Annotated in this window: 52 protein-coding genes, 1 tRNA gene and 2 riboswitches (1 of these 55 running past the window's edge); of the genes, 19 read left to right on the top strand and 34 right to left on the bottom strand. The window is 69.2% G+C overall.

Annotated features, from left to right (window positions below):
- The 7 genes in view from AMS65_RS12465 to AMS65_RS12435 are tightly spaced (at most 18 nt apart) and all read left to right on the top strand, a layout consistent with a single transcriptional unit that may run on beyond the window.
- Positions 1-11: the final stretch of an ATP-binding cassette domain-containing protein gene (locus AMS65_RS12465; RefSeq protein WP_053384501.1), read on the top strand. The gene continues 724 nt to the left of window position 1, outside the view; only the last 11 of its 735 coding nucleotides appear in the window; its start codon lies off the left edge, out of view; the stop codon is at positions 9-11.
- 6 nt (positions 12-17) lie between these two features.
- Entirely contained in the window at positions 18-1,016 is a 999-nt protein-coding gene (locus tag AMS65_RS12460; RefSeq protein WP_083451677.1) for an ABC transporter permease, read from the top strand.
- Positions 1,013-2,098 carry a phosphotriesterase family protein gene (locus tag AMS65_RS12455; protein ID WP_053384500.1) on the top strand — a complete coding sequence of 362 codons (1,086 nt, stop codon included), beginning with the start codon at positions 1,013-1,015 and terminating at the stop codon, positions 2,096-2,098. The genes AMS65_RS12460 and AMS65_RS12455 overlap by 4 nt, the downstream gene beginning before the upstream one ends.
- Before the next feature lie 18 nt (positions 2,099-2,116).
- Positions 2,117-2,866, top strand: a complete 750-nt coding sequence (locus AMS65_RS12450) for a glutamine amidotransferase (protein ID WP_053384499.1) — start codon at positions 2,117-2,119, stop codon at positions 2,864-2,866.
- Positions 2,866-3,813, top strand: a complete 948-nt coding sequence (locus AMS65_RS12445) for a nucleoside hydrolase (RefSeq protein WP_053384498.1) — start codon at positions 2,866-2,868, stop codon at positions 3,811-3,813. Before AMS65_RS12450 ends, AMS65_RS12445 begins: the two co-directional genes overlap by 1 nt.
- On the top strand, positions 3,806-4,717 hold the full coding sequence (locus AMS65_RS12440; protein ID WP_053384497.1) for a ribokinase: 912 nt from the start codon (positions 3,806-3,808) through the stop codon (positions 4,715-4,717). Before AMS65_RS12445 ends, AMS65_RS12440 begins: the two co-directional genes overlap by 8 nt.
- Positions 4,714-5,964 carry a M20 family metallo-hydrolase gene (locus AMS65_RS12435; RefSeq protein ID WP_053384496.1) on the top strand — a complete coding sequence of 417 codons (1,251 nt, stop codon included), beginning with the start codon at positions 4,714-4,716 and terminating at the stop codon, positions 5,962-5,964. Before AMS65_RS12440 ends, AMS65_RS12435 begins: the two co-directional genes overlap by 4 nt.
- Here AMS65_RS12435 and AMS65_RS12430 read toward each other — a convergent pair.
- The 13 genes from AMS65_RS12430 to prmC all read right to left on the bottom strand — a co-directional run bounded on the left by AMS65_RS12430 (position 5,957) and on the right by prmC (position 17,299).
- Positions 5,957-6,742, bottom strand: a complete 786-nt coding sequence (locus AMS65_RS12430; protein WP_053384495.1) for a YaaA family protein — start codon at positions 6,740-6,742, stop codon at positions 5,957-5,959. The two genes, AMS65_RS12435 and AMS65_RS12430, sit on opposite strands and share 8 nt — an antisense overlap.
- Positions 6,743-6,960: 218 nt before the next feature.
- On the bottom strand, positions 6,961-7,218 hold the full coding sequence (locus AMS65_RS12425; protein ID WP_053384494.1) for a F0F1 ATP synthase subunit epsilon: 258 nt from the start codon (positions 7,216-7,218) through the stop codon (positions 6,961-6,963).
- A gap of 3 nt (positions 7,219-7,221) precedes the next feature.
- Positions 7,222-8,685 carry a F0F1 ATP synthase subunit beta gene (atpD, locus tag AMS65_RS12420; protein WP_053384493.1) on the bottom strand — a complete coding sequence of 488 codons (1,464 nt, stop codon included), beginning with the start codon at positions 8,683-8,685 and terminating at the stop codon, positions 7,222-7,224.
- A 23-nt stretch (positions 8,686-8,708) separates the two neighbouring features.
- Positions 8,709-9,599, bottom strand: coding sequence for a F0F1 ATP synthase subunit gamma (locus AMS65_RS12415; RefSeq protein ID WP_053384492.1), 891 nt, complete (start codon positions 9,597-9,599; stop codon positions 8,709-8,711).
- 80 nt (positions 9,600-9,679) lie between these two features.
- A complete protein-coding gene (atpA, locus tag AMS65_RS12410) occupies positions 9,680-11,305 on the bottom strand; it encodes a F0F1 ATP synthase subunit alpha (RefSeq protein WP_053384491.1) in 1,626 nt (541 codons plus the stop codon).
- Positions 11,306-11,360: 55 nt separating this feature from the next.
- A complete protein-coding gene (locus AMS65_RS12405) occupies positions 11,361-12,137 on the bottom strand; it encodes a F0F1 ATP synthase subunit delta (protein WP_053384490.1) in 777 nt (258 codons plus the stop codon).
- Complete coding sequence (locus tag AMS65_RS12400) at positions 12,137-12,685, bottom strand: F0F1 ATP synthase subunit B (protein ID WP_053384489.1); 549 nt, start codon at positions 12,683-12,685, stop codon at positions 12,137-12,139. Before AMS65_RS12400 ends, AMS65_RS12405 begins: the two co-directional genes overlap by 1 nt.
- A 35-nt stretch (positions 12,686-12,720) precedes the next feature.
- Complete coding sequence (gene atpE / locus AMS65_RS12395) at positions 12,721-12,948, bottom strand: ATP synthase F0 subunit C (protein ID WP_053384488.1); 228 nt, start codon at positions 12,946-12,948, stop codon at positions 12,721-12,723.
- 54 nt (positions 12,949-13,002) lie between these two features.
- Positions 13,003-13,824, bottom strand: a complete 822-nt coding sequence (gene atpB / locus AMS65_RS12390; protein ID WP_241489435.1) for a F0F1 ATP synthase subunit A — start codon at positions 13,822-13,824, stop codon at positions 13,003-13,005.
- A gap of 166 nt (positions 13,825-13,990) precedes the next feature.
- Complete coding sequence (locus AMS65_RS12385) at positions 13,991-14,461, bottom strand: ABC transporter permease family protein (protein WP_053384486.1); 471 nt, start codon at positions 14,459-14,461, stop codon at positions 13,991-13,993.
- Positions 14,458-15,693, bottom strand: a complete 1,236-nt coding sequence (locus AMS65_RS12380) for an MraY family glycosyltransferase (protein ID WP_053384485.1) — start codon at positions 15,691-15,693, stop codon at positions 14,458-14,460. The genes AMS65_RS12385 and AMS65_RS12380 overlap by 4 nt, the downstream gene beginning before the upstream one ends.
- 1 nt (position 15,694) lies before the next feature.
- Positions 15,695-16,360 (bottom strand): L-threonylcarbamoyladenylate synthase, encoded by a 666-nt coding sequence (locus AMS65_RS12375; RefSeq protein WP_053384484.1) that lies wholly within the window; start codon positions 16,358-16,360, stop codon positions 15,695-15,697.
- Positions 16,361-16,411: 51 nt separating this feature from the next.
- Positions 16,412-17,299 (bottom strand): peptide chain release factor N(5)-glutamine methyltransferase, encoded by an 888-nt coding sequence (gene prmC / locus AMS65_RS12370; RefSeq protein ID WP_083451676.1) that lies wholly within the window; start codon positions 17,297-17,299, stop codon positions 16,412-16,414.
- An 83-nt stretch (positions 17,300-17,382) separates the two neighbouring features.
- Between prmC and AMS65_RS12365 the strand changes: the two genes are divergently transcribed.
- From AMS65_RS12365 to cysE, 3 genes are all read left to right on the top strand, one after another.
- Positions 17,383-19,149, top strand: a complete 1,767-nt coding sequence (locus tag AMS65_RS12365) for an HYR domain-containing protein (RefSeq protein WP_157502253.1) — start codon at positions 17,383-17,385, stop codon at positions 19,147-19,149.
- Positions 19,150-19,316: 167 nt separating this feature from the next.
- Positions 19,317-20,252: a cysteine synthase A gene (gene cysK / locus AMS65_RS12360; protein WP_053384482.1), complete on the top strand. Its 936-nt coding sequence runs from the start codon at positions 19,317-19,319 to the stop codon at positions 20,250-20,252.
- A 178-nt stretch (positions 20,253-20,430) separates the two neighbouring features.
- Positions 20,431-21,000 carry a serine O-acetyltransferase gene (cysE, locus tag AMS65_RS12355; RefSeq protein WP_053384481.1) on the top strand — a complete coding sequence of 190 codons (570 nt, stop codon included), beginning with the start codon at positions 20,431-20,433 and terminating at the stop codon, positions 20,998-21,000.
- A gap of 27 nt (positions 21,001-21,027) precedes the next feature.
- Here the strand turns inward: cysE and AMS65_RS12350 are convergent, their stop codons facing one another.
- The 10 genes from AMS65_RS12350 to AMS65_RS12305 all read right to left on the bottom strand — a co-directional run bounded on the left by AMS65_RS12350 (position 21,028) and on the right by AMS65_RS12305 (position 34,298).
- Positions 21,028-22,419 carry an MFS transporter gene (locus AMS65_RS12350; RefSeq protein WP_053384480.1) on the bottom strand — a complete coding sequence of 464 codons (1,392 nt, stop codon included), beginning with the start codon at positions 22,417-22,419 and terminating at the stop codon, positions 21,028-21,030.
- A 275-nt stretch (positions 22,420-22,694) separates the two neighbouring features.
- Positions 22,695-23,243, bottom strand: coding sequence for a GNAT family N-acetyltransferase (locus tag AMS65_RS12345; RefSeq protein ID WP_053384479.1), 549 nt, complete (start codon positions 23,241-23,243; stop codon positions 22,695-22,697).
- Positions 23,244-23,340: 97 nt separating this feature from the next.
- Positions 23,341-24,159: a type IV toxin-antitoxin system AbiEi family antitoxin domain-containing protein gene (locus tag AMS65_RS12340; protein WP_053384478.1), complete on the bottom strand. Its 819-nt coding sequence runs from the start codon at positions 24,157-24,159 to the stop codon at positions 23,341-23,343.
- A gap of 285 nt (positions 24,160-24,444) precedes the next feature.
- On the bottom strand, positions 24,445-25,518 hold the full coding sequence (prfA, locus tag AMS65_RS12335; protein ID WP_053384477.1) for a peptide chain release factor 1: 1,074 nt from the start codon (positions 25,516-25,518) through the stop codon (positions 24,445-24,447).
- Positions 25,518-27,536, bottom strand: a complete 2,019-nt coding sequence (gene rho / locus AMS65_RS12330) for a transcription termination factor Rho (RefSeq protein ID WP_053384580.1) — start codon at positions 27,534-27,536, stop codon at positions 25,518-25,520. Before rho ends, prfA begins: the two co-directional genes overlap by 1 nt.
- Before the next feature lie 224 nt (positions 27,537-27,760).
- On the bottom strand, positions 27,761-28,693 hold the full coding sequence (gene thrB / locus AMS65_RS12325; protein WP_053384579.1) for a homoserine kinase: 933 nt from the start codon (positions 28,691-28,693) through the stop codon (positions 27,761-27,763).
- Positions 28,694-28,704: 11 nt separating this feature from the next.
- A complete protein-coding gene (locus AMS65_RS12320; RefSeq protein ID WP_053384476.1) occupies positions 28,705-30,015 on the bottom strand; it encodes a homoserine dehydrogenase in 1,311 nt (436 codons plus the stop codon).
- Positions 30,012-31,451, bottom strand: coding sequence for a diaminopimelate decarboxylase (lysA, locus tag AMS65_RS12315; RefSeq protein WP_053384475.1), 1,440 nt, complete (start codon positions 31,449-31,451; stop codon positions 30,012-30,014). The genes AMS65_RS12320 and lysA overlap by 4 nt, the downstream gene beginning before the upstream one ends.
- A gap of 287 nt (positions 31,452-31,738) precedes the next feature.
- Positions 31,739-33,163 carry an APC family permease gene (locus AMS65_RS12310; RefSeq protein WP_053384474.1) on the bottom strand — a complete coding sequence of 475 codons (1,425 nt, stop codon included), beginning with the start codon at positions 33,161-33,163 and terminating at the stop codon, positions 31,739-31,741.
- A 37-nt stretch (positions 33,164-33,200) separates the two neighbouring features.
- Positions 33,201-34,298: an alcohol dehydrogenase catalytic domain-containing protein gene (locus AMS65_RS12305; protein WP_053384473.1), complete on the bottom strand. Its 1,098-nt coding sequence runs from the start codon at positions 34,296-34,298 to the stop codon at positions 33,201-33,203.
- A gap of 159 nt (positions 34,299-34,457) precedes the next feature.
- Between AMS65_RS12305 and AMS65_RS12300 the strand changes: the two genes are divergently transcribed.
- Positions 34,458-35,894, top strand: a complete 1,437-nt coding sequence (locus AMS65_RS12300; RefSeq protein ID WP_053384578.1) for a PucR family transcriptional regulator — start codon at positions 34,458-34,460, stop codon at positions 35,892-35,894.
- A 60-nt stretch (positions 35,895-35,954) separates the two neighbouring features.
- On the opposite strand, the gene AMS65_RS12295 is transcribed toward AMS65_RS12300, so the two are convergent.
- The 3 genes from AMS65_RS12295 to AMS65_RS12285 form a co-directional block, all read right to left on the bottom strand.
- Positions 35,955-36,716 (bottom strand): LmeA family phospholipid-binding protein, encoded by a 762-nt coding sequence (locus tag AMS65_RS12295; RefSeq protein ID WP_053384472.1) that lies wholly within the window; start codon positions 36,714-36,716, stop codon positions 35,955-35,957.
- 7 nt (positions 36,717-36,723) lie between these two features.
- Entirely contained in the window at positions 36,724-38,397 is a 1,674-nt protein-coding gene (gene argS, locus AMS65_RS12290; RefSeq protein WP_053384471.1) for an arginine--tRNA ligase, read from the bottom strand.
- Positions 38,398-38,611: 214 nt separating this feature from the next.
- A tRNA-Arg gene (locus AMS65_RS12285) sits at positions 38,612-38,687 on the bottom strand.
- Between the two features lie 127 nt (positions 38,688-38,814).
- Between AMS65_RS12285 and AMS65_RS12280 the strand changes: the two genes are divergently transcribed.
- Positions 38,815-39,354, top strand: coding sequence for a YbaK/EbsC family protein (locus AMS65_RS12280; RefSeq protein ID WP_053384470.1), 540 nt, complete (start codon positions 38,815-38,817; stop codon positions 39,352-39,354).
- An 84-nt stretch (positions 39,355-39,438) separates the two neighbouring features.
- On the opposite strand, the gene AMS65_RS12275 is transcribed toward AMS65_RS12280, so the two are convergent.
- The 7 genes from AMS65_RS12275 to AMS65_RS12245 form a co-directional block, all read right to left on the bottom strand.
- Positions 39,439-40,092, bottom strand: a complete 654-nt coding sequence (locus tag AMS65_RS12275; protein ID WP_053384469.1) for a dihydrofolate reductase family protein — start codon at positions 40,090-40,092, stop codon at positions 39,439-39,441.
- Between the two features lie 74 nt (positions 40,093-40,166).
- Positions 40,167-41,657 carry an MFS transporter gene (locus AMS65_RS12270; protein ID WP_053384468.1) on the bottom strand — a complete coding sequence of 497 codons (1,491 nt, stop codon included), beginning with the start codon at positions 41,655-41,657 and terminating at the stop codon, positions 40,167-40,169.
- A gap of 176 nt (positions 41,658-41,833) precedes the next feature.
- A complete protein-coding gene (locus AMS65_RS12265) occupies positions 41,834-43,246 on the bottom strand; it encodes an L-serine ammonia-lyase (RefSeq protein ID WP_053384467.1) in 1,413 nt (470 codons plus the stop codon).
- Between the two features lie 39 nt (positions 43,247-43,285).
- The gene (gene gcvH, locus AMS65_RS12260; RefSeq protein ID WP_053384466.1) at positions 43,286-43,663 is read right to left on the bottom strand and encodes a glycine cleavage system protein GcvH; all 378 of its coding nucleotides are present in this window, start codon (positions 43,661-43,663) and stop codon (positions 43,286-43,288) included.
- A gap of 171 nt (positions 43,664-43,834) precedes the next feature.
- The gene (gene gcvT, locus AMS65_RS12255) at positions 43,835-44,947 is read right to left on the bottom strand and encodes a glycine cleavage system aminomethyltransferase GcvT (RefSeq protein ID WP_053384577.1); all 1,113 of its coding nucleotides are present in this window, start codon (positions 44,945-44,947) and stop codon (positions 43,835-43,837) included.
- An 80-nt stretch (positions 44,948-45,027) separates the two neighbouring features.
- Positions 45,028-47,904, bottom strand: coding sequence for an aminomethyl-transferring glycine dehydrogenase (gcvP, locus tag AMS65_RS12250; RefSeq protein ID WP_053384465.1), 2,877 nt, complete (start codon positions 47,902-47,904; stop codon positions 45,028-45,030).
- A gap of 48 nt (positions 47,905-47,952) precedes the next feature.
- A riboswitch (glycine riboswitch) is annotated at positions 47,953-48,070 on the bottom strand.
- Positions 48,071-48,172: riboswitch (glycine riboswitch) on the bottom strand. It abuts the riboswitch before it with no gap.
- A 171-nt stretch (positions 48,173-48,343) separates the two neighbouring features.
- Positions 48,344-49,900: an amino acid permease gene (locus AMS65_RS12245; protein WP_053384464.1), complete on the bottom strand. Its 1,557-nt coding sequence runs from the start codon at positions 49,898-49,900 to the stop codon at positions 48,344-48,346.
- A 262-nt stretch (positions 49,901-50,162) separates the two neighbouring features.
- Between AMS65_RS12245 and AMS65_RS12240 the strand changes: the two genes are divergently transcribed.
- From AMS65_RS12240 to AMS65_RS12220, 5 genes are all read left to right on the top strand, one after another.
- The gene (locus AMS65_RS12240; protein WP_053384463.1) at positions 50,163-51,533 is read left to right on the top strand and encodes a glutamine synthetase family protein; all 1,371 of its coding nucleotides are present in this window, start codon (positions 50,163-50,165) and stop codon (positions 51,531-51,533) included.
- On the top strand, positions 51,514-52,305 hold the full coding sequence (locus AMS65_RS12235) for a gamma-glutamyl-gamma-aminobutyrate hydrolase family protein (protein WP_083451675.1): 792 nt from the start codon (positions 51,514-51,516) through the stop codon (positions 52,303-52,305). Before AMS65_RS12240 ends, AMS65_RS12235 begins: the two co-directional genes overlap by 20 nt.
- Positions 52,302-53,657: an aldehyde dehydrogenase family protein gene (locus AMS65_RS12230; RefSeq protein WP_053384461.1), complete on the top strand. Its 1,356-nt coding sequence runs from the start codon at positions 52,302-52,304 to the stop codon at positions 53,655-53,657. Before AMS65_RS12235 ends, AMS65_RS12230 begins: the two co-directional genes overlap by 4 nt.
- Positions 53,658-53,874: 217 nt before the next feature.
- Positions 53,875-54,666: a 3-oxoacyl-ACP reductase gene (locus AMS65_RS12225; RefSeq protein ID WP_053384460.1), complete on the top strand. Its 792-nt coding sequence runs from the start codon at positions 53,875-53,877 to the stop codon at positions 54,664-54,666.
- 226 nt (positions 54,667-54,892) lie between these two features.
- Positions 54,893-55,621, top strand: coding sequence for a FadR/GntR family transcriptional regulator (locus AMS65_RS12220; RefSeq protein WP_053384459.1), 729 nt, complete (start codon positions 54,893-54,895; stop codon positions 55,619-55,621).
- 159 nt (positions 55,622-55,780) lie between these two features.
- On the opposite strand, the gene AMS65_RS12215 is transcribed toward AMS65_RS12220, so the two are convergent.
- Positions 55,781-56,164: a hypothetical protein gene (locus AMS65_RS12215; RefSeq protein WP_053384458.1), complete on the bottom strand. Its 384-nt coding sequence runs from the start codon at positions 56,162-56,164 to the stop codon at positions 55,781-55,783.
- A gap of 424 nt (positions 56,165-56,588) precedes the next feature.
- On the opposite strand from AMS65_RS12215, the gene AMS65_RS20350 reads away from it, so the two are divergent.
- Entirely contained in the window at positions 56,589-57,116 is a 528-nt protein-coding gene (locus AMS65_RS20350) for a hypothetical protein (RefSeq protein WP_053384457.1), read from the top strand.
- Entirely contained in the window at positions 57,100-57,438 is a 339-nt protein-coding gene (locus tag AMS65_RS18780; protein ID WP_075200980.1) for a DUF2185 domain-containing protein, read from the top strand. Before AMS65_RS20350 ends, AMS65_RS18780 begins: the two co-directional genes overlap by 17 nt.
- The last annotated feature ends 233 nt before the right edge of the window (positions 57,439-57,671 follow it).

Below are 57,671 nucleotides of genomic sequence, written 5' to 3'. Positions count from 1 at the left end.
TGGGAAAGTAGACCGCCGTGAACACTGCAAGCCACACCGAGGCCATCGTGACCAGACCCGCCCGCTCGAACGGCTTCGTCAGCCGGCACTTCGGCGTCCTCTCGATCTCACTGGTCTTCGCCCTGCTCTTCGTATTCTTCTCGATCCAGACCGATGCGTTCTTCTCCGTGGAGAACCTGGTGAACGTCTCCCGGCAGATCGCCCCGACGGTGATCGTGGCGATGGCCATGACCTTCGTCATCACCACGGGGCAGATCGATCTGTCCGTAGGCTCCATCGTCGGCCTCTCGGCCGCGACTCTGGGGCTGTGGGCCATGACGGGCAACGCGGTCGTCGCCCTCCTGATCACCCTCGGCCTCGGCCTCGTCGTCGGACTCGTCAACGGCGCCCTGGTCGCCTTCGGGCGCATGCAATCCTTCATCGTGACACTCGCCGCGCTGACCGCGCTCCGCGGTGTCGCGCTCTTCATCACGGAGGGCTACAGCACCCCGATCGAGTCCTCGTTCCTCATCCCCATCGGCCAGGGCAAGCTCCTCGGCCTCTACACGCCCACCTGGATAGCCATCGCCTGCGTGGCCCTCGCCTGGTACGTCTTCAACCACACCCGTTTCGGCCGCTACGTCGTGGCGACGGGCTCGAACGCGGAGTCGCTGCGGCGGTCGGGCGTCGACATCCGGCGCATCCAGCTCGCGGTGCTCGGCCTCACGGGATTCGCCGCCGCGCTCGCGGGCGTCATCACGGCCTCCCGCCTGGCGAGCGGTTCGCCGAACTCGGGCACCATGTTCGAGCTCGAGGTCATCACCGCCGTCGTGCTCGGCGGCACCTCGCTCATGGGCGGCCGCGGATCGATCATGGGATCGGCGATCGGCGCGCTGACGCTCGGGATACTCAGCAACGGCCTGGTCCTCCTCAAGGTCGACGTCTACTGGATCCCGATCGTGCAGGGCCTCATCCTCGTGATCGCGATCCTCGTCAACACACGGCTCTTCGGCCGGTTCTCCCGGGCCTCGTCGTGAGCACGGTCATCACCGTCACGGGCCCCAAGGACTCCTCGGAACTCGGGATCACCCTGACCCACGAGCACCTCGTCAACGATGCGAGCTCCTGGGCCGCTCCGACGGCGGTGCCCGGGGTCGATCCCGAGGAGTTCATGCACCGGCCGGTGTCCGCCGACATCCTGTGGGAGCTGAGGAACGATCCCTTCGGCAATCTCGACAACTGCCGGCTCGACGATCCGGAGCTCGCGCTGCAGGAGATCCGGCGCTACGCCGCTCTCGGCGGACGCACCATCATCGACACGACCAGCATGAACAGCGGCCGCGATCTCGGAGCGCTTCGCGAGCTGAGCGAGCGCAGCGGGATCACGGTCGTCGCCGGTACGGGCTACTATCTCGACCCGAGCCTGCCCCGGGACTTCTCAGCGCTGCATGCCGAGGACGTCGCGGAGCAGATCGTCACCGACCTGCTCCACGGCGAGGACGGGGTCAGACCGGGGATCATCGGAGAGATCGGCGTGAGCGCCGACTTCACCGAACTGGAGCGCACGAGCCTGATCGGCGCCTGCCTCGCCCAGCGGGAGAGCGGCCTCCCGATCGAAGTGCATCTTCCGGCCTGGTTCCGCCGCGGTCACGAGGTGCTCGACATCGCTGAGGCCCAGGGGGTGGATCCTCGCGCGATCGTGCTGTGCCACATGGGGCCGTCCGGAGCGGACCGGCTCTACCAGCGGGAGCTGCTGCGCCGCGGCGCATGGGTCCAGTACGACATGATCGGCATGGAGGTCTTCTATGCGGACCAGGGAGTGCAGTGCCCGTCCGACGATGAGAACGCGCGCAACCTGCTCTCGCTCGTCGAGGCCGGTTTCGGCGAACGGCTGCTGATCTCCCAGGACATCTTCCTGAAGTCCCTGCTCCGCGCGCACGGAGGCCCCGGCTACGGGCACATCCTCCAGTACTTCGTGCCGCGGCTCCGTCGTCACGGAGCGGACGACGCCACGATCGACCGGCTGCTGGTCGACAACCCGCGATCGCTGTTCGACGAATGCGCGCGCACCTCCCCCGGCGGGGCGGCGAACGGGACCGCCGCCGCCTCAGATCAATAACCACACGAAGGAGACACCATGCCACGCGTACTTCTCGCCGGCGAGAGCTGGACGATTCACGAGATCCATCAGAAGGGCTTCGACACCTTCACGAGCACCTCGTTCGACACCGGAGCCGACGCATTCATCGCGGCTGCGGCCGAGCAGGGCATCGAGGTCGAGCAGATGTACGGGCACGACGTGCCCGCGCGCTTCCCCCGCACGGTCGAGGCGCTCTCGGAATACGACGTCGTCATCATCTCCGACATCGGAGCGAACTCGTTCCTGCTGACACCCGAGACCTGGAAGCAGGGCTTGCCCAGCGAGAACTCGCTGCGCGCCCTCGTCGACTGGACGAAGGCCGGCGGCGGGCTCATGATGGCGGGCGGCTACCTGAGCTTCCAGGGGATCAATGCGGCCGCCAACTTCGCGCGCACGCCACTCGCGGAGGTGCTGCCGGTCGACATGCTGCTCTGCGATGACCGGGTCGAGGCGCCCGAGGGCGCGGAGGTCTCCGTCGCCGACGCCGCTCACCCCCTCGCCGGCCTACTCGACGGCGCCCCGCAGCTGCTCGGGTACAACGAGGTGAAACCCTCCGCCGGCGCCAGCGTCGTCGCCTCCGTGGGCCCGCACCCGCTCCTCGCCACGCTGGAGGTCGGCCAGGGGCGCACCCTCGCCTGGACGTCGGACATCGGCCCGCACTGGTGCCCCCAGCCGTTCCTCGATTGGGACGGGTTCGCTCCGCTCGTCGCCGGCATGATCCGCTGGCTCGCGAACGAGGGCAGCTGATGGTGCGCCCCGTCATCATCGACTGCGACCCGGGACACGATGACGCCGTCGCGCTCCTCCTGGCCGTCGCCTCCCCCGAGATCGATCTGCGGGCCGTGACGACCTGCTTCGGGAACTGCTCGCTCGAGGACGCGACGCGGAACGCCATCCAGATCCTCGACCTCGCCGGCGCCCCCGAAGTACCGGTGGCCGCGGGCGCCGCGGGTCCGCTCCGCGGAGACACCGAGCTCGGGAACTACGTGCACGGCTCCACGGGGCTCGACGGCCCCGGGCTCCCACCGCCGAGCCGGACCGCGGATCCGGCGGGCGCCGTGCAGCTCATGGCCCGGGTGCTGGAAGCGTCGGAGGAGCGCGTCACTCTGGTGGTCACCGGCCCGATGACGAATGCCGCTCAGCTGCTCCTCGATCGACCGGATCTGACCCCGCGCATCGCCGAGATCATCTTCATGGGCGGATCGACCGAGCGGGGCAACCACACGCCCTCGGCCGAGTTCAACACCTTCGCCGACCCCGAGGCGCTCGATCAGGTGCTGCAATCCGGCCTCCCGATCCGAATGGTCGGGCTGAATCTCACGCACCAGGCCCTCGCAACGCACGATGTCGTCGAGGCGATGCGATCATCCGAGACGAGGGTCGGCCGGATCTGCGCCGCCTGGATGGGTTTCTTCGGCGACTCCTACCACCGGGTGTGGGAGTTCGACGCGCCGCCGGTGCACGATCCCTGCACCGTTGCCGCCCTGATCGCGCCAGCGCTCATCGAGTGGCGAGAAGCCTTCCTCGCCGTCGAACTGGACGGCCGCTGGACGCGCGGCGAGACGGTCGCCGACCTGCACCACCGCTACACCGATCGACAGCCGAACGCGAGCATCGCCATGCAACTCGACGCGCCCGCATTCTGGAGGCTCGTCCTCACCGAGCTCGACCGGCTGGGGGCCCGCCATGGCTGACCCTGCCTCCGTCGTGGTGGTCGGCTCCGTGAACCTCGACACCAAACTCGAGGTGCAGCACATCCCCGTCGCCGGAGAGACCATCCTCAGCCGGCGCCGATCCGTGTCTCCTGGCGGCAAGGGGGCGAATCAGGCCGCCGCAGCCGCAGCCGCAGCCGCGCGGGTGAAGTTCATCGGCGCGATCGGCGACGACGAGCACGGCAGGATCGCGGTTCGGAACCTGAGCTCCTGGGGCGTCGATCTCTCCTCGCTGCAGGTGCTCGCGCGCGTCCCCAGCGGTGAAGCGCATCTGATCGTGGCCGAGAGCAACGCTGAGAACCTCATCGTCGTGAGCCCCGGAGCGAACGAGCATCTCTCTCCAGCACACGTCGCACGAGCTCTCGAGACGGACCGCAGCACCGTCCTCCTCACCCAGCTGGAGACCCCGCTCACCGTGCTCGAGGTCTGCGCAGAGCACCGCGGCTCGCAGTGGCGGATCCTCAATCCCGCACCGGTCGCTCCGGCGTCGGAGCTGCGTTCGCTCCTGCGCGGCTTCAACCTGCTCGTGCCCAACAGGATGGAGCTGGCGCACCTCGCCGGCAGCGCCGAACCGCGGTCCCTGGAAGAGGTGCGTGCCTGTACACGCCGCATCGACTTCGACGGCGCCATCGTCGTGACTCTCGGTTCGGCAGGTGCGGCGCTCTTCCTGCAGCGCGATTCCTCCCCGGTGGTCATCGCTCCGCCTCCGGTTCGCCCCGTGGACACGACGGGGGCCGGGGATGTCTTCTGCGGACACCTCGCCCGAGAGCTCGCGGAGCACGGGGACCTGGAGCGGGCGGTCCGTGCCGCCGTGCACGCCTCGGCGCTCAGCACCGAGCTCCCGTACGCGCAGCTCCTCGCCCGACCACTGGGAGTATCCGCGTGACCGGTGCAGCGCCGGAGATGGCGCGCATCGAATCCGAGTGGACGCACCTGAGTGCGCTCGTCGACTCCTCGCTCCCCGGATGGTCGAGGACCGGCTTCAGCGAGCAGGATCGCGCGGCGCGCGACTGGCTGCTCCTGCGCATGCGCGAGGCCGGCCTGGACGCGCACCAGGACGCGGTCGGCAATGTGATCGGCTATCTGGAGGGCAGCTCCCCGTCGGCACCCGACATCGTCATCGGCAGCCACTCCGACACCGTGCCGGGCGGCGGCCGCTTCGACGGCATCGTCGGCGTGCTCGGCGCCATCGAGGTCGCGCGCATGCTGCGCCGGGACGGGCGGCGCCTGCGCCGCGGCCTCCGCGTGGTCGACTTCTCGAACGAGGAGGGGAACCCGCAGGGTGTGAAGCTCGTCGGATCCCGGGCGGTCAGCGGCAGCCTGGATCGCGCGGCGCTCGAGAGCACCGACCTGCAAGGCAACACGCTCGGGTCGCTGATGGAGCGCGCCGGTCACCGGCCGGATGACGCGCATCTCTCGCGATGGCGCGCCGATGACATCGCCGCCTATGTCGAGCTCCACATCGAGCAGGGGCCGATCCTCGAACGGCTCGGCGCAGAGATCGGCATCGTCTCGCAGATCTGCGGTATCAGCACGTTCGCACTCGAGGTGACCGGGCGCCGCGACCACGCCGGCACCATGCCGATGAACCTGCGCCGCGACGCACTCTGCTGCGCCGCAGACGCGGTTCTCGCGGTGCAGCGATTCGGCTCGAGCGGAGAGGATACCGTCGGCACGGTCGGCGAGATCACTACTCCCAGCCCGCTCACCAACACCATCTCGGAGGCCGCCTCCGTCACCGGCGAATTCCGGAGTCCCGATCTCGCAGGGCTCCTCGCGATGCAGCGGTCATTCGAGCAGGAGGTGGAACGGCTCGACAGACGGCACCGCACCGTCAGCCGCATCGCGTGGGGGCACCTCGACGAACCGACGCCCATGCACGCCGGGCTCTCGGAGATCGCCCTCGCGGCTTCGATGGAGTGCGGTCGCGAGACGCTGCGACTCTACTCGGGCGCCACGCACGACGGCGTCGCCATCGCGAACCTCGCGCCCACGGCGATGATCTTCATCCCTTCTCGAGACGGGCGCAGCCACTGTCCGGAGGAGTGGAGCAGCTTCAGCGATATCGCAGCCGGCATCGAGGTGCTGTACGCAACCGTCCTACGGATCGACGCCGACGCGGAGATCAGCTGACGGGAGCGGGCGCCCCCAGCTCGGTCACCAGCGTGACGGTGCGATCCGCCTCGGAGACCGTCATCTCGAGTCCCTCCGCCGCCGCCCAGACGAGCAGTTCCCCGACGCCGTCGATCTCCGCCGCGCCGGTCGCGGATCCGGATCGGGCGAGCCGCCGCACAAGATCGCCCTTGGCCGCCTTGTTGAAGTGATTCAGCGCCCGCACCTCGCCGTTCGCACCGCGCTGCACCACGTTGAGGAAGTATCCATTCGGCAGCGGAGCGAGCGCGCCGTAGTCCTTCGAGCGCAGATCGAGCAGCAGGGTGTCCTGGGCCCAGTTGACCCGCGCGTGAGCCTCGCCCCACACCCGCTTGAGAGGCGCTTCGAGCTCCGGCAGGCGCGATCCCGCCGAGAGCCGGTAGGCCGGGATCTCGTCCCCCGCCCACAGCAGCCCGAACAGCGCCGACTGCACCAGCACGTGCTCGTCGAGCCAGGCCCGGGCCGCGGCGCTCAGCGAACCCACGTCGAGCGCATCGTAGAGCACACCCGTGTAGCGTTCGATCGCCGGCATCACGCCGCTCGTCCCGAGGCGGAGATTGTGCTCGAGCTCCCCGCGGTTCTTCACCCCGAGCTTCAGGCTCTTCGCCGCCGCCTCGTCGTCGCGGCTCAACTCGACGAGCGCGGCGCGCACTCGCTCCCGCGCGGCGCCCAGAGCATCCGGCGCGTGCAGCGCACCGGGATCCAGGACGCCCGCTCCCCCGACCCGTTTGGTCTCGGAAGGCGGGAGCAGAACGAGCATGGGGTTCCTCCGGGTGGGGCGGGTGGGGCGAGGTGGGGCGGGTGGGGCCCTTGATTTCGACAGGCTCAATCGGCGGGCGACAGGCTCAATCGGCGGGAGCCGGATCGGGTGGAGCCGTTGATCTCGGCAGGCGAATTCAGCGGCCGGGGTGCGGATACGACGAGAGGCCGGAACCGCTCACGGGGAGCGGCTTCCGGCCTCAGCGTCGGATGGCAGAGCTAAACGATTACTGCCCTGCCGGCGACGATGGTCACGGTGTCGTGATCGACCGAGAGGAAGCCCCCCTCGGCGTCGACCTTGACCTTCTCACCGTCGGCGGTGGTCACACGCACCTCACCATGCGCGAGCTTGGCGAGCAGCGGCTCGTGACCACCGAGGATGCCGATCTCGCCCTCGACCGTCTTCGCGATGACCTGGGCGGCGGTGCCGGTCCAGACCTCGCGGTCGGCCGAGACGACGCTGACGTTGAGCGCCATGGCTTAGGCCAGATCCTTCTGCATCTTGGCCCAGTTCTCCTCGACGTCGGAGATGCCGCCGACGTTGAAGAACGCCTGCTCCGCGACGTGGTCGAACTCGCCCTTGGCGATCGCGTCGAACGACTCGATGGTCTCCTTGAGCGGAACCGTGGAGCCCTCGACACCGGTGAACTTCTTCGCCATGTAGGTGTTCTGCGAGAGGAACTGCTGGATGCGGCGCGCGCGGGCCACGGTGATCTTGTCCTCTTCGGAGAGCTCGTCGACACCGAGGATCGCGATGATCTCCTGCAGCTCCTTGTTCTTCTGCAGGATCTGCTTGACCGTGGTGGCCACGCGGTAGTGGTCCTCGCCCAAGTAGCGGGGGTCCATGATGCGGCTGGTCGAGGTCAGCGGATCGATCGCCGGGTACAGACCCTTCGATGCGATCTCGCGCGAGAGCTCGGTGGTCGCATCGAGGTGGGCGAAGGTGGTCGCCGGGGCCGGGTCGGTGTAGTCGTCGGCGGGCACGTAGATCGCCTGCAGCGAGGTGATCGAGTGGCCGCGGGTCGAGGTGATGCGCTCCTGGAGGACGCCCATCTCGTCGGCGAGGTTCGGCTGGTAGCCCACAGCGGAGGGCATGCGGCCGAGCAGCGTCGACACCTCGGAACCGGCCTGCGTGAAGCGGAAGATGTTGTCGATGAAGAGCAGCACGTCCTGCTTCTGCACATCGCGGAAGTACTCCGCCATGGTCAGAGCCGAGAGCGCGACGCGGAGACGGGTCCCCGGCGGCTCGTCCATCTGGCCGAACACGAGTGCGGTCTTGTCGAAGACGCCGGCCTCGTCCATCTCATGGATGAGGTCGTTGCCCTCACGGGTGCGCTCGCCCACACCGGCGAACACGGACACGCCGCCGTGATCCTGCGCCACACGCTGGATCATCTCCTGGATGAGGACGGTCTTGCCGACGCCCGCACCGCCGAACAGGCCGATCTTACCGCCCTGCACGTAGGGGGTCAGGAGGTCGATCGACTTGATGCCGGTCTCGAAGAGCTGCGTCTTCGACTCCAGCTGGTCGAAGGCCGGGGGCGTGCGGTGGATGCTCCAGCGCTCGCTGACCTCGATGGTCTCGCCCTCGGGCAGGTTGAGCACGTCGCCGGTCACGTTGAAGACCTTGCCCTTGGTGATGTCACCGACGGGCACCGTGATGGAGTCGCCCGTGTCGAACACCTCCTGGCCGCGCACGAGGCCATCGGTGGGCTTCAGCGCGATCGCGCGAACCAGGTTGTCACCCAGGTGCTGGGCGACCTCGAGCACGAGCTTGAACGACTCGGAGCCCTCACCGAAGTCGATCGTGGTCTCGAGAGCGTTGTAGACGGCGGGGATCGCGTCGTGCGGGAACTCGATGTCGACGACGGGGCCGGTCACTCGAGCGATCCGCCCGACAACCTTCGTTGCGGCCTCAGTCGCCACTGCGGCGGTTTCGGTCATGTTTCTCTCTCTTCGTGCTTCTTCTAGCTCGACAGCGCGTCGGCGCCGCCTACGATCTCGGAAATCTGCTGGGTAATCTCGGCCTGGCGAGCGTTGTTCGCGAGGCGCGTGTAATCGCGGATCAGCGTATCGGCGTTGTCGCTCGCCGACTTCATCGCCTTCTGCGTCGCCGCATGCTTGGCCGCGGCCGACTCGAGCATCGCGTTGAAGATGCGCGACTCGATGTAGGCCGGCAGCAGCTGGTCGAGCACGGTGTCGGCATCGGGTTCGAACTCGTACAGCGCCTCGGGGCCCTCTGAGGCCTCGGCGACACCCTCCACCACCTGCAACGGGAGCAGGCGGTGCACCTCGGGAACCTGGCTCACCATGCTGATGAGGCGGTTGTACACGAGGTGGATCTCCTGCGCACCGCCCTCGGCGGCGGGACGGCCGAAGATCTCGAGCAGTGCCTCGGCGACCTCCTTGGCCGTCTCGAAGCTCGGGTTCTCGGTGTCACCGGTCCACACGCGCTCCGAGGGACGCTGGCGGAAGGAGAAGTACCCCTGGGCCTTGCGACCGATCAGGTAGTACACAACTTCCTTGCCCTCTTCGTGGAGAAGCTCGGTGAGCTCTTCCGCCTCGCGCAGCACCTGCGAGTTGAAGGCGCCCGCGAGACCGCGGTCGGAGGTGAAGATCACCACTGCCGCCCGCTCGACCGTCTCGGCCTCCGTGAGCAGCGGATGGTCGGTGTTCGAGTGCGTGGCCACGGCCGAGACCGCACGCGTGATCGCGGTGGCGTAGGGCGTCGAAGCCTCGACTCGCGCCTTCGCCTTCTGAATGCGAGAGGCTGCGATCAGCTCCATCGCACGGGTGATCTTCTTGGTCGTCTGGGCAGACTTGATCTTCTGCCGGTAGACCCGAAGTTGCGCTCCCATGTCTCTCCTGTACTGGTCGGGGCTGGCTGGTCAAGCGGTTCGGGATCGGCGGGGGCGCGAGCCCCCACCGGGATCCCTCACTACTTCTTGACGACCAGCTGCTCCTGCTTGATCTCTGCCTCGTCGAGTGCCTCGAACTGCTCGTTCAGGCTCTTGCCGTCAGACGTGCGGAACTCGCTCTTGAACTTCTCGATCTGCGCGGTGACCTCGGCGACGGTGTCTTCGTCGAGCACGTTGGTCGAGCGGAGCGTGTTCAGCGCCTCCGAGTTGCGGCCCAGGTAGTCGAGGAACTCGCGCTCGAAGCGGAGGATGTCCTCGACCGGTACCTCATCGAGGTAGCCGTTGGTGCCGGCCCAGATGGAGACGGTCTGCTCCTCGACCGGGTACGGCGTGTACTGGGGCTGCTTGAGCAGCTCGGTGAGGCGCGCGCCGCGCGCGAGCTGCTTGCGGCTCGCCGCGTCGAGGTCGGAGGCGAACATCGCGAACGCCTCGAGCGCACGGTACTGGGCCAGCTCGAGCTTGAGCGTACCCGAGACCTTCTTGATCGACTTGACCTGCGCGTCGCCGCCGACTCGCGACACCGAGATGCCCACGTCGACCGCCGGACGCTGGTTGGCGTTGAAGAGGTCGGACTGCAGGAAGATCTGGCCGTCGGTGATCGAGATCACGTTGGTCGGGATGTAGGCCGACACGTCGTTGGCCTTGGTCTCGATGATCGGGAGACCCGTCATCGAGCCGGCGCCGAGCTCGTCCGAGAGCTTCGCGCAACGCTCGAGCAGGCGGGAGTGCAGGTAGAACACGTCGCCCGGGTAGGCCTCGCGCCCCGGAGGACGGCGCAGCAGCAGCGACACGGCGCGGTAGGCCTCGGCCTGCTTCGACAGGTCGTCGAAGATGATGAGCACATGCTTGCCGTCGTACATCCAGTGCTGGCCGATGGCCGAGCCGGTGTACGGCGCCAGGTACTTGAAGCCCGCGGGATCGGAGGCCGGGGAGGCGACGATGGTGGTGTACTCCATCGCGCCGGCGTCCTCGAGCGCGCCCTTCACCGAAGCGATGGTCGAGCCCTTCTGGCCGATCGCGACGTAGATGCAGCGCACCTGCTTGGTCTTGTCGCCCGACTCCCAGTTGGCCTTCTGATTGATGATCGTGTCGATCGCGATCGCGGTCTTGCCGGTCTGGCGGTCGCCGATGATGAGCTGGCGCTGGCCGCGGCCGACGGGGATCATCGCGTCGATGGCCTTGATGCCGGTCTGCAGCGGCTCGTGCACCGACTTGCGCTGCATCACGCCCGGGGCCTGGAGCTCGAGAGCACGACGCCCCTCGATGCCGGCGATCTCGCCGAGGCCGTCGATCGGGTTGCCGAGCGGGTCGACCACGCGGCCGAGGTACCCCTCGCCCACGGGGACCGAGAGCACCTCGCCGGTGCGGGTGACCGGCTGGCCCTCTGCGATCTCGGTGAACTCGCCGAGCACGACGACACCGATCTCATCCTCCTCGAGGTTCTGCGCGAGGCCGAGCGTGCCGTCCTCGAAGCGCACGAGCTCGTTCGCCATCACGCCGGGAAGGCCCTCGACGTGAGCGATGCCGTCAGCGGCGTCGACCACGGAGCCGACCTCGGTCTTCTCCGCCTGGTTCGGCTCGTACGACGCTGCGAAGTCTTTCAGCGCGTCGCGGATCTCGTCCGGGCTGATTGAGAGTTCTGCCATTTCGTTTCCTCTGTCTGGTCCGGAAGCGCCGCCCCCGGTGGTGAAAAGTTGTGCCTTAAGCTGCGAGCTGCTGCCGGAGATCATCCAGGCGGGCGCGGATGCTGCCGTCGATCACGTCATCGGCGAGCTGGATGCGCACACCGCCGACCAGCTCGGGATCGATGACGGTCGTGATCTTGACCGGGCGCCCGGCCGACTGCTCGAGCGCGCGGGCCAGACGGACCTGCTGTTCGGCGTTGAGCGGGGCGGCGACCGTCACGGTCGCGAGCTCGCTGCCGACCTGGTCGGCGGCCGTGCGGGCCGCCTGACGCAGGGTGGCGTCGAGGCGACGTCCGCGCGGGTTCGCCACGAGGTGGCTCACGACCGAGATGGTCGACGCGGAGGTCTTGCCCGACAGCAGGCGCTGCACCAGCGTCACCTTGCTCGCGGACTCGACGAGCTTGCTGCCCAGATTGAGCTGCAGCTCGTGGCTGCGATCCACCAGATCGGCGACCGCGAGCAACTCGTCCGAGAGCGCGGGGTTGGCGATTCCCTCGGCGCGCAAGCCGAGCTCCTCGACCCCCGCGACGAACTCGTCGACGTTCGACCACCGCGCCTGCACGGCGGCGGCGAGCACGGAGCGCGCGTCAGCGGAGAGCCCGCCGAACAGTCGCTCGACCACCTGGGTCTTCGCCTCGGCGCTCGCGGAGGCGTCGCCGAGGGCGGCAGCGAGCGCGGGGCTCTCTGCGATACGGCCCGCCGCCCGCAGCAGTTCGCCGCCGGCAGCCTGATCGAGCCCCGCCCGCAGCGCGGTGCGCGCCTGGGCCAGTGCTTCGCGTGACGCGCTTCCCATTACTTCGCCGCCTTCTCGGATGCCTCGAGGTCGGCGAGGAAGCGATCGACCAGGGCCGAGGCCTTCTGGTCGTCGGTCAGGCTCTCCCCGACCACGCTCGATGCGAGGTCGATGGCGAGCGAGCCGACGTCCTTGCGCAGCGAGACCACTGCGCTCTGACGCTCCGCCTCGATCTGGCTCTGCGCGGCCTGGGCGACACGGCCGGCCTCGACCAGCGCGTCCTCCTTGGCCTTGGAGACGATCTTGGCGCCGTCGGCGCGTGCGGCCTCGCGGATCTCGCCGGCCTCCTGGCGGGCGCTCGCGAGCTGTGCGGTGTACTCCTGCAGCGCTGCCTCGGCCTTCGCCTGGGCCTCGTCAGCCTTGGCGATGTTGCCCTCGATCGCCTCGGCACGCTCATCGAGCATCGCCTGCATCTTGGGGAGGAAGACCCTCCAGAAGGCAATCAGAAGGATGACGAATACAACCGCAGACCAGACAATGTCATAGGTCGCCGGGAGCAACGGGTTGGGCGCCGCATCCTCAGCAGCAACAACGATTGTGTTGATCATCGTTGCCTCCTCTCAAGGTTGTTGCAGATGCGGGTTTAGTAGCCGAACATGAAGGCGGTGCCGATACCGACGAACGCCAGCGCCTCGGTGAACGCGATACCGATCCACATCAGAACCTGCAGGCGACCGGCGAGCTCGGGCTGGCGAGCGACACCCTCGATGGTCTTGCCCACGACGATACCCACACCGATGGCGGGGCCGATGGCGGCGAGGCCGTAGCCGACGGTCGCGATGCTGCCGGAGATTTCTGCGAGAACAGACACAGTATGTGTTTCCTTCCGTAATTGAAGAACGGCGGTTGCCGAACTCGGTTGGTATTAGTGGTCTTCGGCCAGCGCGAGCTGGATGTAGACCGCGGTGAGCAGGGTGAACACGTAGGCCTGCAGCACTGCGACGAGGATCTCGAAGAGCGTGAACGCGAAGCCGAACGCGAAGGTGAAGACGCCGAGCGCGGGGAAGAAGCCACCGGCGTACAGGATGAAGAAGTTGGTGGCCGCGAAGAACAGCACGAGCAGGAGGTGCCCGACCATCATGTTCATGAGCAGACGCAGGGTGAGCGTCACCGGACGGATGATGAAGGTCGAGATGAGCTCGATCGGCGTCACGATGATGTACACGGGCCACGGCACACCGGAGGGGAAGAGCGAGTTCTTGAAGAAGTTCTTCGGGCTCTTCTTGATGCCGGCGTAGATGAAGGTGACGTACGACACGAGCGCGAGGACGAGCGGCGTGCCGATGACCGAGGAGGCCGCGATGTTGAGGCCCGGGATGACACCCGTGATGTTGAATGCGAGGATCATGAAGAACATCGCGGTGAGGATCGGAAGGAAGCGCCGACCATCGACCTTTCCGAGCAGATCCTCGGCGATGTTGATGCGCACGAAGTCGAGCGCCATCTCGGTGAGCGACTGACCCCGCGTCGGAATCACCCGCATCCTGCGGGTACCGAGCCAGAACAGCACGATCAGCAGAACCGCCATGACGATGCGGATGAGCATGATCCGGTTGATCTCGAAGGGCGTCCCCTCGAACCAGAGCGCCGGCGGGAAGAACTCATTGATCGACGGCGGATGGAACTCTCCATCGGCAGCGAAGAGAGTCGGGGTCACGAGGTGCATAGCGTTTGCGAACAGCGCCATTCTCCTGATTCGGGGTACAGACATAGCTGTACAGCGTCGAACGATGGTCGTGCCCCCGGCCTGACAGGCATAACTCAAGCACGACCCGGCAGGGAACTCCTCAATCCTAACAAGGATTCAGCCCCTGACGAAACTCGCCTCCCGTTTCGGGGCGGCGAATATGCGATCAGCGCGGATCGGAGACGTACGGAAGCCTCGACTTCGTCACCACGACGACGTCGATCACCAGCGAGACGATCACTCCGGCGAGCAGCCCGAAGAAGAACATGCGCGGATCCAGCCAGGGCTGACCCCGCAGGATCAGCAGCGCCACGATGAAGCCGATGAACTTCACGAGCCAGGCGCCCATCACGATCCCGAAGAAGATCGGCACGTAGATCGGGCTCTCCACGAAGCGATTGGCGAAGGCGATGCTGCCGACGGTCAGCATCAGGAAGATTCCCGCGAACGCGGCACCCATCGCCCCGCCGGTCATCCCCCGGTCCTCGGTCACCAGCCAGCCGATGCCGCCGAAGAGAAGGACCAGCAGGATCGTCGCCAGGATGCCCCACCGCAGCGCCTTCAGCAGGATCGGCTGCGACGTCGGCATGGGGCTGGGCTCCTGCTCGAACGATTCGGGCGTCGCGGGGTTGCTCACTCGGGGGTCCTCTCGTCTGCCTCGTCTGTGTTACCTGTGTCGCCTGCGCGGTCCAGGGGTGTCCGCGCGCTGCTCCGGGCGTCTCCGGCGGGAGTTTCCAGCCTCCCCAACCGTACCAAGCGCCGCTGCGCGACCGCTGCGCGCACCCGCGAGGCGGGGAAGAACAGCACCAGCCCGCAGGCCACGCCTCCGAGCACCAGCACCGCCACCGGCAGCACGAAGCTCTGCAGCGTGAACACGAGCAGCACCGCGACCGAGAGCACGGCCGTTCCCAGATAGAAGATGAGCACCGCCTGCACCGGGGAGTGCCCCATGTCGAGCAGACGGTGGTGCAGATGCAGCCGATCCGCCGAGAAGGGGCTCTTCCCGGCCAGCAGCCGCCGCGCCACGGCGAGCGAGAAGTCGGCGAGCGGCAGCGCCAGCACGGCCATGGGCAGGAGGATGGGGATGTACGCGGCCAGCACGAGCTTCTGGTCGAGCACCGCCGGGTTCAGCTCCCCCGTCACCGACACGGTCGAGGTCGCCATGAGCAGCCCGACGAGCAGTGCCCCGGTGTCCCCCATGAACATGCGCGCGCGGTGCCAGTTGAAGGGCAGGAAGCCCGCGCAGATCCCCACGACGACGATCGCGATGAGGCCCGCGAAATCCACGGAGTCGAACTGCCCCATCTGCGCGTACAGCAGGCGCGTATAGATGAAGAACAGCGAGCTCGCGATGATGGCAACCCCCGCGACGAGGCCGTCGAGACCGTCCACGAAGTTGACGGCGTTCATCACCAGCGTCATCAGGAAGACCGTGAGCGCGAAATTCATCGCGGGCGACGGAACGATCATCGTGTTCCCGAACGGCAGCGACACGATCTGCACGCCGTTCCACGCGAGCAGGCCGGCCGCCGCAAGCTGGGCCGCGAGCTTGATCATCCAGTCGAGGTCGAGCAGGTCGTCGAGGATCCCGATCACCGCGATGACGGCGCAGGCGCCGAGCAGCGCCCAGATGCGCGAACCCTGCTCGTAGAGCGACGCGAATTCCTCCCGGGTGCCGGCGATCGCGAAGGCCGCGAGGATGCCGGCGAACATCGCCACGCCGCCGAGCCGCGGGGTGGGTGTGCGATGCACGTCCCGTGCGCGCACCTCGGGTGCCAGACGGTACTTGCGGCTCAGTCGCAGCACCGCGTACGAGGCCGCTGCGGTGACGAGGGCCGTGACCGCGACGACGACCAGATAGGGCAGCATCTCAGTCCCCGAAGGTCACCTGCGGCAGCAGCTCGGCGATCGCCTCCCGGCTCACCCCGCCCTCGCGCAGCACGTGCAGCTCGCCGCCGTCCTCGCTGAGACCCGTCGCGTCGATGATCGTCGAGGCGACGCCGTCGCCCTCGGCCTCGCCGGCTTCGAGGTACACCGCGATGGAATCGCCGAGCATCTCCTGCGCCGCAGCCGCGGTGCGGGCCGCGGGCTCACCGGTCTTGTTGGCCGAGGAGACGGCGAGCGGACCCGTCTCCTCGAGCAGCTCGAGGGCGAGAGGATGGTTCGGGATCCGCAGCGCCACCGTGCCGCCCGTGTCGCCGAGATCCCAGCTGAGCGAGGGGTTGGCGCGGGTGATGATGGTGAGCGCACCCGGCCAGAAGGCCTCGGCGAGTCGGCTGAGCGGGGTGGTGACCTCGGCGGCGAGGGCGGCGAGCGTGTTCGTGTTCGGGATCAGCACCGGCGGCGGCGACTGACGACCGCGACCCTTGGCGTCGAGCAGTCGCTGCACCGCCTCCGGGGTGAAGGCGTCCGCTGCGACGCCGTAGACCGTGTCCGTGGGCATCACGACGAGCTCTCCTCGCCCGACCGCCCGACGCGCGGTGCGCATGCCTGCGAGCAGCTGGGAACTATCGGAGCAATCGAACACCTCGGCCATAACCCATCACTCTACTCCCGGCTTCCTCCGGGCCGCTGAGCGCCCCGCCGCTCACCGCAGGGCGGTCGTGGCCCGATCCCGCCCGGTGAGGTCTCGATGGGTCGCCGCCGCCCGCCAGCCGTCCGCGGTGAGCAGGCGGCGGATCGCGGCGCCCTGCGTCTCCGCGTGCTCGAGCACCAGGCTGCCTCCGGGACGCACCAGATCCCGCCCGACCAGGCTGATCGCACGGATCAGATCGAGGCCGTCCGCACCGCTGTAGAGCGCGAGCTCGGGGTCGTGATCCCGCACCTCGGGATCGCGGGGCACCATGTCCTGCGGCACGTACGGCGGGTTGGAGACGAGCACGTCGACCCGGCCGGCGAGATGCTCCGGCAGCTCGGGATCGCGGGCGTCCCCGAGCACCAGCTCGACCCGGTCGAACCCCCACTCGCGCACGTTGCGCTCGGCCCACGCGTGCGCCTCGCGGCTCTTCTCCACCGCCCAGACGCGTGCGGTCGGCACCTCGTTCGCGATGGCGAGGGCGATGGCGCCGCTCCCGGTGCAGAGATCGACGGCGACGGGTTCGGGATCCGGAACCGCCTGCAGTGCATCGATCGCGAACTGCACGACCGTCTCGGTCTCGGGCCGGGGCACGAACACCCCGGGCCCGACCGAGAGCTCGATCGAGCGGAACGGCGCGCGACCCGTGAGGTGCTGCAGCGGAATCCTGCGCGCCCGCTCCTCGGCGAGCTCTCGCGCCTGCTCGACCCGCTCACGATCGATCGCGGACCCGAGCACCGCGAGCGCCTGCACACGACCCCGCGCGACACCGAGCACGTGTCCGAGGATCAGCTGCGATTCGGTCGCGGGATCCTCGATCCCGCCCGCCTCGAGCACCGCTCTGAGTTCGTCGAGCACGTCCCCGACCTGCTGCGCGTTCCGCGCACCCTGCTCTTCCACTCCCCCACTCTACCGACGGCGGATCGGCGCCCGCGGAAGATAAACATAGGCCACCATCCAATTTTGCACTAGTGCAGGTGTTCGTGAATGCTTCACTGCCGAAGGCGCGTCCTGTCCTGCTCGCACTGACCACTGTCCTGGTCCTGTTGATATCGCTGTTCAGCGCGCCATCGGCCGCTCGGGCGGATACGCTGTCGATACCCGGGACGCTCAGCGCCTCGAGTCCGACGTTCACCCATCTGAACCCTCCCGGGTGCACCACCGGCAGCGTCGCCACCCACTACCGCGCGATCAAGGCGAGGACCACCGGCACCAGCCCCACGCAGTTCACTGCGAAGGTCACCCCGAACGGCTTCACCGCCAACCTGACGGTGTACCAGGGCGTCTTCCTGCCGGACATGCCGATCGTGAACTGCTTCAGCTCGGCCACCGGTTCCGGCCCAGGGGTGCCGGTCGAGTACTCGTTCCCGATCCCCGCGATCCTCCCGGGCTTCACCTACCAGGACTTCTTCATCGTCGTGGCCGGTAGTTCCGCCTCGGATCTCGGCTCGTTCACCGTCGAAGTCACCTCGTCGAACCATACGCTCGACCTCGAGCTCGAGCCGGAGCCCTCGACCGACACCACCCCGCCGGTCGTCACCGTTCCCGGGAACGTGACCCGGGAGGCCACCGGTCCCGGCGGCGCCCCCGTCACCTACTCCGGAGCAACCGCCACCGACGACGTCGACGGATCCCTCACCCCGCTCTGCTCGCCCGCTTCCGGGGCCACCTTCCCGCTCGGCGCCACCACCGTCACCTGCTCGGCGACCGACAGCGCGGGCAACACGGGCTCCAACAGCTTCACCGTCACCGTGCAGGACACGACCGCACCCGCACTGTCGCTCCCGAGCAGCATCACCGAGGAGGCCACCGGTTCCGGCGGCGCAACCGTGAACTTCAGTGCCTCCGCCACCGACACCGTCGACGGCGCGATCACCCCGGTGTGCACCGTCGGCCCCGACACCGTCGCCTCGGGCGACATCTTCCCCCTCGGGACCACCACCGTCAGCTGCACCGCCACCGACAGCGAGGGCAACATCGGCACCGGCTCCTTCGACATCACCGTCGAGGACACCACCGCACCGGTGCTCGACCTTCCGAGCAGCGTCAGCCAGGAAGCCTCGGACGCCGACGGCGCCGTCGTCACCTACACCGCCACCGCCGAAGACCTCGTCGACGGAGCGCTCACGCCCGTCTGCACCCCGGCCTCCGGATCCCTGTTCCCGATCACGACGCCGCTCACCGTCAACACCGTCACCTGCACGGCCACCGACGCCGCGGGCAACACCAGCGCACCGGACAGCTTCGTCGTCTCGGTCCTCGATACGACGGCCCCGGTGCTGGATCTGCCGGACACCGTCATCGAGAAGATCATCGGCGCGGCCCCCGTGGCTGAGAGCAGTCTCGGCGCCGTCACCGCGGCGTTCAGCGCAGCGGCACCCGCGGGTGCCGAGGTCTCCTTCACCGCATCGGCCACCAACCTCGTCGACGGCGCGATCACCCCGGTCTGCGCACCCGCATCGGGCACGATGTTCGCGGTCGGCGACACCACCGTCACCTGCACCGCGACCGGCACCGCGGGCAACACCGCAACCGGCTCGTTCACTGTCTCCGTCATCGTGGTCGATCCGAAAACCCCCGGCCCGGGCGAGAACGGCACTTCGGGGCCCGGCAAGAACAGCCCCTCGGAGCCCGGCCTCTCGCGGACGGGTTCCGCCCCCCACGGCCTTCTCGCCGCGAGCGCCCTGCTGCTGGCCCTCGGCGCGCTCGTCGTCGCGCGGAGCCGTCGGGCCTCCCAGCGGGCTCGATGACCGAGGCGACCGCGGGGGTGCCGGCGACTCGCCGCGCCCCCGCGGCGCCCCCGCCGTAACACCGCGTCGCATCGCATAAGTTCTCGATACTTCTCGAATAACTTCACGCTATAGTTTTCGGTGGCTACAACCGACTCCCCACCAACTCCAGAAGGAGATCGAAGCGCATGTCACGCACCTACGACAACATCACCCAGGCGTTCGGCAACACGCCCCTCGTTCGACTCAACCGGGTCACCGAGGGCGCTGAGGCCGAGGTGTTCGCGAAGCTCGAGTTCTACAACCCCGCCGGCTCCGTGAAGGACCGCATCGGCATCGCCATCATCGATGCCGCAGAGCAGTCGGGCGCGCTGCAGCCCGGCGGCACCATCGTGGAGGGCACGAGCGGCAACACCGGCATCGCCCTCGCCTTCGTCGGTGCGGCGCGCGGCTACCGCGTGATCCTCACCATGCCCGAGACGATGAGCATCGAGCGCCGCAAGCTCCTCGCCGCCTACGGCGCGGAGATCGTGCTCACCGAGGGACCGCTCGGCATGAAGGGGGCCGTCGCGAAGGCCGAGGAGATCGCCGCGAACACCCCGGGCGCGATCCTCGCCCAGCAGTTCGCCAACCCGGCCAACCCCGCGATCCACCGCTCCACCACTGGTCCCGAGATCTGGAACGACACCGACGGTCAGGTCGATGTGCTCGTCTCCGGCATCGGCACCGGCGGCACGATCACCGGCGCCGGCGGCTACCTCAAGGAGCAGAACCCGAACATCCGCGTCGTCGCGGTCGAGCCCATCGACTCGCCGCTGCTCACCGAGGGCAAGGCCGGCCCGCACAAGATCCAGGGCCTCGGCGCGAACTTCGTGCCCGACATCCTCGACCGCGAGATCTACGACGAGGTCATCGACGTCACCCTCGCCGATTCGATTGCCAAGGCCCGCGCCCTCGGCACCGACGAGGGCATCCTCGCCGGCATCTCCGGCGGCGCTGCCGTGTGGGCCGCCACCCAGGTGGCGAAGCGCCCCGAGAACGCCGGCAAGAAGATCGTGGTCGTGGTGCCCGACTTCGGCGAGCGGTACTTCTCGACGGTCCTGTTCGAGGATCTCGAGGTCTAGCACCTCTCCGGCAGCGGGCTCGCGCGAGAATCCTCCGCGCGGGCCCCTGCTCGTATCCGGAGCGGGCGTCTGCGGAAGATATGGGATCTGCGGAACATATGCCGGTGCGCTCCCGAAATCGCATATCTCCTGCAGATCCCATAGCTTGTGCTGGTAGAGGTCGAGCAGAAAGGGCGCTGTGAGCATCTTCTCCCGCATCCGCGAAGACATCGGTGCCGCGAAGGCCGGCGATCCCGCCGCCCGGAGCGGCATCTCGGTGTTCCTGATCTATTCGGGCCTGCACGCCGTGTGGTGGCACCGTCTCTCGCACTCCCTCTGGAAGCGCGGCATGCGCTTCCTGCCGCGAGCGCTCTCCCAGCTCCTGCGCTTCTTCACCGGCATCGAGATCCACCCGGGCGCGACGATCGGCCGGCGGCTGTTCATCGACCACGGCATGGGCGTGGTGATCGGCGAGACCGCCGTGATCGGCGACGATGTGCTCATCTACCACGGTGTCACGCTCGGCGGCACGGGCCACAGCCGCGGCAAGCGGCACCCGACCATCGGCGACCGGGTCGTCATCGGGGCCGGCGCGAAGGTGCTCGGCAACATCGAACTGGGGCACGACAGCGCGGTCGGCTCGAACGCCGTCGTGGTGCACTCGGCACCGCCGTGGACCACGCTCACCGGCATCCCCGCGCAGGGACGTCCCCGCCGCGGCGCTCCCCTGGCCGAGACCCCGGATCTCGCGGACTTCTACGTCATCTGAATCTGCGGCAGGGCCCGCGGCGGCTGGTCAGCGCAGCCGGCGCCCGTGCTCCTGCATCCAGCCCTTCGTGCGGCGATGCTCGATCACGATCATGGTGATCCCGAGCAGCCAGAACGGGATCTGCACCGCGAACGCCACGCGGAACGCGCCGAGCGAGTAGTGCTCCGGCGATCCCGCGCCCTGCAGATCGAGCACCAGTCCGATGAGCAGGATCACGAGCAGCGAGGCCGTGAACCCCGCGGTGTTGACGAGACCGGTGCCGAAGCCCGCGAAGCTGCGCGGCGTGTGCGAACGCGACACCTCGAACGCGATCATCGATGCAGGCCCGCCGAGCGGCATCACCACGAGCAGCAGGATGAGCAGCCACAGCGGCGGCGCGTCCGGCCAGAGCAGCACCGCGATCCAGACCGCCGCGATCGCCGCGGTGATCGCGACGTTGATCCAGACGCGGCGCTCCACGAATCGCGAGCTGATCGGCCCGAGCACCAAACCCGCCAGCATCGAGGAGATCACGGTGAGGCTGAGCAGCCCGCCGGCCGCGGCCGGGGAGAGCCCCACCCCGCCCACCAGGAACGGCGTGCCCCAGAGCAGGATGAACACGTTCGCGGCGAACGGCGAGGTGAAGTGCACCCAGTACGCGAGGCGCACCCCGGGGATGCGCAGCAGGCGTCGCGCCCGCGACCAGAAGCCCAGGCCGCGCATGCGGGGCTCCTTCATGACGGGAATCATCTCGGTGGCGGGGGGCGACATCTCGATGACGCCTGTCGCGGGCGGGGTCGCGAGGGATCGCGCCTCCCGGCTGGTGCGGCCCCGACGACCGATCATCCGTTCGAACAGCGTGCCGTCCCCCGGCTGGTTGCGCAGCACGAACACGCCGAGCAGCGCGACCAGCAGCCCGACAGCCGCGACGCCGAGGAAGCCGTTGGTCCAACCCGCGATCCCCACGAGCAGCGCGAGCGGTGTCACCGAGACGAGCTGCCCCGCCTGCCCGATGAGACCCGTCAGCTGGCTCACCGTCGGCAGCTGCCGCAGCGCGAACCACTCGGGCAGTATGCGCATCACGCTGATGAAGGTGCAGGCGTCTCCCGCTCCCACAAGCACGCGGGCGAGGATCGCGAGGCTCACGTCCGGCGCGGTCGCCATGACCGTCTGCCCGATGACCATGAGCACGCCGCCGCCGAGAATCATGTTCGTCGATCCGAAGCGGTCGAGCAGCACTCCCACCGGGATCTGCAGCCCGGCGTACACGATGAGCTGGATCATCGCGAACATCGACAGCGTGGTCGCGTCGATGCCGAAGTGCTCCTGGGCGGCGGGGCCGAGAGCCGAGAGCGAGGACCTGTTGACGATGGCGACCGCGTAGGCGAGCGCCGCGACTCCCCAGACGACCCAGGGAAGCAGGGGCCGCGCGGTTCGCATATGTCCCATGCTATCGGCCCCGTGCACTGGATACCCGCGGCCGACGGCTTCCTCCTCGCCGAAGCCGAGCCGAGTGTTCGAGACCGGTGCCTCCGGCGCGGACAGTTCGGCCGGGAGGGGGCGAGTCGCTCCCGCTGGAGGGGTGATCCCGCGCGCAGCGGAGCGGCTCAGCCGCAGAGGAGGGTCAGCCGCGCGGGAGCTGGGGCGCGAGGCGGGGCCGCGACGAGCTGAACCTTCGAGGGGTTCAGCCGCGCGGGACTTCGTCGCGAGGGAGTTCAGTCGCGAGGGGGCAGTGGCGGGCCGTCGGGGAAGTCGCTGCGGGTGAGATCGAGGAAGACCGCGTCCTCGAGGTGCCCGCCCGGGCGCACCTGGTAGTCGCGCAGCACGCCGATGCGCTGGAACCCGAGGCGCTCGTAGCTGCGGATCACACCCTCGTTGTGGATGTTGGGATCGAGCGTGATGCGTGTGATGCCGTCGGCGAACTCAGCCCGGATCGCGAGCGCGAGCGCCTCTTCTCCGATGCGACGACCTCGGAAACGGGTGCCGATGAAGATGTGCATGACGGTGGTCGGGTACTCCGGATCCTCGCCGCGGAGCACGTACAGCGCACCCGTGCACTCCCCTTCGACCTCGATGATGCGGGTGACATCGGGGGCCGCGATGAACTCCTCGCGCACGCGCTCGGGGGTGTAGCCGACCCACCACTCCGCCACCTCGGGCTCGGAGAGGATCGCGAAGAGCGGGGCTGCGTCGTCCTCGCGCGGCGCGCGCAGGGTGACGAGGGGGCCGACGATGGGCTCGGCGAGTGCGGTCGAGGCGGTCATGCTCTCAGAGTAGCCGGTCGCCCCGTCGATTCGTGCCCGCCCTCGAAAAGCGGCGATGCGACGGTTTCGCCGTGCCGGCGCGCCATTCCCAGTGTGCTCATGCCAGATGCAGTCCTTGGGCCACCGCTTCCATCACCTGCAGCTGGATCTCGTGCCAGTGGAACATCACCTGGGTGTACCCGACACGGATCACGTGATAGCCGCGCAGCTTCAGGAAGGCATCGAATTCGTTGTCCTCGTCGCGCTGTTTCCCGGTGTGGTCCGCACCGTCGATCTGCAGGACCAGCCGCTCCCCGATCAGCAGGTCCACACGATGTCCGAACAGATGCGCCTGCGGCAAGAGCGGGACACGAAGCCATCTCAGCCGCGACGCCGCGAGGCTCTCGAGCCCCGAATCGGAGAACGGTCGGCTGACCTCGAGCAGATGCCGGGCTCGACCGCGAAACGGAAGTCGGGAGAGGGACGCCAGATCGACCATTCGCTTGTTCAGCGCGGACTCCCAGATGACCAGCGCGCGCTCGAGCGGCTGACAGCCGGCAACGTACTGCAGCACGTTCTGGATCGGGTCCTCCAGCGCCCCTGGCGCCCGCGGCACCACGGGATGCCCCCAGTGCACCACGCACCCGGGCGCTTCCGCACGGGCGGCACTCGAAGCGGCGACGTGCCGCTGTGGGACCGCGATCGTCCAGAGACCGAGCCGCCGCGCCTGGGACACGCAGCTCAGCACCACCCCGTGTCTCGCGGCGTAGAGCAGCTCGGGGTCGGCCCCCGGAAGCGCCAGCCACCCCCGGCGTGGACGGGTCACCTCACCACGGCCGATCGCCGCCGCGATCCGGTACTCCGAGGCGCCCCTCGCCAGAAGGGCACTGGCGCGCGCGACGCCGCCTTCCGAGCTGAGAAGCGAGACCACTGACATGCTTCAAGCCTGGTGCCTCCAGGGCCGCGCTCGGAGCCCTTTCGCCGCATCCGTGGACAACAAGGCAAGGACCCCCGAAAAGGCCAAGGTGTGAGCGAAGCTCGCCCCGGAGGTGCCGGGGCGGCAAAGGCGTGCATCGGGGATCCGGCTTCGGTGAGACGAATTCGCGTGAATTCGTCTCACCGAAGCCGGATCTCTGACCGACGCCCGGCGCACGACCGAGGCCGAGGCCGAGGCCGAGGCCGAGGCCGAGGCCGAGGCCGAGGCCGGAGGCGGGAACCCGCCCTACTGCCCGAGCGCCTTCAACCGATCCTCTTCGTCCATGCGGATGCAGGACTCGATGACCGGATCCAGCGCGCCGTTCATGACCGCGTCGAGGTTGTACGCCTTGTACCCCGTGCGGTGGTCGGCGATGCGGTTCTCGGGGAAGTTGTACGTGCGGATGCGCTCCGAGCGATCCATGGTGCGGATCTGGCTGGAGCGGTGCGCCGACGCCTCCGCCGCGGCCTCCTCGGCCTGCCTGGCGAGCAGCCGGGCCCGGAGCACGCGCATCGCGGCCTCACGGTTCTGCAGCTGCGACTTCTCGTTCTGCATGGCCACCACGATGCCCGTGGGGAGGTGGGTGATGCGCACGGCCGAGTCGGTCGTGTTGACCGACTGGCCTCCGGGGCCGCTCGAGCGGTAGACGTCGATCTTGAGGTCGTTCTGGTTGATATCGACCTCCTCCGGCTCGTCCACCTCGGGGTACACGAGCACACCCGTGGTCGATGTGTGGATGCGTCCCTGCGACTCGGTGACGGGCACGCGCTGCACGCGGTGCACGCCGCCCTCGTACTTGAGGTGCGCCCACACACCCTGGGACGGATCGGAGGCGTTCGCCTTGATCGCGATCTGCACGTTCTTGTAGCCGCCGAGATCGCTCTCGTCGGCCTCGAGCATCTCGGTCTTCCAGCCCTTGGACTCCGCGTAGTGCATGTACATGCGCAGCAGATCGGCGCCGAACAGGGCCGACTCGGCCCCGCCCTCGCCGCCCTTGATCTCGAGGATCACGTCGCGGGCGTCGTCCGGATCGCGCGGGATCAGCAGCCGCCGCACCTTCTCCTGCGCCTCGGCCAGCGACTCCTCGAGCACCGGGACCTCCTCGGCGAAGGCCTCGTCCTCCTTGGCCAGCTCCCGCGCAGCTGCGAGATCGTCGCCGAGCTGCTGCCACTGCTCGTAGGCCGCCTTGATCTTGCTGAGCTCGGCGTAGCGACGGTTCACCTTCTTGGCACGCCCGGCATCGGCGTGCAGCGCCGGATCGGCGAGCTCGTCCTGCAACCGGGCGTGCTCGACGAGCAGATGCTCGACCTGCTCGAACATCAGAACTTGCCGGAGCGCTGGATCTCTGCGAGCAGCGCCGCATTCGACTCGGTGGCGCGCAGCCGCTCGAGCACCTTCTCGGAGGCGTCGTCGTCGCTCAGCGCCGCACGGATGGTCGAGAGCACCGCGGCCTCGCCCGCGCTCAGCATCGCGTCGGCGTTGCGGGTGAGCGATGCCGGGAGGTCGACGACGGGCGCGAGGCCCGGCAGCGACTTCTCGAAGCGGATCTCGTTGTTGACGACCGCGCGCACCTCGCGCAGCAGCATCTTGTCAGCGTCGATACCGGTCTTGGCGTGCACGGTCGCGAGCACGGTGAGCGAGCCGCCGTTCTCCACGTTGCGAGCCGCTGCGAGCAGACGCTTGATCTGGCCGAGCGCGAACTCGTCGATCTCGTCGAGACCCGGACGGGCCGCGGTGTGCTGCGCCTGCGCGTACGCCCGCGCCAGACGGTTCAGGGAGTCGACCAGCACGACCACATCGTGACCGAGCTCGACCAGGCGCTTGGCCCGCTCGATCGCCAGCTCCGCGATCGTGGCCTGATCCTCAGCGGGACGGTCGAAGGTCGCGACGACGACCTCCCCCGGGATGGTGCGCTGCAGCTGGGTGGCCTCCTCGGGCTGGGCATCTGCCAGCACGAGCATGAGGTGCGCCTCGGGCTTGTTCGCGCTGACGGCCTGCGCCAGCTCGGCGAGCACGGGCACGCCGGCCTGTCGCGCGGGCAGCACCAGCAGGCTGCGCTGGCCGAGGCCGATGGGAGCCACGACATCGATCGCGCGGCCCAGCAGGCGATCGGCCGCGGTCTCCAGGCGCAGGCGCTCCTGCGGGAAGACGGGGGTCAGCTCGGCGATGTCGGCGCGCTTCTCGTTCTCCTCGACCGGACGGGCGTTGACACTGTCGATCTTGACGATCGCGTTGTACTTCTGGCGTCCCCCGCCATCGCCCTCGCGGGGCTGGCGGATCGCACCCACCACGGCGTCGCCGCGGCGCAGGCCGTACTTCTTGACCTGGCCGAGCGAGACGTACACGTCGCTCGTGCCCGGCAGGTAGCCGCTCGTGCGCACGAAGGCGTAGTTGTCGAGCACGTCGAGGACACCCGCGATGGGCAGCAGCACGTCATCCTCGGTGATCTCCGGCTCGAGATCGTCGCTCTGACCGCGACGCTTGCGGTCGCGCTGGCGGGTGCGGCTCGAGCGGGACGCATTGTCGCCGTTCTTGTCGTTCTTGTCGCCGCCGTTCTGCGCCTGGCCGCGACCCTTGCCCTCGTCGTTCGTCGTGTTCTGCTCGCCGGCCTCGCTCGACTCGGCGGCCTCGCCCTTCTGCGCGCGGCCGCGGCCGCGACGGTTGCGGCCCTGCTTCTCGCCGTCGCCGGCACCCTGATCGCTCTCGGGCTTGGATCCCTCGGCCTTGGAGTTCTCCGGCTTCGAGCCCTCGGACTTCGCGCCCTCGGCGGCGGTCTCGCCCTGCTCAGCCTCGGGGGCTGCTTCCGCAACCTGAGCGCGACGGTTGCGTCCGCGCTTCGTCGGCGCGGCCTCGGCGGCCGGCTCGGTCGCGGCCGGCTCGGCGGCATCGCTCGCCGCGGCCTCGGCGGCCGGCTGCTCGGCAGGGGTCTCGGCGGCGGGAGTCTCCTCGACGGGCGCCTCGACGGCCTTCTTCCGGCTCCGCGTGGCGCGCTTCTTCGGCGCCTCGACGGGTGCCTCCTCGGCCGCGGCTTCCGGAGCCGCAGTCGGCTCCGCGGCCTCGCTCGTCGCGGCCTCGGCGGTGGGCTCCTCGACGGGCTTCTTCCGGCTTCGGGTCGCCCGCTTCTTGGGTGCAGCGGCCGGCGCCTCAGCGGCCGGAGCCTCAGCAGCCGGCGCTTCAGCAGCCGCCGGTGCGGCGTCCGCAGCCGGGGCCGGGGACTCGACGGCCACGGTCTCGCTGGTGGCTCCCGCGGCGGCGGTCACCCGACGCGAAGCGCGCCGGCGCACCGGCGCGGTCTCCTCTGCGGGCGTGCTGGTGGTGGTCTCTTCGTTCGTTTCCACGTTCTTCCTCTCGGAACGGCGCCGGAACAGCGTGCGCATTCGGCTTCGCCTTCCCGCGCTGGTGCACAGATGTGCGTATCGGGATCACCGGACGAATGGTCGCGGTGAGGAAATCGATCCACATCCCACGATGGTGAGGCGAGCGGTGATTGCTCACAGCCCGGAGTCTCTGCCCGTGATTCGCACTGGAACCGTCTCGGTCTCGGCGACACGAACTCACGCGGTTATGAAGGGATCGACTCCACTGTAGCACCCTTCGTGTCGACGGCCAGGATCAGCGACCGCCACTCCTCGTGGCGCTCGGCCACGAGGTCCGCGGCGCTGAGACGCTCCGCGGGACTGTTCGCGAGCACGAGGATCGAGGGGCCGGCGCCCGACACCACGGCGGGGTGGCCGGCCGCTCGCAGCTCGCCGATCAGGTCGCGGGTGGCGGGCATCGCATCGCCGCGGTAGTTCTGGTGCAGGCGATCCTCGGTGGCCTCCAGCAGCAGCTCGGGGCTCTGTGTGAGCGCCGCGATGAGCAGCGCCGAGCGCGACACGTTGAACACCGCGTCCTCGTGCGGCACGTGCTTGGGCTGCAGGCTGCGGGCCAGCTCCGTCGACATGGTGAAGCTCGGCACCAGCACGAGGGGCGCGACGCCGCGGTGCACCATGAGCTTCTTGAAGCGCGGGCCCTGCTCGGTGGTCCAGGCGATCGTGAGTCCGCCGAAGAGCGCCGGCGCGACATTGTCGGGGTGGCCCTCGAGCGCGGTCGCGAAGGCCAGCAGCTCGTCCTCGGTCAGCTCCACCGGGTCGACCGGGTCGCTCTGCAGCAGGCCGGCCGCGATCATCACGCCGGCGACGATCGCCGATCCCGAGGACCCCATACCACGCCCGTGCGGAATGCGGTTGTGCGCCGTGATCTCGAGCCCCGGCACGGGACGCCCGAGCTGTTCGAAGACATACGCGGCCGAGCGCACCACCAGGTTCGACTCATCGGTGGGCACCTCGCCCTCGCCGACGCCGGTCACGCGCACGGTCGCTCCGGGCTCTTCCCGGGTCGTCGCCACGAGCTCGTCGCCGTAGGCGAGAGCGATGCCGAGCGTGTCGAATCCCGGTCCGAGGTTGGCGCTCGTCGCCGGCACGCGCACGCGCACCGCGCGCGCCGGGTGCGGCATGGATCCCGCGCTCACTCGTTGCCCTCCAGCCGCAGCACGCTGGTGACGTTCAGCACCACGTCTGCGGCGCGCAGCGCGGCGACGGTCGCGGCGAGATCGGACTCGCGGGCGACGTGGGTGCCGATGACCAGCGACGCGCGCGCCTCGGCGCCCTGCGCCACCGACTGCTCGACGCTCGCGGCCGAGACGCCGTGCTCGGCGAGGATGCCGGCGATACTCGCGAGCACACCCGGCTCATCGCGCACGTCGAGCATGATCTGGTAGGCCGTGTTGACCTCGCCCACGGGCAGGATCGGCAGCTCGGCGTGCAGCGATCCGGCGATGCCGGGACCGCCGACCACGTGGCGGCGCGCGGCCGAGACGAGGTCGCCCAGCACGGCCGAGGCGGTCTCGGCACCGCCGGCGCCCGCGCCGTAGAACATCAGCTCGCCGGCCGCCTCGGCCTCGACGAAGACGGCGTTCTTGCCCTCGTGCACCGCGGCCAGCGGGTGATCGCGGCGGATGAGCGCGGGATACACGCGCGCCGAGACGCCGTCGACGCCGTCGGCCGAGGTGATGCGCTCGGCGATCGCGAGCAGCTTGATCACGTAGCCGGCGCTCTTGGCGGCCTCGACCTGCTCGGCGGTGATGCCGGTGATGCCCTCGCGGTGCACTGCGTCGACGGGAACCTCGGTGTGGAAGGCGATGCTCGCGAGGATCGTGGCCTTCTGCGCCGCATCGTAGCCCTCGACGTCGAGGGTCGGGTCCGCTTCGAGGAATCCGAGCTCGCTCGCGACTCGCGCCGCGTCCTCCGCGCTGTCGCCGAAGCGGTCCATGCGGTCCAGGATGTAGTTGGTGGAGCCGTTGACGATCCCCATCACGCGGGTGATGTGGTCGCCGGCGAGGCTCTCGCGCAGCGGGCGCAGGATCGGGATCGCTGCTGCCACGGCCGCCTCGTAGGAGAGCTGCGCGCCGACCTGCTCGGCCGCGTCGGAGAGCTCGGGACCGTGCTCGGCGAGGAGCGCCTTGTTGGCCGTCACGACGTCGGCGCCGCCCTGCAGCGCCTGCTTGATGAGCGTGCGCGCGGGCTCGATGCCGCCCATGAGCTCGATCACGATGTCGGCGCCCTGCACCAGCCGCTCGGCATCGGTGGTGAAGAGCTCGCTCGGCAGCTCGACGTCGCGCTTGGAGTCGAGATTGCGCACCGCGATGCCGGAGAGCGTCAGACGCGCGCCGATCCGCGCGGCGAGTTCGTCTCCGTGCTCGAGGATGAGCCTGGCCACCTGTGCTCCGACCGAGCCGCAGCCCAGCAGCGCAACACGCAGATCACGGTACCCGTTCACTTGGTTTCTCCGTTCGTGTGTTCTTCCTGTCCGAAGATGCTCTTCGCCAGCAGCTCGTCCTCGGTCTCACCGCGCACGATGAGCCGCGAGCCGCCGTCGCGCACCGCCACGACCGGTGGCCGCGGCACATAGTTGTAATTGCTGGAGAGCGACCAGCAGTAGGCTCCGGTCGCCGCGACGGCCAGCGTGTCGCCCGGGCGCACGTCGCCGGGCAGCAGGTCCCGCTGCACCACGATGTCGCCGGCCTCGCAGTGCTTGCCCACCACGCGCACGAGCGCAGGGTCGGCCTCGCTCGGGCGATTGGCGATGCGCACCTGGTAGTCGGCTCCGTAGAGGGCCGGCCTGGCGTTGTCGCTCATGCCGCCGTCGACGCTCACGTAGAGGCGTTCCGCGTATCCCAGGTCGGCGGGATCGGCATCGGCGTCCGAGCCGGCCAGCTGCACCGCCTTCGTCGTGCCGACGGTGTACAGCGTCACCCCGGCCTGGCCGATCACCGCGCGCCCGGGCTCGAAGGCGAGCCGCGGCACCGCGATCCCGAACTCTTCGGCGCTCTCGACGACGATGTCGGCCAGCTCGCGCGCGATCTCGGCGATCGCCGGGGCCTCGTCCGCCTGCGCGCTCGTGTAGGCGATGCCGAAGCCGCCGCCGAGGTTGAGCTCGGGGATCGATCGACCGGCCAGGCGCTCGAGCTCGGGGTAGGCGCTCAGCAGACGTCTCGCCGACTCGCGGAAGCCGTCGGCGGCGAAGATCTGGGAGCCGATATGGCAGTGCAGTCCGACGAAGTCGAGGCTGTCGTGGGAGAGGATCGCGGCGACGAGCCGCGGCGCCTCCGCGAGGGGCTGCCCGAACTTCTGATCCTCGTGCGAGGTCGCGAGGAAATCGTGGGTCGACGCGTGCACGCCGCTGTTGACGCGCAGTCGCACGCGCTGGCGCACACCGGCGGCCTCGGCTGCGGCGGCGACCCGCTCCGTCTCGATCTCGCTGTCGATGATGATCGTGCCGACGCCGGCGTCGACGGCGCGGGCGATCTCGCGCTCCGACTTGTTGTTGCCGTGGAATCCGATGCGCGCGGGATCGACGCCGGCCGCGAGAGCCACGGCGAGCTCACCGCCGCTCGCCACGTCGACGGCCAGCCCCTCCTCCGCCATCCAGCGGGCCACCTCCACACACAGGAAGGCCTTGCCCGCGTAGTACACCGTGGCGGTCGTGCCGATCCGCTCCGCCTCCCGCTGCAGGGCCTCGCGCACCTCGCGCGCGCGATCCCGCGCCGCCTGCTCGTCGACCACGTACAGCGGCGATCCGTACCGCTCGATGAGCTCGGTCGCGCGAATCCCGCCGAGCTTGAGCTGACCGCACTCGCGGCCGCGGCGCGCGGTCGGCGGGAACACGCGCGGGTCGATGGCGTTGGGATCTGCAGCGAGCTGCGTCTGCGTCATCGTTCGCTCCTGGGGTCTGCGTTCTGCGGAACGGCCGGACTGCGCCGACCGGCGGTCTGAGTGGCGTTCGTGCGCGCTCGCGGGCCGTCGAGCAGCCGATGGCGAGCGGACCCGGTTTGGCCCCTGAAGCCGTGCGAACGCAGAGGCACGGCCTCTCAGAACGAACCAGATCAGTGTAGCGTGCCGCGTATTCCCGTGACGCCCGTGTTGCAGCGGGTCCGCGGGAACGCAGGAGCGGGCCGATCGCGATTCCGCGACCGGCCCGCCTGCGCTCCCCCGTCGGTCTCCTAGCCGACGCCCTCGAGCATCTCCGTGTGGGTGTTGCCCACGTTCTTCAGCACCTCCGGCCGATTGGCCTTGATCCACCAGAACCGCACGAAGGCGAGCAGCATGGTGCCGACGAAGAGGTACGGGATCACGTTGAGCGGGAACGCGGGAATCGGCCAGACGTTGGCGAAGAACACGTACGTCATCGCCACGACCGCCACCACGGCGCAGAGCCACACCAACCGGTTCGGTATTCCTGCCCGCCGCGTGTAGATGACCCCGGCGATCGCGACGAGCGCGTAGGCCACCATGTAGCCGTAGGTTCCGTAGGTGTCGACCCAGACCACGATGTCCATCGGGTGGGTGCCGATGAGGAGCAGGATGATGTCGAGCACGATCGCCGCGGGACCGGCGATGAGCAGCACGCGGTGCGGGGTGAGGTGGGTCTCGTGCGTGCGTCCGAAGCGCTCCGGGGCGATACCCTCCTTGCCCATCACGTAGATGATGCGGCCCACGACGTTGAGCGGCGCGACGACCACCGCGAAGAACGACGCCGCCACGCCGAACACGAGCACCGGTGCGAACCAGGCGGGCATGCCGATCCGGTCGTTGATCTCCTGCAGCGGGCTCGCGACCTCGCCGAGCTCATCGCCGAGCACCGCGATCTGCGTGTAGGCGGCGAAGACGTACAGCACACCGACGACCACCGCGCTCCACATGATGGCCCGCGGGATCGCGGTGTGCGGGTTGCGCGCCTCACGTCCGAGCGCGTCGGCCGAGGAGAACCCGACGAAACCGAGGATGCCGAGCACCATGCCCGCGGCGACCCCCTGGAACGGCACGCCCTCGAACGAGAACTGGGCGGGATCCCAGGCGTCGGGTCCGAGCCAGGCGAGCGCCGCCACCAGCAGCACGACGATGATGAAGACCGACACGAGCTCGAGCACCAGAGAGATCCGGGCCGAGATGCGGATGCCGCGGATCGTGAAGAAGGTGGCGAGGCCGCCGATGACGATCGTGAGCGCGACCAGCCACGCGGTGCTCGTGGCGGGGACGCCGAACAGCTGCAGCAGGTCGGAGGCGTAGGAGACCGCACCCCCGAGGGAGCCCGCGGCGATGCCCCAGGAGCCGATCAGCAGGGCGACGCCCGCGGCGAAGGCGCCGGTGGGGCCGAGCCCCTTCGAGACGTAGGTGTAGAGGGATCCCGCCGAGGCATGCCTGCGCGCGAACACCGAGACGATGTAGCCGACGCAGAGGATCACGACCGTCGCGAGCGCGAAGGCCATCATCGTGCTGTTGCCCGCGCCGAGGAAGATCGCCGCGGCGGTGAAGGCGATGACCGCGCTCGGCGCGATGCTGGCGATGGCCTGGGCCGCGAGTTCGGGGCCTGACATCACCCCCTCGCGCAGGCCGGCGTCGACCTTCCGTTCCGTGGTCTGAGTCATGTTCTCTCCTTTGAGTGAGGTGGGAGGGGTGATGCGGTTACGGGATCAGGAGGGTGCGCAGCACGCCGCCGGCCTCGAGGTCGTCGAACGCTTCCGCGGCCTCGTCGAGCGGGCGACGGCCGGAGATCAGCGGATCCAGCTTCAGCTGGCCGTCCATGTAGCGGTCGACGAGTGCCGGGATGTCGATCGAGGGGCGCACGGAGCCGTAGTTGGAACCGAGGATGCGCTGATCCGCCTCGGCGAGCACGAGCGGCTCGAACGATGCCTTGGCACCGGTGGGCGGCAGGCCGACGACCACCGCCGCTCCGCCGAGACCGAGCATGCGGATCGCCTGCTCGGTCGTGGAGGTGCGGCCGATGGCGTCGAACGCGTAGTCGACCCCGTCGGGGATGAGCTCGAACAGCTGCTCGACGGCGTCCTTCTCGGAAGCGTCGATGCGATCCGTCGCCCCGAACTGGAGCGCCATGCGCGTCTTCTCGGGAACCACGTCGATCGCGACGATGCGCTCTGCCCCTGCGAGCTTGGCGCCCTGCACCACGTTCAGGCCGACGCCGCCGCAGCCGATCACGGCGACGGTGGCCCCCGGCTCGACGGCGGCCGTGTTGAGCACGGCCCCGACGCCGGTCGCGACCGCGCAGCCGACCACGGCGATCACGTCGAGCGGAGCATCGTCGCGCACCTTGATCGCACCCGAGGCCGGCACGACGGCCTCCTCGGCGAACGATGAGACCCCGAGGTAGTGGTGCAGCTGCTCTCCGTCTCGGCTGAGGCGCGAGGTGCCGTCGAAGAGCACACCCTGCGGGGCGACGACCGTGGCCACTTTCTGGCAGCGCGCCTCGTGCCCCTGCAGGCAGTACCGGCACTCGCCGCAGGGCGGCACCCAGCTCAGCACGACGTGATCGCCGACGGCGAGCGAGGTGACGCCCTCGCCGAGTTCGACGACCACGCCGGATCCCTCGTGCCCCATGATCATCGGGGCGGGAGCGTCCCACTCCCCTCGCTTGACGTGCAGGTCCGAGTGGCAGACGCCCGCGGCGGCGATTCGCACGCGCACCTCGCCGGCCTTCGGGGCCGCGAGATCGACGTCCGCGATCTCCACGCGAGTCTCCGGGTTGCGGAAGACCACCGCTTTCATGTGCACTCCTTCGTCGCTCGATTCACATTCATCGCGCCGACCCCCGGGAGTTCCCGGGCAGTGGCGACTGAGGAGATGCTACGGACCGCGCGGGCCGCTTGTCACTGCACCAGAGAGCGATACCTTCGGTCTTTGATCGACACTTGGTACACTCGCGTCGTGGCTCTGGATCTCTCGGCGATCGTTCGTGCGGTCGGCGGCGTCTGCCTCGTGGGCCGGCTCCCCGAGCGCACGCCCGTCGACGGCGTCGCAGAACTCGAAACCTTCGTCGTCGTCGGCAACCCCGAGTACGCCACGCTGATCACCGGATCGCCCGGGAGTCTGCTCCGAGAGCTGCGGGCCGAGGGAGCCGGACGGGGCGACCTGACAGGAGCTGTCTACGTCGACTCGACCGACGGGCCGGAGGTGCGCGAGGAGCTCGCGCGCCACGGGATGACCGCGATCCTGGGAACCAGACTCGAGGGGATCGCGCTGCACACCACCCTCACCGCCCTGATCGCGGACGATCGGGCAGCAGCGGACCGGCTGGTCACGGCCGGCATGAACGTGCTGACCCAGGTGGCCAGACGCGGGGGCGTCACCGCGGTCATCGCCGAGCTCGCCCGCCGCATCGACGGCTGGGCCGTGCTGCTCGACGCGCAGGGGCAGCTCGTCGCGAGCGCGGGCGCCGGGCGTCTGCACATCTCCGACGCCGCGGCCCTCGCGCTCGGCCGCCCGGTGCGCGTGCGCCACGACGGGCTCCAACTGCACCAGGTCGGGTCCGACCGGGATCTGGCCGGCTACCTCGTCATCGCCACGCGGTCGAGCCGCACGAGCCACTCCCGCGACCTCGCCTCTCTCGCGGCCGCCCTGTTCGACCTGCTGCTGCGCACGCACGATCCCTCGCTCACCGAGCATCTCGGGCGGGAGGCGCTGCTCGAAACACTGCTCGCGGGCGGCGAGAGCGCCCGCGAGCTGCTGCGCCGCTGGGGCGTCCATGAGTCGAGCCTGACCGCCTTCGCGCTCGGGGCGAAGACCCGCACGATCGATCTGGAGCGCCTGCTCCGCCGATGGTTCGACGAGCTCGGTGCCGAGCACGTCTTCGCAGCGGACCACGACCGCATGCGCGGATTCGTGCGCGACGACCTGGCGGCCGAACTCGCGCAGCGGGTCGAGTCGTTCAGCCCGGTCGCGGGGCGCCGCGTGCACCTCGGGCTCGGGGCGCCCGCGCCGGCCGAGGCGCTGTCGCGCAGTGCCGTGCAGGCGCGACAGGCGCTCGACACCGCCCTCGAGGACGGCCAGCAGGTGGTCTCGTACGCGGCGCTCCCCACCGTCGACCTGGTGCTCTCGACGCTCGACGACGCCTCGGGCGAGGAGCTCGCGACGGTGCTCGATCCGCTGCGGGATCCGGCGGGGGCCCACGGAGAGCTCACGAGGACGCTGCGCGTGTTCCTCTCCGCCCACGGCGGTCACCGCGCGAGCGCAGCTCGGCTCGGCATCCACCGTCAGACCCTCGTATCGCGCATCCGTCGCGTCGAGGATCTGACCGGCTTGTCGATGGACCGGGCCGACGACCGTGCGGCGGCCTGGCTGGCGCTGCGGGCCTCCGGCTTCTGAGACGCCGGCTGCTGAGGCGCCGGCTCCGCGAACGGCGGCGTTCGCGACCGGGAGGGCGGATCAGCCGCAGCTGCCGGGCTCGAGCTGAGCGGCGTCGGAGAGGATCCCGGGATCGAGGTCGGCCTCGATCCTCACCGATCCCGTACTCGAGAGCACGATGTCGGTCAGCGTGACGCCCGCGGGAACGCGATCGCGCACGCACACGGTCTGGGGCTGCAGGATCGGGTCGAGGAGCGATCCGGTTGCCTGGGAGATCTGCTCGGCGCTGAGGTCGAGGCCGGCGGCGTTGACCCCGCGCGGCTGGATCTCCACGTCCCCGTCGTGCACCGCGAGCCCGATGCGGGCCGTGAGCGTCAACTTCTGGCCGAACGCCTCGACCGTGCGCCCGACCGCCAGCTCGCCACCGTGCACCTCGCCCGTCTGCGCGACACCGGCCGTGAGCAGGGAGATGACCGAGCCGAGCTGTTCCTTGGGCACGGTCAGCGAGGCCGTGCCCCCGTTGATCTCGCCCGACTGGGGATCGAAGGGCGAGAAATCGGCGTGCACCCTGGCGTCGACCGGGATGCCCTCGACCAGCGGAGCATCCGGGATCTCGACGCTCACGTCTCCGATGCCTCCGCGCACCGCGTGCAGCAGCGCCGATCCGCCGAGTGACACCTCGACGGGATGATCATCGGTGAGCTGCAGCTGGTCGCGCACGATGCTGCCGATCACCCCGGGGATGATGAGCCGCAGCGCGACCTCCGCCGCCCCCGCGAGCAGCGCGATGCCGAGCAGCACCCCGAGGATCCGGAGCCACCAGCGCCCCTTGCGCACCGCCATGCGATCCCTACAGCCGCTCGGGGGCGGAGACCCCCAGCAGGTCGAGGCCGTTGCGCAGCACCTGACCAGCCGCGTCGTTGAGCCACAGACGCGTGCGATGCAGGTCGCCGAGCTCCTCGCCGGCGAGCGGCAGCACACGGCAGTTGTCGTACCAGCGGTGGTAGGCCGCCGCCAGCTCCTCGAGGAAGCGCGCGATGCGATGCGGCTCCCGCAGCTCGGCGGCGCCCGCGACGATGCCGGGGTACTGCTGCAGCTTGCCCAGCAGCTCGGCCTCGGTCTGATGCGTGAGCAGCTCGGGGGCGAAACCGTCTTCTCGCCGCACGCCGGCCTCGGCCGCGTTGCGATCGACCGCGCAGGTGCGGGCGTGGGCGTACTGCACGTAGAAGACCGGGTTGTCGTTCGAGCGGCTGCGCACCTTCTCGCCGTCGAGCGCCAGCGGCGAATCGGCCGGGTAGCGGGCCAGCCAGTAGCGCAGCGCGTCGGAGCCGAGCCACTCGAGCAGGTCGTCGAGCTCGATGATGTTGCCCGCGCGCTTGGAGAGGCGGGCCCCGTTGAGGTTGACGAGCTGGCCGATGAGCACCGTGATGTCGGTCTCGGTGTTGTCGCCGGCGGCACCGGCGATGGCGGTCAGCCGGCCGATGTAGCCGTGGTGGTCGGCACCCAGCAGGTAGATCTTCTCGCCGAAGCCGCGATCCTTCTTCGAGAGGTAGTAGGCGGCGTCGGCGGCGAAGTAGGTGTAGATGCCGTTGCCGCGGGTGAAGACGCGATCCTTGTCGTCCCCGAAGTCGGTGGTGCGCACCCAGATCGCGCCGTCCTCCTCGAAGACGTGCCCCTGCTCGCGCAGGCGGTCCACGGCGGCGGCGATGGGGCTCGGCTCGCCGTTCTCCCCGTCCGTGTGCAGCGTGCGCTCCGAGAAGAAGACGTCGAAGTGCACGTTGAAGCGCTCGAGCGAGTCCTGGATCTCGGCGAGCTGCAGCTGGTAGCCGAGCTCCTGCGCCTGCTCGAGGGCAGCCGCGCGGTCGCTCGCGGCGAGTGCGGCGAGATCCGGGAGCTGCTCGCGGATGCGCGCGCCGAGCGTCTTGATGTACTCGCCCGGGTAGGCGTCTTCCGGGGCCTCCTCGCCGAGCGCTGCGGCGAGCACGGAACGCCCGAACTTGTCCATCTGCGCGCCCGCGTCGTTGATGTAGTACTCGCTCGTCACCTCGGCGCCGGCCGCGCGCAGCACGCGCGCCGTCGAGTCGCCGAGAGCCGCCCAGCGGGTGTGCCCCATGTGCAGCGGCCCGGTGGGGTTGGCGCTCACGAACTCGAGATTGATCTTCTGGCCCGCGAGCGCGTCGCCCCGCCCGTAGGCCTCGCCCTGCTCCACCGCACGGCGCGCGGTCTCGCCCGCGCTGGCCGCGTCGAGGGTGATGTTGATGAAGCCGGGACCCGCGATCTCGGCCTTCGCCACTCCCTCGATCGCGATGGCTCGCTCGGCGATCTCCTGCGCCAGTTCGCGCGGATTCGTGCCGATGCGCTTCGCGAACTTCATCGCCGCGTTCGAGGCCCAGTCGCCGTGCTCCCGATTCTTCGGGCGCTCTACCTGCGTGTCCTGATCGGTGATCACGATGTCGGCGCCGCGGGCGGCGACGAGATCGGTCAGGATGCGGGCGAGGGCACTGGCGAGTTCTTGTGGCGTCACGAGGATCCAGTCTACTCGCGGTCGGCTGTGCGCTTCGCCTCCCGTCTCAGTTCGCGCGAGGCCTCCCGTCCTGCATTCGCGCGCCAGTAGATGTCACCAAACCTGAGGCGAGGCAGCAACTACTGACGCGCGTAGAAGGGGGGCCACCGCCCGATCCGCTACAGACAGACGAAAGGCCTCCACCGCTGTAACGGTGGAGGCCTCTGCTGTTGTCTGGTGCCCCCGGAGGGATTCGAACCCCCGACCTACGGTACCGGAAACCGGCGCTCTATCCCCTGAGCTACGGAGGCGAGCAAGTCGACAACAGCGACAAGCCTAGCGCACATTTGCGGCGCCCCGCGCATCGCCGCATCGCTTCGCCATCGCTCGGCTCGGCTAGGCTCGGACCGGATCCCGAACCCCTGACACCGGAGTGTGATGATGCCCCTGGACCTGCTTCCCGCCGCCGACGCCCCCGAGTTGCTCGCAGCACCCGTGCGCGACGCGGTCGCGCAGCTCGACCCGACCGTATCGGCGAGCATCCGGGTGGCGGGGATCGACGCCGAGCTGGCCGACACCGCCGCCTTCTGCGAGGCCTACGGCGTGGAACCCGCCGCCTCGGCCAACTGCATCGTCGTGGCGGGTCGCCGCGGCGACGACGTCACCTACGCCGCCTGCGTCGTGCTCGCGACGACAAGAGCCGACGTCAACAAGACCGTGCGCAAGCTGCTCGAGGCGCGCAAGGCGAGCTTCGCCCCGATGGATGAGGCGGTCTCGCTCACGGGCATGGAGTACGGCGGCATCACCCCGCTCGGCCTGCCGGAGGGGTGGCGGATCCTCGTCGACTCGCGCGTGCGCGAGGTGCCCGAGGCGATCATCGGCGCCGGGATCCGGGCCGCCAAGATCGCGCTGCCCGGCGAGACGCTGTGCGCGCTCCCCGGCGTCGAGCTGATCGAGGGGCTCGCGACGGAGGTCTGATACCCGCCGCACTCGAGACGGACGCCGGCCGATCAGGCGGTCAGCACCGCTTGCGCGGGTCCTCGGCCGGGCCGGATCGGCGGATCAGCGACGGGTGAAGGTCAGGTGCGTCACGCCGCTCGGCGTCGTCACCGACTCGGTGTCGTAGTCGCCTTCCCAGCTCTCCAGCCCGGTCCAGAGGGAGACACCGCGACCGAGCAGGATGGGCACCTGCACGACGTGCAGCAGGTCGACGAGCCCGGCCGCCATGAACTCGCGGACCGTCGTCGGCCCGCCGCCGATCCGCACGTCGAGCCCGTTCGCCAGGGCGAACGCCTGCTCGAGCGCCTCGCCGGGCTCGGCCGAGACGAAGTGGAACGTCGTCTCGCCGAGCTCGATCGGCGGATGCGGCTCGTGCGTCAGCACCAGCACCGGCGAGTGGAAGGGCGGCTCCTCGCCCCACCAGCCGCGCCACTCGGGATCGTGCTGCCATCCGGGCGGGCCGAACTTGCCCGCGCCCATGATCTCGGCGCCGATCCCCTCGAACGACCTCCGGGCGAAGACGTCGTCGGGATCCGACGCGGGGTCGACGGACTGCCGCTCGCGATCCCCCGTCTGCGCTTGGAAGGTCGCCGTCGGGAAGAACCACTCCATGAGCCGGCCGCCCGCGTGGCCGAAGGGCGTGGAGAGCGACTGCCCCTCACCGGTGGCGAACCCGTCGAGGGAGACGGCGATGTTGTGGGCACGTGCGAACGGCATGGCGCCCTCCTTCCGATATCTGCTGCCGAGGATACGCCGAAGCAGGCCGCACGGCACCCGGGAATCGCCCGGAACTAACGATCGTCGAGGGCCTTGCCGCGGCGATCCACGAGCCCCCAGGTCGCACCTGCGGCGATGATGAAGAACACCGAGAACACGGCGAACGTCAGCCCGGCTCCCCCGGCCATCAACAGCAGCGGCACGATCAGCGGTGCCACGATCGACGCGATGCGGCCCACGCCGGCGGCCCAGCCTGCGCCCGTGGCTCGCAGCGACGTGGGGTAGATCTCGGGCGTCACCGCGTAGAGGGCGCCCCACGCGCCGAGGTTGAAGAACGACAGCGCCATGCCCGCGGCGATGATCGCGCCCTCCGTGTGCACCGTGCCGAACACGATCGCCGAGACCGCCGACCCGGCGAGGAACACCGAGAGGGTGAGGCGACGGCCCCACACCTCGATCAGCCAGGCCGCCACCGCGTACCCCGGCAACTGCGCGAGCGTGATGATCAGGGTGAAGCCGAAGGAGCGCACCAGGCTGAACCCGGCATCGACGAGAATGCTCGGGATCCAGATGAACGCGCCGTAGTAGGCGAAGTTGACACAGAACCACACCACCCAGATCGAGATGGTGCGGCCGCGGAACTCTCCCGACCAGAGCGCCGCGAGCCGGGCTCCCGCGGAGGTCGCGAAGCCGCCCTGCGGCGCCGCTGCGAGGGTTGCAGCGGTTGGGGCGGACGCCGCGGGCGCGGCAGGTACGGCGGGCGCGGCCGGTGCAGCGGCCCCAGCAGGCACAGCGGGCGCGGTCGACACATCGGCGGCGGGTCCTTCGGATTCGGGATCCGCGAGCTCGACCGAGGATCCCGGCGCCGCCGTTCCCTGCGCCGACCGCTCGAACTCGGCGACGATGCGCTCGGCCTCCCCGGTGCGGCCCCGGCTCACCAGCCAGCGCGGTGACTCCGGCAGCCCCCACCGCACGACGAGCGCGTACACGGCGGGGATCGCGCCGAGCGCGAAGGCCCAGCGCCAGCCGTTCTCATCGGCGGGCACCACGAAGTAGCCGATCACGGCCGCCGCCGTCCACCCCACGGCCCAGAAGGCCTCGAGGATCACGATGAGTCGGCCGCGGATGCGGGCCGGTGCGAACTCGCTGACGTAGGTCGAGGCGACCGGCAGTTCGGCGCCGAGCCCGAGCCCCACGAAGAAGCGCAGCACGAGCAGCAGTGCGACACCCCCGACGAGCGCGCTGGCCCCGGTGGCGACGCCGTAGACCAGCAGCGTCAGCGCGAAGACCTGGCGACGGCCGAAGCGGTCGGCCAGCAGCCCGCCGAGGCTCGCGCCCACCGCCATGCCCGCGAAGCCGATGGAGGCGATGAGCCCGCTCTCGGCCCTGCTGATCCCCCAGTGCTGGGTGAGCGCCGCGATGATGAACGAGATGAGGCCGACATCCATCGCGTCGAGGGCCCACCCGATCCCCGATCCGGTGAGCACACGACCGTGCTTGCGCGTGAAGGGCAACGCGTCGAGGCGCTGCGAGAGCGAGCCGCCGCTCGCTGGAGTTCCGCTCATGGATTCATAGTAGAGCCCTGCGGATCATCTGGGATCTGCCGAACATATGGCGGATCCCGCGTCGAATCGCATATGTACTGCAGATCGCATATCTTCCGCAGCGCTTGAGGGGGTAATGGCGGGATGGGGAGGAGCTTGGGGTTAGGGGCTCGGAACGCAGGCCGGGATCCCGCGGCTCAGCACTCGATCACGTTGACGGCGAGCCCGCCCAGCGCGGTCTCCTTGTACTTGTCGCTCATGTCCTTGCCCGTCTCGCGCATCGTGATGATGACCTCGTCGAGACTCACGTGGTGCGATCCGTCGCCCATGAGCGCCATCTTGGCGGCGTTGACCGCCTTCGACGCCGCGATCGCATTGCGCTCGATGCAGGGGATCTGCACGAGACCGCCGATGGGGTCGCAGGTGAGGCCGAGGTTGTGCTCCATCGCGATCTCGGCCGCGTTCTCGACCTGCTCGGGGGTGCCGCCGAGCACCTGGGCCAGCCCCGCCGCAGCCATCGACGACGCCGAACCCACCTCGCCCTGGCAGCCCACCTCGGCCCCGGAGATCGACGCCTGCTCCTTGTACAGCACCCCCACCGCGGCGGCGGCCAGCAGGAAGTCCGCGACGACGCGCTGCCGCTCGTCGGGCGACCACCCGCCTGCCCCCGGCGAGTAGTGGGTGGCGTAGAAGAGCACGGCCGGGATGATGCCGGCGGCCCCGTTGGTCGGCGCCGTCACCACACGTCCGCCCGACGCGTTCTCCTCGTTGACGGCGAGCGCCACGAGGTTGATCCACTCCTGCCAGTAGGCGGGATCCCGATCCGGATCCTGCTCGCTCAGCCGACGATGCCACTCCGGCGCCCTCCGGCGCACCTCGAGCCCGCCCGGCAGCACCCCCGTACGCGCGAGGGCCGAGTTCTTGCAGGCCTCCATCACCTCCCAGATGCGGGCGAGCCCGGCGCGCACCTGATCCTCCGAGCGGTGCACGAGCTCGTTGGCGAGCATCACCCCGGCGATCGACAGCCCCGAACGCCGTGCGTGCGCGAGCAGCCCGGCCGCGGTCGTGAACGGGTAGGGGCGCTCGGCGACGGCCGCGTCGAGCTTCTCCTGCACCTCCTGCTCGGCGCCCTCGCGCAGGATGAATCCGCCGCCCACCGAGAAGTACGTCTGCTCCTCGATCGCGTCGCCATCCGCGCCGGTCACGGCGAAGCGCATGCCGTTCGTGTGGCGCGGCAGCACCGTGAGCGGGTGCAGCGCCATGTCGGACACGCCGAACGCGAGTTCGACCGGCGGCACGCCCAGCTCGGCGGCGAGACGCAATCGCCCGGTGGATTCGATGCGCGCGAGCGCACGATCCACCTCCTCGGGCAGCACCCGCTCGGGATCGTGCCCCTCGAGCCCCAGCAGCACCGCGGTGAACGTGCCGTGGCCACGGCCCGTGGCCGCGAGCGAACCGTAGAGATCGACCCGCAGCCCCTCCACCGCGCCCAGCCGATCCAGGTGGCGCAGCCGCTCCACGAAGCTGCGGGCCGCGCGCATCGGACCCACCGTGTGCGAGCTCGACGGCCCGATCCCGACCTTGAACAGGTCGAACACGCTGACGGCCACGCTCGGTCCCTGCTCCCGGATCCGGATCCCGCGGCGCGGTTAGATCTCGGCCCCGTTGTCGGCCGCGTACTGCTCAGCGCTCAGCAGCGGGCCCTCCTCGGAGACGGCGACGCGGAACAGCCAGCCCTCGCCGTAGGGATCGGAGTTGATGAGTGCGGGATCTCCCACCGCGGTCTCGTTGACCTCGACGACCTCGCCGGCGACGGGCGAGAAGAGCTCCGACACCGACTTCGTCGACTCGACCTCGCCCACCACCTGTCCGACGGTGATGCTCGTTCCGACCTCGGGCAGATCGACGTAGACGATCTCGCCGAGAGCGTCGGCCGCCACCTCGCTGATGCCGACCGTCGCGGGGGTGCCGCCGTCGATCCACTCGTGCTCTGCCGAGTAGCGCAGTCCGGTCTGTACCTTGCTCATGATGTGCTCTTCTTTCTCTTGCTGTTCATGTTCGGGGTGGTGGTTTCGCCGGTTGAGCGAGCGTCAGCGAGTCGAAGCCGCGGAGCCGATGGTTTCGACTCGTCGCTTCGCTCCTCGCTCAACCGGCGGGGCGCAGGTTCGCTCAACCGGCGGGGCGCGCTCAGTCGGTCGCTACTGCGCGCGCCGGTAGAACGGCAGAGCGACCACCTCGAAGGGCTCCGCCTTGCCGCGCAGGTCGACCTCGAGCTGCGTGCCGACCTCTGCGTACTCGGGCGAGACGTAGGCGATCGCGACCGGGTACCCCAGCGTGGGGCTGGGCTGGCCGCTCGTGATGCGGCCGACCACCTGCCCGCCCGAGAGCACCGAGTAGCCGGCGCGGCCAGCACGGCGTCCCGCGCCCTTGAGGCCGACCAGCGTCATCTCGGCGGTCGCCTCCCGGCGGGCTTCCAGGGCATCGCGGCCCACGAAGCGCTCCTCCTTCTTGAACGAGACGATCGGCCCGAGACCGGCCTCGAAGGGCGTGACCTCGAGACTCAGCTCGTTGCCGTAGAGCGGCATGCCGGCCTCGAGACGCAGGGAGTCGCGCGAGGCGAGGCCCGCGGGGATGAGCCCGTGGGCCTCCCCGGACTCGAGCAGCAGGCTCCAGAGCTCGGCGACGCGATCGTTGGGAACGAAGAGCTCGAAGCCGTCCTCGCCCGTGTACCCAGTGCGTGCCAGGAGAACGTCGATATCCCGGACCCTCACCGCCACCCAGGCGTAGTACTTCAGCTCGGTCACCGCGTCGCGATCCCCCTCGGCCACGACGTCGAGCAGGATCCGCTCGGCGGCCGGACCCTGCACCGCGACGAGGCTCGTCTCCGCCGAGGCGTCGGTCACCTCGACGTCGAAGCCGGCGGCGCGCTCCGCGAGCAGCCCCGCGACCGTCTCCGCGTTGCCCGCGTTCGGCACCACCAGGTAGCGGTTATCGGCGACGCGGTAGACGATGAGGTCGTCGATGATCCCACCGCCCTCGTCGCAGATGAGCGAGTACTTGGCCTTGCCCACCGCGATCACGGCGAGATTGCCGACGAGCGCGGTGTTGAGGAAGGCCGCGGCGTCGGGACCGGAGACCCACACCTCGCCCATGTGGGAGAGGTCGAAGAGGCCGGCGGCTTCGCGCACGGCCCGGTGCTCGGCCAGCTCGGAGCCGTACTTCAGCGGCATGTCCCAGCCCCCGAAGTCGGTGAAGGATGCGCCGAGCTTCGCGTGCTCGTCGTAGAGCGCGGTGCGCTTGGGGTCAGTCATCGTGCCTTCTCTCGTCTTCAACTCGGTCGTGCAGTCGGGTTTCGACTCGCTGCGCTCGCTCAGCCTGCGGTCGACGCGCCTCAAGCGGCTCCGCCGCTGTGACCCGCATCGACTGCGAACGCCTCGGGAGCCGGGCAGGAGCAGATCAGGTTGCGGTCGCCGTGCGCGCCGTCGATGCGGCCGACCGGCGGGAAGTACTTGTCGACGCGCAGCGAGGCGACCGGGAAGGCGGCCTGCTCGACCGGGTAGGGGCGCTCCCAGTCGCTCGACACCACCGCGGCGGCGGTGTGCGGGGCGCGGCGCAGCGGCGAATCCTCGAGCGGGAAGTCACCCGCGGCGACCTGATCGATCTCGCGGCGGATCGCGACCATCGCCTCGATGAAGCGCTCGAGCTCGCCGAGGTCCTCGGACTCGGTGGGCTCGACCATCAGCGTGCCCGCGACGGGGAACGCGAGCGTCGGCGCGTGGAAGCCGAAGTCGATGAGGCGCTTCGCCACATCCTCGGCGGTGACGCCGGTCTTCGCCGTGAGCTCGCGCAGGTCGAGGATGCACTCGTGCGCCACGAGCCCGCTCTCACCGGTGAACAGCACGGGGAAGTGATCCCGCAGCCGCGAGGCGATGTAGTTCGCCCCCAGCAGCGCATGCCGGGTGGCCCGGGTGAGCCCGTCGGCGCCGAGCATCGCGATGTACGCCCACGAGATCGGCAGCACCCCGGCGGAGCCGAAGAGCGTCGCGACCACAGGGATCCCGTCGCGCACCGTGTAGCCGCCGGTCGGGTCGCCCGGCAGATACGGCAGCAGGTGCTCGGCGACCGCCACCGGACCCACGCCCGGGCCACCGCCGCCGTGCGGGATCGCGAAGGTCTTGTGCAGGTTGAGGTGCGAGACGTCGCCGCCGAACTCGCCCGGCTTCGCGAGCCCGACGAGAGCGTTCATGTTGGCGCCGTCGATGTACACCTGCCCGCCGGCCTCGTGGATCTTCTCGCAGACCTCGCGCACGTCGACGTCGTACAGGCCGTACGTCGACGGGTAGGTGATCATGATGGCGGCGAGCGCGTCGCGGTGCTCCGCGATCTTCGCGTCGAGGTCGTCGAGGTCGATCGTGCCGGCGTCGGTGTTCTTCACCACGACGACTTTCATGCCCGCGAGCACGGCCGAGGCGGCGTTGGTGCCGTGGGCCGAGGCGGGGATGAGGCAGACGTCTCGCTGCGCGTCGCCGTTCGCGAGGTGGTAGCCGCGGATGGCGAGGAGGCCCGCGTACTCTCCCTGCGATCCCGCATTGGGCTGCAGCGAGACCCCGGCGTAGCCGGTGATCTCGACGAGGCGCCCCTCGAGGTCGGTGATGAGCTCGCGCCAGCCGGCGCTCTGGTGATCGGGCACGTAGGGATGGATCCCTGCGAACTCGGGCCAGGAGATCGATTCCATCTCGGCCGTCGAGTTGAGCTTCATGGTGCAGGATCCGAGCGGGATCATGGTGCGGTCGAGCGCGAGGTCACGGCCCGAGAGACGGCGCAGATAGCGCAGCATCTGGGTCTCGGATCGCACCGAGTTGAAGATGGGGTGCGTGAGGTAATCGCTCTCGCGCACGAGGCCGGACGCGAAGCCGTACTCCCCCGGAGAAACCGGTTCGACGCCGGACGCCCCGAAGACGCCCGCGAGCGTCTCGACGATCTCGTCCGTCGTGGTCTCGTCGGTGGAGATGCCCACGGTGTCGCCGTCGATGCGGCGCAGGTTGATCCCGGCGACCTCGGCGTCGGCGATGACCCGCTCGGCGCGGCCGGGCACCTTCGCCACGATGGTGTCGAAGAACTCGGTGTGCGCGAGCTCGATGCCGGCGGCGGTCAGCGCCGCGGCGAGCGTGCGCGCGTGCGCGTGGGTGCGCTCGGCGATCGCCTTCAGCCCGGCGGGTCCGTGGTAGACGGCGTACATCGAGGCGGTGATCGCGAGCAGCGCCTGCGCGGTGCAGATGTTGCTCGTGGCCTTCTCGCGGCGGATGTGCTGCTCGCGCGTCTGCAGTGCGAGGCGGTAGGCGGGGGTGCCGGCGTCGTCCTTGGAGACGCCCACGAGGCGCCCCGGCATGGAGCGCTCGAGGCCCGCCCGGATGGCCATGTAGGCCGCGTGCGGGCCGCCGAAGAAGAGCGGCACCCCGAAGCGCTGGGTGTTGCCCACGGCGATGTCGGCGCCCTGCTCGCCGGGAGGGGTGATGAGCGTGAGCGCGAGCAGGTCGGCGACGACGGTGACCATCGCACCGCGCTCCTTCGCCTCGGCGATGATCGCGGTGTGATCCACCACCGCTCCGTCGTCGCCCGGCTGCTGCAGCACGATGCCCGACATGTCGCCCTCGGGCAGCCCGTTCGAGAGGTCCGCGACCTCGACCTCGAAGCCGAGCGTCTCGGCGCGGCCCTGGATCACCGCGATCGTCTGCGGGAACAGGTTCGCGTCGACGACGGTCTTCGCCGATCCCTGGGCCCGATTGGCGCGGCGCATGAGCAGCACGGCCTCTGCCGCGGCCGACGACTCGTCGAGCAGCGACGCATTGGCGATGGGCAGCGCGGTGAGATCGGAGACCATCGTCTGGAAGTTCAGCAGCGCCTCGAGCCGGCCCTGCGAGATCTCGGGCTGGTAGGGCGTGTAGGCGGTGTACCAGGCGGGGTTCTCGAGCACCTTGCGCAGCACGATCGGCGGCGTGATCGTGCCGTAGAAGCCCTGACCGATCATCTGCGTCTTCACCACGTTGCGGCCCGCGATCTCACGGAGCCGGGCGAGCGCGCCCTGCTCGGAGAGCGGCGCCGGCAGGTCGAGCGGCCGGTCGACACGGATGTCGGCCGGCACCGCTGCGTCGACGAGCGCATCAACGCTCGGGAAGCCGAGCTGGCCCAGCATCCGTTCGATGTCGGCGCTCGCGGTCACGCCGATGTGTCGGTCGGCGAATACGGCTGCTTTCGGTGCAATGCTCAAGAGGATCTCCGTGGTGGGATCGCGCGGGCGCGCGTATTGACGTGGGATCCTCCCCGCTCTGTTACGGAACCTGAGAGATTCAGACGCTCCGCTTGTCGCACGCGGGGCGCCCTTGCACCGTCGGTGAGCGCGGATCCACGGGATCCGCGCTGCTTTCCAGAGTTGCCGCGCTGCAGCGGTACGGGGGCCTGAGAGATTCCCGGGGAGGGTTTGCTCCTACGGCGCCGGGTCGCAGTGCTGCGATCCCGAGCTCTCCCGCCACAGCTTGGTGGCCGATATTCAAGAGTGCGCCCAGCTTACCAGGCTCTGCGGCGTTTCGGTCGGGGCCGAGTCGTCCCGCCGGGTGGACAAGCAGCGGTCGAGCGAGCGGGCGAGTCGGAACCAGATCTCGGATCCCTCGGTTTCGACTCGCTCCGCTCGCTCAACCGGCGGGTGCCGCCTACTTCGGCTCGGGCTCGTCGACGCCGTCCATCGCGAGGAGCTCCTCCTCGACCCGGCCGCCGTAGCCCTCGCGCTCCGGATCGCCGTGCAGGCCGCCCGAGACCGCGTACTCCTCCTCCGGAGACAGGATGAGGTGGTGTCGGCCGTAGAAGCCGAACACGAGCAGCGCGACGACGTAGACGATCACGATCGCCACGATCGCGGGGCGGAAGGTCTCGTTCAGCAGGAAGCCGAGGAAGATGAGAGCCGAGATCAGGGCGGCCGCGATGGCGCCGAATCGGCCCCAGGGGCTGCGGTACGGGCGCTTGGCATCGGGATACTTCTTACGCAGGATCAGGAAGGAGATCATCTGCATGAAGTAGGCGAGCACGGCGCCCCAGACCGCGATGTTCAGCACGACCGCACCCGCGACGCCGCCATCGCCGCCCGTGGCATCGACGACCAGCAGCGCGGCGAATCCGATGAGCGCGCCCGCGAGGAGCGCAACCCACGGTGTCTGGCGCCGACCGGTCAACGAGAGGAACTTCGGGTAGTAGCCGGCGCGCGACAGCGAGTACATGTTGCGGCCATAGGCGAACATGATGCCCTGCAGCGAGGCGAGCAGGCCGAGGAGGGCGAAGAGCGCGAGCACCCCGGCCACCCAGGCGAGCTCCTCGCCGACGATCACCCGGAAGCCGTCGAGCAGCGGCTCGCCGGCCACTCCCGTCGCCTCGGATCCGAGCACCGCGGTGTTCAGGAAGAGCACGAGCAGACCCGTGAAGATGAGGGTGCCGCGCGCCCAGACGCCGGCGCGGGGGATGTCGCGCACCGGATCGTGCGATTCCTCGGCGGCGAGCGGCAGCTCCTCGATCCCGAGGAAGAGCCACATGGCGAAGGGGAGGGCGAAGAGGATCGGCAGCACGCCGTGCGGCAGGAAGGCCGTCTGGCCCGGATCCGGCACGATGTCGAAGAGGCTGCCCCAGTCGGCCGCACCGCTCACGAGCGCCATGATGCCGAAGAGCACGAGCACGCCGATGGAGATCACCGACACGATGATGGCGAACTTCAGCGAGATCGCGGCTCCGGCGGTGTTCAGGCCCACGAAGGCCGCGTAGAGGATCACCCACCACAGCCAGTTGGGCAGCGTGAAGCCCATGAGCGACTCGGTGACGCCGTTCGCGTAGGCGGCCGAGAAGTAGACGATGACCGCCGTGGTCGCGACGTACTCGATCGTCTCGGCGAGGCCGGTGACGAATCCGCCCCAGGGCCCCATCGCCGCCCGACCGAAGGAGTAGGCGCCTCCGGTGTGCGGCATGGCTGCCGCCATCTCGCCGATCGAGAAGACCAGGCCGTAGTACATCACGACGAGGATCGCGAAGGCGATGAGCATGCCGCCGAAGCCCGCGGCATCGATTCCGAAGTTCCAGCCCGAGAAGTTGCCCGAGATCACCGCACCGACGGCGAGGCCCCAGAGGCCCCAGATCCCGGCGGAGCGCTTGAGCTTCCGCTTCTCGAAATATCCCGACTCGGCAGTCGTGTAGGTGACTCCCGAGACTTTCAGCGTGTCCTTGGCCATTCCGGCCTCCCTCACTTCGTCGTGAATCGCAGTGGTCCGCTGCGAGCGCGCCCGCGATGACGCGGCGTACGTCAACCGACTATAGTGAATTCAATGGTCGAATCAACTACCTTTTGAAAATTCTTTTCCATTCAGTCCACGCCACCATGAACAATCACAAGCGGGACTTGTCAGGACGAGGATCACCGCTAAGGTCTTTAATCAGACCATAAAGCGAAAACCACGTGAACGCGACACCCTCAGAGCCGAGGAGGAGCACTGTATGTCCCCAGCGAGCGGAAACCTGACCCCCGAGCAACTGCGCGAGGCGGTGGCGAGCGGCGAGATCGACACCGTCATCGTCGCCTTCACCGACATGCAGGGCCGGCTGGTGGGCAAGCGGGTCTCCGCCCGGCTGTTCCTCGAGGACGTGATGGAGCACGGGGCCGAGTGCTGCAACTATCTGCTCGCGGTCGATGTGGAGCTCAACACCGTCGACGGCTATGCACTCACCAGCTGGGAGAGCGGCTACGGCGACATGGCGATGATCCCGGATCTCTCGACCCTGCGCCGCACCCCGTGGCTGCCCGGTACCGCGCTCGTCATCGCCGACCTCACGACCGCGAACGACCACACGCCGATCCCGGTGTCGCCGCGGGCGATCCTGCAGCGCCAGGTCGACCGCCTCGCCGAGCGCGACCTCGTGCCCTACGTCGGCACCGAACTCGAGTTCCTCGTCTTCGACGACGACTACCGCACGGCCTGGAGGAGCGGCTACCGCGATCTCACCCCGTCGACCGACTACAACACCGACTACGCGCTGCAGGCATCCACGCGCCTCGAGCCGCTGCTGCGCGACATCCGCAACTCGATGGACGCCGCCGGCATGTACTGCGAGGGGGTGAAAGGCGAGTGCAACCTCGGGCAGCAGGAGATCGCCTTCCGCTACGCGCAGGCGGTCCCCACCTGCGACAACCACTCCATCTACAAGAGCGGGTCGAAGGAGATCGCCGACGCGCACGGCAAGAGCATCACCTTCATGGCCAAGTTCAACGAGCGCGAGGGCAACAGCTGCCACGTGCACGCGAGCCTGCGCAGCACGGCGGGCGAGCCCGTCTTCGCCGATCCCGACACCCCCGACGGCATGTCGAAGATGTTCCGGCACTTCATCGCCGGCCAGCTCGCCGCCATGCGGGAGTTCACCCTCCTCTACGCCCCCAACATCAACTCGTACAAGCGCTTCGTCGAGGGCAGCTTCGCCCCGACTGCGGTGGCGTGGGGCCACGACAATCGCACCTGCGCGCTGCGCGTCGTCGGCCGCGGCCACGGCATGCGCGTCGAGAACCGGGTGCCGGGCGGCGACGTGAACCAGTACCTGGCGGTGGCCGGCATGCTCGCGGCGGGCCTCGCCGGCATCGAGCGCGAGCTCGAGCTCGGCGATCCGCTCACGGGCAACGCCTACGCGAGCGACATCGATCGCGTGCCGACCACGCTGCGCGAGGCGGCCGACCTCTTCGAGCGGTCGGAACTGGCCCGCGAGGTCTTCGGCGACGAGGTCGTCGAGCACTACGTCCACGCCGCTCGCATCGAGGTGCAGGCCTACGACGCGGCGGTCACCGATTGGGAGAGGGTGCGTGGTTTTGAACGGCTCTGATCGACACGACCCTGGCGAGCGCGGCGCCGATGCGGGCGACGCCCCCGTCATCGGCATCACCAGCTACCTCGAGCAGGCGCGAACCGGGGTCTGGGATGTGCGCGCATCCTTCCTCCCCCAGGTGTACCTCGACGGGGTGACCGAGGCCGGCGGGATCGCCCTCGTACTGCCGCCGCAACCGATCGACGCCGAGGCGGCGCGGCGCATCGTATCGGCCCTCGACGGGATCGTCCTCTCGGGCGGAGCCGACATCGATCCCGCGCGGTACGGGCAGGATCCGCACGAGCGCACCGGCGCGCCCCGCAGCGACCGCGACGCCTTCGAGGGCGCGCTGCTCGAGGCCGCCCTCGAGGCGGAGCTGCCGTTCCTCGGCATCTGCCGCGGCGCGCAGATGCTCAACGTCGAACTCGGGGGCACGCTGATCCAGCATCTCCCCGATGTCGTCGGCGACGATCGCTACCAGCTCGGCAACGGCGTCTTCAATCCGATCGACGTGGAGGTGACCGAGGGATCCCGGATCGCCGAGGTGCTCGGCGAGGATCGCGGCGCCCGCGCCCACCTCTACCATCACCAGGGGATCGGGGAGGTCGGCGAGGGGCTCGAGGTCACGAGCCGCACCGCCGACGGCATCATCGAGTCGCTCGAACTCCCCTCGGCCCCCTTCGGGATCGCCGTGCAGTGGCACCCCGAGGAGAACCGCGACGACCGCAGGCTCTTCGCGGGCCTCGTCGCGGCGGCCAGAACCCACCGTCTCGCAAAGGAGCAGCCATGAGCTACACCGTCGTCAACCCGGCCGATGAGACCGAGGTCATCGAGGTCGAGCACCTGAACATCGAGCAGACCGATGTCGCCATCGCCGAGGCCGTGCGTGCTCAGCGCGAGTGGGCGCGGGTGGCGCCGGCCGATCGGGCCAAGGCGCTGCGGCGCTTCGCCGACGCCGTCGACGCCGACATCGAGCATCTCGCACGGCTCGAGACCACGAACTCCGGGCACCCGATCACGCAGTCGCGCTGGGAGGCGGGGCACGTGCGCGACGTGCTCGAGTACTACTCCGCCTCTCCCGAACGCCTCATCGGGCAGCAGATCCCGGTGGCCGGCGGCCTCGACGTCACCTTCCACGAGCCGCTCGGCGTGGTCGGCGTCATCACGCCGTGGAACTTCCCCATGACCATCGCCGCGTGGGGCTTCGCCCCCGCGCTCGCGGCGGGCAACGCCGTGGTGCTGAAACCCGCGGAGTGGACGCCGCTCACCAGCCTCCGACTCGGCGAGCTGGCACTCGAGTCGGGCCTGCCCGAGGGTCTCTTCCAGGTGCTCGCCGGGCGCGGATCGGTGGTCGGTGAGCGCTTCGTCACGAACCCCGACGTACGCAAGGTCGTGTTCACCGGCTCGACCGCGGTGGGCAAGCGCATCATGGCCGGTTGCGCCGAGCAGGTGAAGCGCGTCACGCTCGAGCTCGGCGGCAAGAGCGCCAACATCGTGTTCGACGACGCCGACATCGAGAAGGCCGCGGCCACCGCTCCCTACGCGGTCTTCGACAACGCCGGGCAGGACTGCTGCGCACGCAGCCGGCTGCTCGTGCAGCGCAGCGTCTACGACCGCTTCATGGAGCACTTCGAGCAGGCCGTCCAGGGCGTCAGGGTGGGCGATCCCACGCACGAGGACACCGAAGTGGGCCCGCTCGTCACGCTCGCGCACCGCGACAGCGTCGCGTCCTTCCTCACCGATGACGTGCGGATCGCGTTCCGCGGCTCGGCTCCCAGCGGGCCGGGCGCCTGGTTCGCGCCGACCGTGGTCGAGGGCTCCCCCGGCGACCGCCTCTCGCGCGAGGAGGTCTTCGGCCCCGTCGTGTCGGTGATCCCGTTCGAGGACGAGGCCGACGCGCTGCGCATCGCCAACGACACCGAGTACGGGCTCAGCGGTTCGATCTGGACGCGGGATCTCGCCCGCGGCATCCGCGCGGCGCGCGGCGTCGAGGGCGGCAATCTCTCCGTCAACTCGCACTCCTCGGTGCGCTACTCGACGCCCTTCGGCGGATTCAAGCAGTCCGGGCTCGGCCGCGAGCTGGGCCCCGACGCCGCCGAGCACTTCACCGAGACGAAGAACGTGTTCTTCGCCACCGACTGATCCACCGCTGGTTGAGCGAGCGCAGCGAGTCGAAAACCACGGTCCTCGATTTCGACTCGTCGCTCCGCTCCTCGCTCGACCAGCGGAGCCCCCAACCCGTCATCCTGCGCGAAGTCGCAGCCTCATCCGTCATCCTGCGCGAGCGCCAGCGAGTCGCAGGATCCACCACCCCAGAATCTGCGACTCCGCGCAGCACGACGACACCGAAGGACACACCATGAGCGACATCACCCCCATCGACCTCACCCAGCGTCTCGCCGGCAAGGTCGCCGTCATCACCGGCGGCGGCAGCGGCATCGGCCTCGCCACGGCCAGGCGCATGCGCGCCGAGGGCGCGACGATCGTCATCGGCGACATGGATCCCGTGGGCGGTGAGGCCGCGGCGGCGGCGGTCGGCGGCCTCTTCGTGCAGGTCAATGTCACCGACGAGGATCAGGTGGACAACCTCTTCGACACGGCCGCACGAGAGTACGGCTCGGTCGACATCGCGTTCAACAACGCCGGTATCTCCCCCGACGATGACGACTCCATCGAGATCACCGAGCTGCCGGCGTGGCAGAAGGTGCAGGACGTCAATCTGAAGAGTGTGTATCTGTGCTCGCGCGCAGCGCTGCGTCACATGACGAAGCAGGGCAGCGGATCGATCATCAACACGGCCTCGTTCGTCGCAGTGATGGGCTCCGCGACCTCCCAGATCTCGTACACTGCGTCGAAGGGCGGTGTGCTCGCGATGACCCGCGAGCTGGGCGTGCAGTTCGCCAGGCAGGGCATCCGGGTCAACGCGCTGTGCCCGGGGCCCGTGAACACCCCGCTGCTGCAGGAGCTGTTCGCGAAGGATCCCGAGCGCGCCGCGCGCCGCCTCGTGCATGTGCCGGTCGGCCGCTTCGCGCGTCCCGAGGAGCTCGCGGCCTCGGTCGCCTTCCTCGCGAGCGATGACGCCTCGTTCATCACGGCGTCGACCTTCCTCGTCGACGGCGGCCTCACGAGCGCGTATACGACCCCGCTCTGAGCGCGGCTCCGGCGCCGCGCGAGCACCGCACCGAGGGGCTCCCCTCCCCGCATCCTCGCCCTCCGTTGTTTCGGCTCTCACCGTTCATTCGGACCGTAACCCGCCGATCCATCCGAATGAACGGTGAGAGCCGAAATACGCGGCAGGACCCCCAGGGCCGTTGAGGCACGATCCCGGAGCCCAGACGAGCCGCACTAGACTCGGCACACCACCCGAGAGGAAAGCCATGCACGTACCGTCCGAGGGCATCGAACTGCTCATCGGGGCCGTGCGTCCGAGCAATGCCTACGAGGAGACCATCAGACGGCTGCTGCAATCCATCCGCCTCGGGTTGATCCCACCCGGTGACCGGTTGCCCGCGGAGCGCGAGCTCGCGAGCATGCTGAAGGTGAGCCGGGACACCGTGCGCGACGCGCTCGCCACGCTCGCCGACGCCGGGTACGTGGTCTCACGTCGCGGCCGCTACGGCGGCACCTTCGTGGTCGATGAGCTGCCCAGCCCCACCGCGCTGCGCACCGAGCGGGCCGAGCTCGGCGAGGACGAGATCGAGGACACGACCGTGCTGCGACGGGTGCTCGAGGTGGGTGCTGCACGCGAGGCTGCCGGGCGGGATCTGAGCGCCGAGGATCGCACCGCGCTGGTGCGCGCGCTCGAGGAGTGCGCGGCGGCCGACGTCTCGGACCACCGGCGGCTCGACTCGCGGCTGCACCTGCTGATCGCCGAGCTCTCGGGATCCCCGAGTCTGGTGCCCCTCGTGGCGAATCTGCGGTCGCGTGTCAACGCCCTGCTCGACGACATCCCCGTGCTGGCCCCGAATCTCGCCCACTCGCACGCGCAGCACGAGGCGATCGTCTCGGCGATCCTGGCGGGCCGATCCGAATCGGCCGCCGAGGCCATGCGCGAGCACATCGAGGGATCGGCCGCACTGCTGCGCGGCTTCCTGTCGTCCCGCTAGGGCCGCGCTCCCCACCGCTCTCCGCGCTCGAAACCGACTCCATTGCATCAAACTGAGTGAGCTACCGGCTCTGGAAGACTCGGGCTCGCGCACTGGGCTCGGTCTCGAGCGGGGGCCTCAGCCGGCTGTGCTCGATCGACGTGCAGCGCGAATCAGGCCTCACCCTCGGTCCGGGTCGGTGTTCGGCGTCACGATGCTGAAGCTGATGGACTGAGCGTGAGGGGGAGGCACGGTGTAGACCTCGACCGCGAGGGTGTACGCACCTCGCCGGTAGTCACGCGTGAAACTCTCCTTGCCTGGAGGGAACTCACGTGCACGATCGCGCTGCCAGCCCTGCTCCTCGAGCCAGGGTTCCAAGTCATCAGCCAGCTGGGCCGGCGTCCGCGGCCCATCGGGAAGCAACGAAACGATCTGATCCCAGTAGTAGTACTTCGGCCAATCCTCGTACAGGTCGCTCGCCTGCCGAGACCCGCCCAGATTCTGAGTGACGTTCTCCACCTCGGCCTCGGGGATCTGCACGATGATCTCAGCCCCCCCACGCATCGGCCTGCTCGACGTACTCTCTCAACTGAGCTTCCTGCGACGCCACCCGTTCCACCTCTCGCTGCTCCGACGTGCACCCCGAAAGCGACCCCGCGACCGCGACCGCGACCAGCACGCTTACGACCAGCCTCCTGCGAACTCTCATCTCGGCACCTCCTCAAGATCCAGCGGGGAGATCAATTCCTCCTCTCCCACGCGCGCGGGTCGGGGTGCGGCTCGGGTTCCGCGGCGAGTCGCACCGAACGTCTTCACGTCTTCCGACGTCTCCTCCGAGCGCACATCGGTTGATGACGCGCAGGCACGGCTCGACGCCGCGAAGAAGCTCGTGTGGGAGGCCAAGGAGGTACATTAACCCTGATCACTACGTTCCACAGACGCCAGCCTCTAATAGAAGCCACAAGTATGAGTAGCGAGGAAGGTCTTCATGGCTAGTCTCGGAGTCACCGCGCTCACGCAGTCGGCGGCGGATTTTCGCGCGGTTTTCTCACCTGAGCTAGCAAACAGCCTCGACACTTTGGGAACCCCCGTCCTGGCCCAGGCGTTGGCGAACACCTCGCCCGACGCTCGCTACGAGATCGCGAACCTCCTGCTGGACCACGGCGCAAGGGCCGACTTCGCCGCAGGCGAGGACGAAGAACCTCCTCTGAGGATCCTACTCGGGGCCGCACGGCACGACATCGAGCAGACGACAGCGCTCGTCCGGCGACTCATCGCCGCCAGCGCGAACGTGAACTCCCGATCACGCCGCGGCGACGGAATACTCGACAGCTTGATGCTCATGGGTTCTGATGAAACGGAACTCCTGCCGCTGTACGACCTCGTTTTCCAGCAGGGTCTGTCTGGTCTGGAAACGCCGAACAGAGCAGGACTGCTCCCCCTGCAGCGGGCAGAGACTCGCGGCCGTGTCGAACTTGCCGGAAGGATCAAAGCCGCTCTTGAACACGAAAACTAACGAATTCATCGAAGGTGCCGGAGGGGTACTCGCGTCGCGGCGTATTCTCGCAGGAGAAGGGCTTCTGAAATGGGCGTTCCGCGAAGCGCCCGTGAATCCTGCGGACAACGGGTGGCGATTTCTCGCCGAGGAAGACGACGATACCTACATCAATACACCCGGCAATCTCGTCGTCGTTGATTTCAACACAGTTGCGGCAATTGAACCAGCCGTCATCAGTATCTACCTCCTTCCCATCGGCTCGGACCTGCAGCTCGTCGAAGAGCGGACCGGGCGACTTGTGTTCTATGACAACAGAACACAACAACCGCTTTCTGAGTAGCTCGATATTTGCAGTTCTACACTGATACGTATGTTGCCAGCAGGAGACCTACCTGTCTGCCCGGACTCTGCTCAGGTGCACTCCGATGAGTGATCGACCGTCGATTCGTGCGAAGGACTGGCGCGAGCTGAGCACGCGCGTCAGCCCGGACATCGTCGCAGGCTTCGACGTCGCGGGGATCGCGGGCCTGACGAAGCCGCAGCAGAAGCTGATGCCCCCCCCCCCCCCCCCCC

The sequence above is a fragment of the Leucobacter celer subsp. astrifaciens genome, assembly GCF_001273835.1.
In the GTDB taxonomy this organism is placed as follows: domain Bacteria; phylum Actinomycetota; class Actinomycetes; order Actinomycetales; family Microbacteriaceae; genus Leucobacter; species Leucobacter celer.
The sequence above is the reverse complement of the archived record's forward strand: the minus strand, read 5'-3'. Positions and strand labels throughout refer to the sequence as shown.

Coding starts and splice junctions, on each gene's coding strand:
- AMS65_RS12450 (WP_053384499.1), top strand. CDS start 2,117: ATGCCACGCGTACTTCTCGCCGGCGAGAGCTGGACGATTCACGAGATC.
- AMS65_RS12445 (WP_053384498.1), top strand. CDS start 2,866: ATGGTGCGCCCCGTCATCATCGACTGCGACCCGGGACACGATGACGCC.
- AMS65_RS12440 (WP_053384497.1), top strand. CDS start 3,806: ATGGCTGACCCTGCCTCCGTCGTGGTGGTCGGCTCCGTGAACCTCGAC.
- AMS65_RS12430 (WP_053384495.1), bottom strand. CDS start 6,742: ATGCTCGTTCTGCTCCCGCCTTCCGAGACCAAACGGGTCGGGGGAGCG.
- AMS65_RS12425 (WP_053384494.1), bottom strand. CDS start 7,218: ATGGCGCTCAACGTCAGCGTCGTCTCGGCCGACCGCGAGGTCTGGACC.
- atpD (WP_053384493.1), bottom strand. CDS start 8,685: ATGACCGAAACCGCCGCAGTGGCGACTGAGGCCGCAACGAAGGTTGTC.
- AMS65_RS12415 (WP_053384492.1), bottom strand. CDS start 9,599: ATGGGAGCGCAACTTCGGGTCTACCGGCAGAAGATCAAGTCTGCCCAG.
- atpA (WP_053384491.1), bottom strand. CDS start 11,305: ATGGCAGAACTCTCAATCAGCCCGGACGAGATCCGCGACGCGCTGAAA.
- AMS65_RS12405 (WP_053384490.1), bottom strand. CDS start 12,137: ATGGGAAGCGCGTCACGCGAAGCACTGGCCCAGGCGCGCACCGCGCTG.
- AMS65_RS12400 (WP_053384489.1), bottom strand. CDS start 12,685: ATGATCAACACAATCGTTGTTGCTGCTGAGGATGCGGCGCCCAACCCG.
- atpB (WP_241489435.1), bottom strand. CDS start 13,824: ATGGCGCTGTTCGCAAACGCTATGCACCTCGTGACCCCGACTCTCTTC.
- AMS65_RS12380 (WP_053384485.1), bottom strand. CDS start 15,693: ATGCTGCCCTATCTGGTCGTCGTCGCGGTCACGGCCCTCGTCACCGCA.
- AMS65_RS12375 (WP_053384484.1), bottom strand. CDS start 16,360: ATGGCCGAGGTGTTCGATTGCTCCGATAGTTCCCAGCTGCTCGCAGGC.
- cysK (WP_053384482.1), top strand. CDS start 19,317: ATGTCACGCACCTACGACAACATCACCCAGGCGTTCGGCAACACGCCC.
- AMS65_RS12350 (WP_053384480.1), bottom strand. CDS start 22,419: ATGCGAACCGCGCGGCCCCTGCTTCCCTGGGTCGTCTGGGGAGTCGCG.
- AMS65_RS12345 (WP_053384479.1), bottom strand. CDS start 23,243: ATGACCGCCTCGACCGCACTCGCCGAGCCCATCGTCGGCCCCCTCGTC.
- AMS65_RS12340 (WP_053384478.1), bottom strand. CDS start 24,159: ATGTCAGTGGTCTCGCTTCTCAGCTCGGAAGGCGGCGTCGCGCGCGCC.
- prfA (WP_053384477.1), bottom strand. CDS start 25,518: ATGTTCGAGCAGGTCGAGCATCTGCTCGTCGAGCACGCCCGGTTGCAG.
- thrB (WP_053384579.1), bottom strand. CDS start 28,693: ATGCCGCACCCGGCGCGCGCGGTGCGCGTGCGCGTGCCGGCGACGAGC.
- lysA (WP_053384475.1), bottom strand. CDS start 31,451: ATGACGCAGACGCAGCTCGCTGCAGATCCCAACGCCATCGACCCGCGC.
- AMS65_RS12310 (WP_053384474.1), bottom strand. CDS start 33,163: ATGACTCAGACCACGGAACGGAAGGTCGACGCCGGCCTGCGCGAGGGG.
- AMS65_RS12305 (WP_053384473.1), bottom strand. CDS start 34,298: ATGAAAGCGGTGGTCTTCCGCAACCCGGAGACTCGCGTGGAGATCGCG.
- AMS65_RS12295 (WP_053384472.1), bottom strand. CDS start 36,716: ATGGCGGTGCGCAAGGGGCGCTGGTGGCTCCGGATCCTCGGGGTGCTG.
- AMS65_RS12280 (WP_053384470.1), top strand. CDS start 38,815: ATGATGCCCCTGGACCTGCTTCCCGCCGCCGACGCCCCCGAGTTGCTC.
- AMS65_RS12275 (WP_053384469.1), bottom strand. CDS start 40,092: ATGCCGTTCGCACGTGCCCACAACATCGCCGTCTCCCTCGACGGGTTC.
- AMS65_RS12270 (WP_053384468.1), bottom strand. CDS start 41,657: ATGAGCGGAACTCCAGCGAGCGGCGGCTCGCTCTCGCAGCGCCTCGAC.
- gcvH (WP_053384466.1), bottom strand. CDS start 43,663: ATGAGCAAGGTACAGACCGGACTGCGCTACTCGGCAGAGCACGAGTGG.
- gcvT (WP_053384577.1), bottom strand. CDS start 44,947: ATGACTGACCCCAAGCGCACCGCGCTCTACGACGAGCACGCGAAGCTC.
- AMS65_RS12245 (WP_053384464.1), bottom strand. CDS start 49,900: ATGGCCAAGGACACGCTGAAAGTCTCGGGAGTCACCTACACGACTGCC.
- AMS65_RS12240 (WP_053384463.1), top strand. CDS start 50,163: ATGTCCCCAGCGAGCGGAAACCTGACCCCCGAGCAACTGCGCGAGGCG.
- AMS65_RS12230 (WP_053384461.1), top strand. CDS start 52,302: ATGAGCTACACCGTCGTCAACCCGGCCGATGAGACCGAGGTCATCGAG.
- AMS65_RS12225 (WP_053384460.1), top strand. CDS start 53,875: ATGAGCGACATCACCCCCATCGACCTCACCCAGCGTCTCGCCGGCAAG.
- AMS65_RS12220 (WP_053384459.1), top strand. CDS start 54,893: ATGCACGTACCGTCCGAGGGCATCGAACTGCTCATCGGGGCCGTGCGT.
- AMS65_RS12215 (WP_053384458.1), bottom strand. CDS start 56,164: ATGCGTGGGGGGGCTGAGATCATCGTGCAGATCCCCGAGGCCGAGGTG.
- AMS65_RS20350 (WP_053384457.1), top strand. CDS start 56,589: ATGGCTAGTCTCGGAGTCACCGCGCTCACGCAGTCGGCGGCGGATTTT.